41 protein-coding genes and 1 pseudogene (1 of these 42 running past the window's edge) are annotated in these 57,671 nt (G+C 53.7%); 30 read left to right on the top strand and 12 right to left on the bottom strand.

Annotated elements, in window-relative coordinates; all coding sequences use genetic code 11:
• The 5 genes from ACPGUT_RS06950 to ACPGUT_RS06930 form a co-directional block, all read left to right on the top strand.
• On the top strand, positions 1 to 225 hold the 3' portion of the coding sequence (locus ACPGUT_RS06950) for a hypothetical protein (protein ID WP_423989748.1). It extends 3,210 nt beyond the left edge of the window; the window shows 225 of its 3,435 coding nt (coding positions 3,211-3,435); its start codon lies off the left edge, out of view; its stop codon occupies positions 223 to 225.
• 47 nt (positions 226 to 272) lie between these two features.
• Complete coding sequence (locus tag ACPGUT_RS06945) at positions 273 to 758, top strand: Lrp/AsnC family transcriptional regulator (RefSeq protein ID WP_423989746.1); 486 nt, start codon at positions 273 to 275, stop codon at positions 756 to 758.
• A 107-nt stretch (positions 759 to 865) separates the two neighbouring features.
• A complete protein-coding gene (locus tag ACPGUT_RS06940; RefSeq protein WP_423989745.1) occupies positions 866 to 2,338 on the top strand; it encodes an NAD-dependent succinate-semialdehyde dehydrogenase in 1,473 nt (490 codons plus the stop codon).
• A 9-nt stretch (positions 2,339 to 2,347) separates the two neighbouring features.
• Entirely contained in the window at positions 2,348 to 3,718 is a 1,371-nt protein-coding gene (locus tag ACPGUT_RS06935; protein ID WP_423989743.1) for an aspartate aminotransferase family protein, read from the top strand.
• A gap of 57 nt (positions 3,719 to 3,775) precedes the next feature.
• Positions 3,776 to 4,933, top strand: a complete 1,158-nt coding sequence (locus tag ACPGUT_RS06930; RefSeq protein WP_423989741.1) for an amidohydrolase — start codon at positions 3,776 to 3,778, stop codon at positions 4,931 to 4,933.
• Here the strand turns inward: ACPGUT_RS06930 and ACPGUT_RS06925 are convergent.
• Positions 4,920 to 5,843, bottom strand: a complete 924-nt coding sequence (locus ACPGUT_RS06925) for an MYG1 family protein (protein WP_423989739.1) — start codon at positions 5,841 to 5,843, stop codon at positions 4,920 to 4,922. The two genes, ACPGUT_RS06930 and ACPGUT_RS06925, sit on opposite strands and share 14 nt — an antisense overlap.
• 205 nt (positions 5,844 to 6,048) lie before the next feature.
• Here ACPGUT_RS06925 and ACPGUT_RS06920 point away from each other — a divergent pair, with 205 nt between their 5' ends.
• Complete coding sequence (locus ACPGUT_RS06920; RefSeq protein ID WP_423989754.1) at positions 6,049 to 8,373, top strand: Tex family protein; 2,325 nt, start codon at positions 6,049 to 6,051, stop codon at positions 8,371 to 8,373.
• Position 8,374: 1 nt separating this feature from the next.
• Here ACPGUT_RS06920 and ACPGUT_RS06915 read toward each other — a convergent pair whose 3' ends face one another.
• A complete protein-coding gene (locus ACPGUT_RS06915) occupies positions 8,375 to 9,457 on the bottom strand; it encodes a Fic family protein (RefSeq protein WP_423989737.1) in 1,083 nt (360 codons plus the stop codon).
• 69 nt (positions 9,458 to 9,526) lie between these two features.
• On the bottom strand, positions 9,527 to 10,816 hold the full coding sequence (locus ACPGUT_RS06910) for a replication initiation protein (protein ID WP_423989735.1): 1,290 nt from the start codon (positions 10,814 to 10,816) through the stop codon (positions 9,527 to 9,529).
• Between the two features lie 587 nt (positions 10,817 to 11,403).
• Between ACPGUT_RS06910 and ACPGUT_RS06905 the strand changes: the two genes are divergently transcribed.
• The 4 genes from ACPGUT_RS06905 to ACPGUT_RS06890 all read left to right on the top strand — a co-directional run bounded on the left by ACPGUT_RS06905 (position 11,404) and on the right by ACPGUT_RS06890 (position 15,716).
• The gene (locus ACPGUT_RS06905) at positions 11,404 to 12,780 is read left to right on the top strand and encodes an AAA family ATPase (protein WP_423989733.1); all 1,377 of its coding nucleotides are present in this window, start codon (positions 11,404 to 11,406) and stop codon (positions 12,778 to 12,780) included.
• Entirely contained in the window at positions 12,780 to 13,844 is a 1,065-nt protein-coding gene (locus tag ACPGUT_RS06900; RefSeq protein ID WP_423989731.1) for a ParB/RepB/Spo0J family partition protein, read from the top strand. Before ACPGUT_RS06905 ends, ACPGUT_RS06900 begins: the two co-directional genes overlap by 1 nt.
• Positions 13,845 to 13,891: 47 nt before the next feature.
• Positions 13,892 to 14,863, top strand: coding sequence for a glucokinase (locus ACPGUT_RS06895; protein ID WP_423989729.1), 972 nt, complete (start codon positions 13,892 to 13,894; stop codon positions 14,861 to 14,863).
• A 97-nt stretch (positions 14,864 to 14,960) separates the two neighbouring features.
• Positions 14,961 to 15,716 (top strand): aspartate/glutamate racemase family protein, encoded by a 756-nt coding sequence (locus ACPGUT_RS06890; protein WP_423989727.1) that lies wholly within the window; start codon positions 14,961 to 14,963, stop codon positions 15,714 to 15,716.
• 6 nt (positions 15,717 to 15,722) lie between these two features.
• Here the strand turns inward: ACPGUT_RS06890 and ACPGUT_RS06885 are convergent, their stop codons facing one another.
• Positions 15,723 to 16,418, bottom strand: coding sequence for a GntR family transcriptional regulator (locus ACPGUT_RS06885; RefSeq protein ID WP_423989725.1), 696 nt, complete (start codon positions 16,416 to 16,418; stop codon positions 15,723 to 15,725).
• A gap of 168 nt (positions 16,419 to 16,586) precedes the next feature.
• Between ACPGUT_RS06885 and ACPGUT_RS06880 the strand changes: the two genes are divergently transcribed.
• Entirely contained in the window at positions 16,587 to 18,278 is a 1,692-nt protein-coding gene (locus ACPGUT_RS06880; protein ID WP_423989723.1) for a thiamine pyrophosphate-binding protein, read from the top strand.
• Here the strand turns inward: ACPGUT_RS06880 and ACPGUT_RS06875 are convergent.
• On the bottom strand, positions 18,230 to 19,171 hold the full coding sequence (locus tag ACPGUT_RS06875) for a LysR family transcriptional regulator (RefSeq protein ID WP_423989721.1): 942 nt from the start codon (positions 19,169 to 19,171) through the stop codon (positions 18,230 to 18,232). The two genes, ACPGUT_RS06880 and ACPGUT_RS06875, sit on opposite strands and share 49 nt — an antisense overlap.
• 166 nt (positions 19,172 to 19,337) lie before the next feature.
• On the opposite strand from ACPGUT_RS06875, the gene ACPGUT_RS06870 reads away from it, so the two are divergent.
• The 10 genes from ACPGUT_RS06870 to tdh all read left to right on the top strand — a co-directional run bounded on the left by ACPGUT_RS06870 (position 19,338) and on the right by tdh (position 30,615).
• A complete protein-coding gene (locus ACPGUT_RS06870; RefSeq protein WP_423989719.1) occupies positions 19,338 to 20,585 on the top strand; it encodes an NAD(P)/FAD-dependent oxidoreductase in 1,248 nt (415 codons plus the stop codon).
• A 61-nt stretch (positions 20,586 to 20,646) separates the two neighbouring features.
• Positions 20,647 to 21,624 (top strand): TRAP transporter substrate-binding protein, encoded by a 978-nt coding sequence (locus tag ACPGUT_RS06865; protein WP_423989717.1) that lies wholly within the window; start codon positions 20,647 to 20,649, stop codon positions 21,622 to 21,624.
• Between the two features lie 115 nt (positions 21,625 to 21,739).
• Complete coding sequence (locus ACPGUT_RS06860; protein ID WP_423989715.1) at positions 21,740 to 22,255, top strand: TRAP transporter small permease; 516 nt, start codon at positions 21,740 to 21,742, stop codon at positions 22,253 to 22,255.
• A gap of 5 nt (positions 22,256 to 22,260) precedes the next feature.
• Entirely contained in the window at positions 22,261 to 23,574 is a 1,314-nt protein-coding gene (locus ACPGUT_RS06855) for a TRAP transporter large permease (RefSeq protein ID WP_423989713.1), read from the top strand.
• 78 nt (positions 23,575 to 23,652) lie between these two features.
• Positions 23,653 to 24,777, top strand: a complete 1,125-nt coding sequence (locus ACPGUT_RS06850; protein ID WP_423989711.1) for an enolase C-terminal domain-like protein — start codon at positions 23,653 to 23,655, stop codon at positions 24,775 to 24,777.
• Positions 24,778 to 25,164: 387 nt separating this feature from the next.
• A complete protein-coding gene (locus tag ACPGUT_RS06845; RefSeq protein WP_423989709.1) occupies positions 25,165 to 26,853 on the top strand; it encodes a hypothetical protein in 1,689 nt (562 codons plus the stop codon).
• Positions 26,854 to 26,866: 13 nt separating this feature from the next.
• Positions 26,867 to 27,619 carry a phosphate/phosphite/phosphonate ABC transporter substrate-binding protein gene (locus ACPGUT_RS06840; RefSeq protein ID WP_423989707.1) on the top strand — a complete coding sequence of 251 codons (753 nt, stop codon included), beginning with the start codon at positions 26,867 to 26,869 and terminating at the stop codon, positions 27,617 to 27,619.
• Positions 27,620 to 27,663: 44 nt separating this feature from the next.
• The gene (locus tag ACPGUT_RS06835) at positions 27,664 to 28,227 is read left to right on the top strand and encodes a helix-turn-helix domain-containing protein (protein WP_423989705.1); all 564 of its coding nucleotides are present in this window, start codon (positions 27,664 to 27,666) and stop codon (positions 28,225 to 28,227) included.
• A gap of 157 nt (positions 28,228 to 28,384) precedes the next feature.
• Positions 28,385 to 29,572 (top strand): glycine C-acetyltransferase, encoded by a 1,188-nt coding sequence (locus ACPGUT_RS06830; protein WP_423989703.1) that lies wholly within the window; start codon positions 28,385 to 28,387, stop codon positions 29,570 to 29,572.
• Between the two features lie 14 nt (positions 29,573 to 29,586).
• Positions 29,587 to 30,615 carry an L-threonine 3-dehydrogenase gene (gene tdh / locus ACPGUT_RS06825; RefSeq protein WP_423989752.1) on the top strand — a complete coding sequence of 343 codons (1,029 nt, stop codon included), beginning with the start codon at positions 29,587 to 29,589 and terminating at the stop codon, positions 30,613 to 30,615.
• A gap of 10 nt (positions 30,616 to 30,625) precedes the next feature.
• On the opposite strand, the gene ACPGUT_RS06820 is transcribed toward tdh, so the two are convergent.
• Both ACPGUT_RS06820 and ACPGUT_RS06815 read right to left on the bottom strand, forming a co-directional pair.
• Positions 30,626 to 31,456: a carbon-nitrogen hydrolase family protein gene (locus ACPGUT_RS06820; protein ID WP_423989701.1), complete on the bottom strand. Its 831-nt coding sequence runs from the start codon at positions 31,454 to 31,456 to the stop codon at positions 30,626 to 30,628.
• A 3-nt stretch (positions 31,457 to 31,459) separates the two neighbouring features.
• A complete protein-coding gene (locus tag ACPGUT_RS06815) occupies positions 31,460 to 32,341 on the bottom strand; it encodes a MurR/RpiR family transcriptional regulator (protein ID WP_423989699.1) in 882 nt (293 codons plus the stop codon).
• A 151-nt stretch (positions 32,342 to 32,492) separates the two neighbouring features.
• On the opposite strand from ACPGUT_RS06815, the gene ACPGUT_RS06810 reads away from it, so the two are divergent.
• On the top strand, positions 32,493 to 33,521 hold the full coding sequence (locus tag ACPGUT_RS06810) for a GlxA family transcriptional regulator (protein WP_423989697.1): 1,029 nt from the start codon (positions 32,493 to 32,495) through the stop codon (positions 33,519 to 33,521).
• Here ACPGUT_RS06810 and ACPGUT_RS06805 read toward each other — a convergent pair.
• Positions 33,503 to 34,471, bottom strand: coding sequence for a LysR family transcriptional regulator (locus ACPGUT_RS06805; protein WP_423989695.1), 969 nt, complete (start codon positions 34,469 to 34,471; stop codon positions 33,503 to 33,505). The genes ACPGUT_RS06810 and ACPGUT_RS06805 overlap by 19 nt on opposite strands.
• Before the next feature lie 114 nt (positions 34,472 to 34,585).
• Here ACPGUT_RS06805 and ACPGUT_RS06800 point away from each other — a divergent pair, with 114 nt between their 5' ends.
• The 7 genes from ACPGUT_RS06800 (at position 34,586) to ACPGUT_RS06770 (ending at position 41,745) form a co-directional block, all read left to right on the top strand.
• Entirely contained in the window at positions 34,586 to 35,920 is a 1,335-nt protein-coding gene (locus tag ACPGUT_RS06800; protein WP_423989693.1) for an aspartate aminotransferase family protein, read from the top strand.
• A gap of 2 nt (positions 35,921 to 35,922) precedes the next feature.
• Positions 35,923 to 36,852 carry a 3-keto-5-aminohexanoate cleavage protein gene (locus ACPGUT_RS06795; protein ID WP_423989691.1) on the top strand — a complete coding sequence of 310 codons (930 nt, stop codon included), beginning with the start codon at positions 35,923 to 35,925 and terminating at the stop codon, positions 36,850 to 36,852.
• Positions 36,853 to 36,854: 2 nt separating this feature from the next.
• Entirely contained in the window at positions 36,855 to 37,886 is a 1,032-nt protein-coding gene (locus ACPGUT_RS06790) for a histone deacetylase family protein (RefSeq protein WP_423989689.1), read from the top strand.
• The gene (locus ACPGUT_RS06785) at positions 37,883 to 38,368 is read left to right on the top strand and encodes a thioesterase family protein (protein ID WP_423989687.1); all 486 of its coding nucleotides are present in this window, start codon (positions 37,883 to 37,885) and stop codon (positions 38,366 to 38,368) included. The genes ACPGUT_RS06790 and ACPGUT_RS06785 overlap by 4 nt, the downstream gene beginning before the upstream one ends.
• A 264-nt stretch (positions 38,369 to 38,632) precedes the next feature.
• The gene (dctP, locus tag ACPGUT_RS06780; RefSeq protein ID WP_423989685.1) at positions 38,633 to 39,643 is read left to right on the top strand and encodes a TRAP transporter substrate-binding protein DctP; all 1,011 of its coding nucleotides are present in this window, start codon (positions 38,633 to 38,635) and stop codon (positions 39,641 to 39,643) included.
• Positions 39,644 to 39,724: 81 nt separating this feature from the next.
• Positions 39,725 to 40,456: a TRAP transporter small permease gene (locus ACPGUT_RS06775; protein ID WP_423989683.1), complete on the top strand. Its 732-nt coding sequence runs from the start codon at positions 39,725 to 39,727 to the stop codon at positions 40,454 to 40,456.
• Entirely contained in the window at positions 40,453 to 41,745 is a 1,293-nt protein-coding gene (locus ACPGUT_RS06770) for a TRAP transporter large permease (protein WP_423989682.1), read from the top strand. The genes ACPGUT_RS06775 and ACPGUT_RS06770 overlap by 4 nt, the downstream gene beginning before the upstream one ends.
• 88 nt (positions 41,746 to 41,833) lie before the next feature.
• On the opposite strand, the gene ACPGUT_RS06765 is transcribed toward ACPGUT_RS06770, so the two are convergent.
• The 3 genes from ACPGUT_RS06765 to ACPGUT_RS06755 form a co-directional block, all read right to left on the bottom strand.
• Positions 41,834 to 45,391 carry a hypothetical protein gene (locus tag ACPGUT_RS06765; protein WP_423989681.1) on the bottom strand — a complete coding sequence of 1,186 codons (3,558 nt, stop codon included), beginning with the start codon at positions 45,389 to 45,391 and terminating at the stop codon, positions 41,834 to 41,836.
• Positions 45,392 to 45,412: 21 nt separating this feature from the next.
• Complete coding sequence (locus tag ACPGUT_RS06760; RefSeq protein ID WP_423989679.1) at positions 45,413 to 52,435, bottom strand: DUF7507 domain-containing protein; 7,023 nt, start codon at positions 52,433 to 52,435, stop codon at positions 45,413 to 45,415.
• A gap of 362 nt (positions 52,436 to 52,797) precedes the next feature.
• A complete protein-coding gene (locus ACPGUT_RS06755) occupies positions 52,798 to 55,323 on the bottom strand; it encodes a Hint domain-containing protein (RefSeq protein WP_423989677.1) in 2,526 nt (841 codons plus the stop codon).
• A gap of 763 nt (positions 55,324 to 56,086) precedes the next feature.
• Here ACPGUT_RS06755 and ACPGUT_RS06750 point away from each other — a divergent pair.
• Entirely contained in the window at positions 56,087 to 57,187 is a 1,101-nt protein-coding gene (locus ACPGUT_RS06750) for a hypothetical protein (RefSeq protein WP_423989676.1), read from the top strand.
• Here the strand turns inward: ACPGUT_RS06750 and ACPGUT_RS06745 are convergent.
• Positions 57,169 to 57,671: pseudogene (locus tag ACPGUT_RS06745) on the bottom strand (ISKra4 family transposase); the annotation flags it as partial. The gene ACPGUT_RS06750 and the pseudogene ACPGUT_RS06745 sit on opposite strands and share 19 nt — an antisense overlap.

Here is a 57,671-nt window from a genome sequence, read left to right as displayed (position 1 = left end):
CGCTATCACATGACCCACACCTGGGACATCCTAGGCGAGGCCCGCATCTTAGACGCCCAACAAGCCGAAACATCCGATTTCGGGTTCCTTCTGGCCGGGTATCGCCACATGGGTGACAACGTCAAACTGGGGCTTGGTTACAATTTCGGACGTTTCTCAGATGATCTTGCGGATCTGACACATGACGACAAAGGGCTGTTCCTGAACCTGATCGCCAAGTTCTGATCTCACGGGCATATTGCCCCCGGGGCTTACGAAAGATATAGGTCGATATGCTCAAACTGGATCGTATCGACTTTCAAATTCTCCGTGTTTTGTCCGATGACGGGCGGATCACCAAAGCTGCACTTGCGCAAAAGGTCGGCCTGTCACCTTCACCCTGTTGGGAACGCCTGCGTCGCCTGGAAAAATCCGGCCTGATTTCGGGATATCAGGCTCAGATCAACCTGCGCAAACTGCCCGGGGTCATCACTGTTTTCGTCACGATTGAACTGGATTCACACGCCGCCGCCCGCTTTCAATCCTTCGAACGCACCATCGGCGCCCATCCAGAAATCACCGGATGTTGGGCCATTGGCGGGGGCTATGATTATCTCATTCAAGTCGTCACATCTTCGATCGAAGCCTACCAAGAACTGATCGAAATCATCTTGGAAACCTCAGGCGATATCGCGCGATATTATTCCTACATCGTCACCAAAACCGTGCGCAGCCCCGGCCCACCATTACACCTTTTGGCTGACGATACAGATGAATAACCTGCCTTAAGGCAAAAAATAAGCTGATTATTCTGCAAACTCAGGCAACTTCAGCCCCATCATCTTTCGCTTCTCCCTAGTGTCCACCCCAACACAGGAGCCGAAAAATGCTGCATAAAAATCCTTCCGCACAGGATGCCATCATTCCCACGGACCCGCTGGTGAAAACCAGTGCCTATATCAATGGCGAATGGCACACCGGTCCCGATACATTTCCCGTGACCGATCCCGCCACGGGTCAGGTCATCACAGACGTCAGTGCCATGACCGCGGCCACAGCAACCGATGCGGTGACTGTCGCCCAAAACGCCTTTGCCCCATGGTCTGCCCTTTTGCCCCAAGACCGCGCTGCATTGCTGAAAAAATGGCACGCAAAGATCATCGAAAACCGCGAAGAACTGGCCTGGATCATGGTCGCGGAACAGGGCAAGCCCATCTCAGAGGCCCGGGGCGAAATTGACTATGCCGCCAGCTTTGTTGATTTCTACGCCGAAGAGGCCCGCCGCCCCAATATCGAAGGCATCACCAGCCACCTGCCCTCTGCAGAAGTTGAACTCTGGCGCGAACCCGTTGGTGTTGTTGCATTAATCACGCCCTGGAATTTTCCTTCGGCCATGCTGACACGCAAAGCCGCCGCAGCCCTGGCCGCCGGGTGCACCATCGTTGCGCATCCCTCAGCCGAAACACCTTTGTCCGCCCTCGCACTTGCGCAACTGGCCAATGACGCGGGCCTGCCCGCTGGTGTATTCAACGTCTTGCCAGGGGACGCAAAAACCATCGTCACTCCCTGGTGCGATGACACCCGTGTGCGTGCGCTATCCTTCACCGGATCAACCGAAGTCGGCCGGCTTTTGTACCGCCAATGCGCAAACACCGTGAAGCGTCTGGTGATGGAGTTGGGCGGACACGCCCCGTTCATCGTCTTCGAAGACGCTGATCTTGACCGCGCCGTCGATGAGGCCATCAAGGCCAAATTCGCGACCGGTGGTCAGGACTGCCTGGGCGCAAACCGCATGTTTATCGCGCGCGGTATTTACGACACATTCTGCACGCGTTTCACAGACGCCGCCCACCAACTGACCCTTGGCGCGGGCAAAGACGACCCAGACATCGGCCCCCTGATGCATGACCGTCTGGTGCAAAAACAGGAAGAACAAGTCGCAGACGCCATGTCAAAAGGGGCAAAACTGGCCCTTGGCGGCGCGCGCCTTGCAGAGGGCTCGCTGTTTTACCCCCCGACGATCCTGACCGATGTGCCACAAAACGCCGATATCATGCGTGATGAAACCTTTGGGCCCGTCGCCGCGTTGACACCCTTTGACACAGAAGACGAGGTCATCAATCGTGCCAATGATACGGAATACGGCCTTGTTGCCTATGTTCACACCCAGGATCCCAGACGCATCTATCGCATGTCACGGGCGCTGGAATTTGGCATGGTCGCGATCAACCGCACCTCGGTCACTGGCCCGCCCATTCCCTTTGGTGGCGTCAAACAGTCGGGTCTGGGTCGTGAAGGCGCCCGTCAGGGCCTAGAAGAATTCACTGAAATCAAATACATCTGTCGCGACTGGAGCTAAGGAAAACACATGCTGCACAATGATCAACTCAGCCAATGGGATCGTGAAAATTTTTTCCATCCCTCAACCCATCTTGCCAAACACGCACGCGGCGACATGCCAACCCGCGTCATTTCCGGTGCAAAAGGCGTCTACATCGAAGATCGCGATGGTAAAAAACTGCTGGATGCCTTTGCGGGTCTTTACTGTGTAAACGTCGGCTATGGCCGCACCGAAATCGCCGATGCGATCTCTGCCCAGGCGCATGAACTGGCCTATTATCATTCCTATGTCGGCCACGGCACCGAAGCCTCCATCACCCTTGCCAAGATGGTCATGGACCGTGCCCCCGCCAATATGTCCAAAGTTTATTTTGGCCTGGGCGGATCTGATGCGAATGAAACCAATGTCAAATTGCTTTGGTATTACAACAACATCCTGGGTCGCCCGAAAAAGAAAAAGATCATCTCGCGCTGGCGTGGCTATCACGGATCAGGCCTTGTTACCGGGTCTTTGACGGGGCTTGAACTGTTCCACAAGAAATTCGACCTGCCCCTTGATCAGGTCATCCACACCGAGGCACCCTATTATTTCCGCCGCGATGATCTTGATATGTCCGAAGCCGATTTCACCAATCATTGCGTGCAAAAATTGGAAGAGCTGATCGCACGTGAAGGTGCCGAAAACATTGCGGGCTTCATTGGGGAACCCGTACTTGGCACCGGCGGTATCGTACCCCCGCCCCAAGGGTACTGGCCTGCTATCCAAGCCGTTCTAAAGAAAAACGATATCCTTCTGATTTCCGATGAGGTTGTCACAGGTTTTGGTCGCACCGGTTCGATGATGGGGTCCACTCACTATGGAATGGAACCCGACATCATCACCATCGCCAAAGGCCTGACCTCTGCTTATGCGCCGCTGTCTGGGTCCATCGTATCCGATAAAGTTTGGAAAGTGCTGGAAGACGGCACCGATGAATTCGGCCCGATCGGTCACGGCTGGACATATTCCGCCCACCCCATCGGGGCAGCTGCGGGTGTTGCAAACCTAAAGCTGATCGATGACCTAAACCTTATCGAAAACAACACAGTTACCGGTGACTACCTGCGCGCGGGCTTTATGGAACGTCTTGGCGATCATCCGAATGTCGGTGATATTCGTGGCGTCGGCATGTTGGCGGCGATTGAATTCGTCGAGGAAAAACAAGGCCGTAAATTCTTTGACCCGTCCAAAACAGTCGGTGCACAAGTTTCCGCCGCTTTGGCCGCAAAAGGTGTGATCGGGCGTGCAATGCCACAGGGCGACATCCTTGGTTTCGCCCCGCCCTTCTGCCTGACAAAAGACGAAGCAGACATCGTCATCACCAACACTGAGATGGCCGTACGCGAAGTATTGGGCTAAAACATCGTCGCGCGGGCCCGTCCCGCGCGACCTCCTGCTGCAGAAAAGGGCACCGCGTTGAACGTCAATTTGGATCAGCTGATCAACCTGCGTCACTGGCTTCATGCCCATCCCGAAATCTCCCGTCAGGAGATTGAAACAGCGAAACACATGCGTGGCTTTCTGGCCGAACACGCCACCCCGGACGAAATCGTTCCTCTGGATGGCGCTGGTTTCGCCGCAGTCTACAACGGGACATCCCCCGGTAAAACCGTGCTTTTGCGCTGTGAACTTGACGCGCTGCCCATCCATGAAATCAACACCGATCTGCCCCACCGGTCCCTGACCGACGGCGTTGGGCATAAATGTGGTCACGACGGCCATATGACAATCCTTGCAGGTGTCGCACAGACGCTAAAACAGCGGCCAAATCACGGGCGTGTGGTCCTTTTATTCCAACCCGACGAAGAAACCGGAACCGGTGCGCGCAACTGCGTGGCGCATGAAAATTTCAAACAAATCGCCCCAGATTACGCTTTTGCCCTGCACAATCTTCCGGGTTTTCCGGCAGGGGCAATCATTTGTAAACACGGCACTTTTGCATCTCAAGTGCGCTATGGCGCGATCCGTTTCAACGGGAAAGAAGCCCACAGCGCCCAACCTGAAACCGGTGCCAGCCCGTCTTTCGCCATCGCCGAACTCACCCTGAAAGCCCGCGAAATTCAAGCGGCTTATGACAGCCCGGATGCCTATGCCTTGGTCGTGCCAGTCTATAATCAGATGGGCGTTCAGGCTTCGGGCATCTGCCCCGCGCAGGGCCAAGTGCAGTTCACTCTGCGTTCCCCCCATGCGGAAATCGTTACGAAAATGTGGAACGAAATGTTCCACTTCGCAGATACGCTCGCCAAACGATATAACCTTGATATATCACAGGAAATTCTGGAAGAATTCACCGCAACGGTCAATCACCCCGATGGTTTTGACATGATTCAGCAGGCGGCCGCATCCACAAAAAACGCCTTCCACATCATGGATCACCCCTTCCGCTGGGGCGAAGATTTTGGCGAAATCACCAGCCGTTATAAAGGCGCGATGTTCGGTCTTGGTGCAGGCGAAAATCGCCCGGATCTTCACAACCCGGATTACGATTTCCCTGATGAAATCCTAACCAACGGCATCGACATGATGACCACGTTGATTGATCTGTCCCTGGCGGGTGGCATCACCCCTGGGTGACAGCTTTCACTGCGATTTCAGCCATTTTAACAATGGCTTCCCGTGAATCCGCGACAGCTAGGAAACGTGCGTTATGACAGAATTTCGCACCTTTCACGCCGCTAGCAGCTTCCAGATCGCCATCCGTTAACCCCGCCCAGGCCGCAGGCAGATCAGCGCGTTGTTCAAACGTATCGCTGGACAGTTTGATCCCGTTCAGGGTCCAGTCAGACCCGCGCGGCGTGATCATAAACAGGATATGATCCGCACCCGAATTCTTCAGCGCCGACAGATACGGCATGCCCATGGGCAGCTCCAGCACATGCGCGTCACCCGTCTGCGCAATCGCATCTTCCACCATGCCCCTGGCCCGCACTTTCGCGGCAAAATTGCGAATTTTCGCTTCTACAAAACTGCGCGCAATCGGCAGGGCAGCGAAAAACGCATCATTATCCGCCGTCGGAGACGGATCATCAAACACCGGCTTCAACCCTCCCAACAACGCTGGCAAGGTCAGATCTGACAAGGGCCCAGCCACAGACGGTTCCATCGCGCCATTGTCCAGCAAATCAATCGGCAAGACAAATTTTGCATCAAACGCGGCGTGAACCTCATCCACATTCCCTGCTGGCACACCAAAATCTGCCAGATACGCTTTCCCATAATGCGCCCAGATCAGACCAAACGAACTGTATGGCTGTTCATCTTCACGCAATGGGCCGGGGCGCTGGTGATGGTCAAAGATTTGCGCATCCGCATCATAATCCCCACCTACGTCATAAATAATCTTTTCAGAACTTGGGGTTAACCAGGCTTTGTCGCGGCTGCGTTCAATCTGCGCATCCGGGAACAGGCGTGTCAGAACCACTGAAGATAACAGTTCGTCCGCATGGAAACCTCCGGAATGGGTAACAAGATGGGTAACAGGCATGGTCGCTCTCCGGACGGTTTTTCTGATTTCCGTTCAGTTGTTTCAGCCCCGCCCCGCCAGATCAACCGCTTTGTCACGTCCCTTTCAGATATTTCTGAAATTTCCCGCCGATCCTGCGTGCCCGACAAAGACAGCCTTGGCCCGGATCCCAAACACCGCTAAACACGCAAGTTCATTCAGCCAGGAGCCTCTGTTGAAAACCACCATGTCACAAGCCGTCGAAGATCGTATTTTCCGCACCATTTCAGACGATATTTCAGCGTCCTCTCAACAAGTCAAAGCTGCCGTTACCCTTCTTGACGAGGGCGCAACAGTGCCTTTTGTGGCCCGCTACCGGAAAGAAGTCACCGGCGGTCTGGATGATGCGCAACTGCGTCTTCTGGCCGATCGTCTGACATATCTGCGTGACATGGAAGCGCGACGCGCAACGATCCTCAATTCGATCCGCGATCAGGACAAACTGACCGATGATCTGGCCCGCGCCATTGCCAATGCCCAAAGCAAATCCGCGCTTGAAGACATCTATCTGCCCTACAAACCGAAACGCCGCACCAAGGCGATGATCGCCCGGGAAAATGGTCTTGAACCTTTGTTGCGTGCTATTCAAAATGACCGGTCTGCAGATCCAGAAACCCTTGCAGGCGCTTATCTTTCCGAAACCGTGGAAACCACAAAAGACGCCCTGAACGGCGCACGTGATATCCTGACGGAAGAATTGTCTGAACACGCGGGCCTGGTTGGGAAACTGCGTGATTTCATGAAACGCGAAGCTTTCATCAGCGCGCGCGTGATCGCCGGAAAAGAAAAAGACGGCGCAAAATTCTCTGATTACTTTGACCACCGCGAAAAATGGGCAGATATCGCTGGTCACCGCGCCCTGGCCATTTTGCGCGCCGCAAAAGAAGAAATCGTGGTGATGGAAATTGCCCCGGATGCCGACGAAGGCGTGCCGCGCGCCATCAGCATGATCGCGGCACAGCTGGAAACATCCGGTGACGGCGCGGGCGACACATGGCTGCGCAACGTCGCGGGCTGGGCCTGGCGCATCAAGTTCTCCATGTCGCTGTATGTGGATCTTTTGGGCGAACTGCGCCAGCGCGCCCATGAAGAGGCAATCACAGTTTTTTCCCGCAATCTCAAAGACCTACTGCTTGCAGCCCCCGCCGGTCGCAAGGCCACGCTGGGTCTTGATCCGGGCATCCGCACAGGCGTTAAACTTGCTGCCGTTGATGACACGGGCAAGCTTTTGGACACAGCAACGATTTATCCGTTCCAACCCAGAATGGATGTGCGCGGATCCGAAGCAAAACTACTTGAACTTATCACGCGCCACAACATTGAACTGATCGCGGTCGGCAATGGCACAGGCAGCCGCGAAACCGAACGTCTTGTCGCTGACACATTGAAATTGTTGCCTAAAACGGCAAAGACCCCGATGAAAGTTGTGGTCTCCGAGGCCGGCGCATCGGTCTATTCTGCCTCTGAATTGGCGTCAGACGAATTCCCTGATCTTGACGTGTCCCTGCGTGGCGCTGTGTCTATCGCGCGCCGTCTACAGGATCCTTTGGCGGAACTCGTAAAAATCACCCCCGAAAGCATCGGCGTCGGCCAATATCAGCATGATGTCGATCAACGCCGCCTGTCCACCGCACTGGAAGCGGTCGTTGAAGATGCCGTGAACGCAGTTGGCGTCGATCTGAACATGGCCTCTGCCCCCCTTCTTGCTCAGGTCGCCGGTCTTGGCCGCTCATTGGCCAGCGCCATCGTCTTCCACCGCGATCTGCATGGGGCTTTCCCGTCACGCAAAGCCCTTCTTAAGGTCGCGGGTCTTGGCCCCAAAGCCTTTGAACAGGCCGCAGGGTTTCTGCGTATTCGTGATGGCGATGAACCATTGGACGCCTCTTCGGTTCACCCCGAAGCCTATGATATCGCACGGAAAATCGTATCCGCAAGTGGTCGAAACGCCAGTGAAATCATGGGGCAAGGCAACGCGCTGAAATCTCTGAAACCCGCGCAATTCGTCACCGATAATTTCGGCCTGCCAACGGTTGAAGACATTTTTGCCGAACTCGAAAAACCCGGTCGTGATCCCCGCCCAGAATTCAAAACCGCCAGTTTTGCCGAAGGTGTCGAAGCGATCAGCGATCTAAAACCCGGCATGCGCCTTGAAGGCACGGTCACCAATGTCGCTGCGTTTGGTGCCTTTGTTGACATCGGCGTGCATCAGGATGGTCTCGTACATATCAGCCAGCTTGCGGATCGTTTCGTCAAAGACCCCCATGACGTGGTCAAAGCTGGGGATGTTGTTCGTGTCTTGGTGACCGAGGTCGAAGTCGCCCGTAAACGCATCGCCCTGTCCATGCGAAAAGATGCAAAAGCCACGCCCGACAAACCCGCCAACGCGGCGCCGGGCAACCGCCCCCAGGGCAAGCAAAAGTATCAGGCAGCCCCGCGCAGTAAAAAACCAGCCGCCCAGCAGACCGGTGGTTTTGGCGATGCTCTGCTGTCCGCCATGAATAAAAAGAAATAGGTTAATATCGGATCTGATAGCGGGTGGAACGCCCGCCCGCTTCAGACCGCGATGCAATCCCCGCATTTTCCAACGCCGCAAGATCGCGCGAAACAGTGGCGGCGGATGCGCCTGACATTTTACGATAGCCTTTTGCGCTGATCCCCTGCGCCACCCGGTCCGCACCGCCCGCAAACACCAGGCGTAAAACCTTGTCCTGCCTTGCATTCAGAACCTGCGCATAGGTCTGGAAAAATTGGTTCCGTCGGATCAAAAACAGGGCTTCGTCCCGGGCATGATCAGCCGCATCTTTCAAAGTCTGCAAGAACCAGACAATAAACGGACCCGCGTCAATGCCCCCCTGCCCTTCCTGCCGCCCGGCCTGAAGCGCTGCGTAATACCCTTTTTTGTCACGCTCAATTTGACGCGACAAAGAAAACGGCAGGGCACGCACCCCGGCAAACGTATATTCGATCAACGCCCGTCCGATCCGCCCGTTGCCATCGGAAAATGGATGCACAGATTCAAACCACAAATGCCCAATCGCCGCTTTAACCGGGGCAGACATCGCGCGATCTGTATTCAGCCAGTCCAAAAACTGTTCCATTTCAAGCGCGACACGATCTGGTGGCGGGGCTTTGTATAAGACATCATCCGACCCGGCCACAGCGGAACGGACAATATCAATGTCAAACCGCCGCCATTGCCCCGGGTCTTCGACTTCGATCCCAAAGAACAAAAGCCGGTGCCAGTCCCCCAAAATTTCCGCTGTCATCGGCGCGGCAAGATCACGTGCGGCCAGCATCAATTGCGCCACCGCATCGGAACGCCGGGTGATATCCGCGGCTCCGCGATATTTCATCGATGCAATCACCGACGCCTCGACATCCCGCGCCTCAAGCTGCACACCTTCAATCCCAAAAGACGCAATCGCCTCTTGCACCCGATGTGACAGGTCCAGCGCATTTTTCTGCCCCGCATCAAGCCCAGACATCAGGCCATTCACTTCCCCCACAGCTTCCATTGCCGCCGCAAGCGGTGCTTCGACAGCAAGACGGTCATACCGGAAATCCGGCCAATGTGGAGAGGCCCAAATATGTTTCATGAGGTAAATATGGCCATTAATCGCCTCAATTTCAACAAAATTATGAGGCGATTAAAGATCAAAAGCACCTCAAACGGATCCACTGCCCTCGATTTCGGCGAATGCATCAGGGGCAAGTTCACGCCAGAAATCGAAAATGGCGCTGGCATTTAGGGCAGACACCCAGCCCAGGCGTTCAAATTCGCGCCGATCCATCGGATCTTTCAACCCATTCAAAAACAACCGTTTGTCCGCATCCCTTTGGGTCGGCGTTCGCGCCGCTGCCAATTCAGACACCAATGCAAACAATGCCTTACGCTTCTGACTTTGTGCATAGCGGGCATCTTCTTCACGGGTTTTCAGACGTTCTGCTTCTGCACGCAATGCAGCTTTCTCAATCGCTTCGGGGCTGGCTGCCGGGGCCTGTTCTTTGCGCACCTCCGCCTGAACATAGTCATCACGCAGGGCCGCACTCAGATATCCGGGCACAGATTTTACATCCCCCTGCCCTTTCACATATTCCAGTTTTTTCCCGACATAATCCGCGCCATGTTCGGCAATCCACTGGCGGCTCAGCCGATCTGAAACACCCTGTTTCAACAATTCCTGATAAACTGGTTCCTTACGCAAGCCGTCACCATCATCGATATCAAACATCGCCAGTTGCGGGTTCTCACGGATCAGAAAACGAATATCCGTCACCGCACGCCCCTTTTTGCGAAACTCTGGTTCAATCACGATGTCGGAACTGTTGTTCACCTCTTTCACCGCAGGTTTGATGATCTTCGCGTTCAGATGCTTAAAGCTCTGGTAATACGCGCTGTCATCAATCCCCATCAGTTTCCGAAACACATCCAGCGTCCACCAGCCCGTCGAACCCGTGCGCACAAAACGATAGCAATTCTCATACAATGCCAGCCCGTGACCAGACGAAAAATTGCGCTGAATATTCACATTAATCAGCGCATAGATTTTGGGATCATGCAGTTTTTCGGCCAGCGCAGATGAATAGGAATATTCGCATACCCCGCCTTTAAGCCGTGCAAATGACAACAGCGAAGACACACCCCATTCCTGACGGCCCTCTTCATCCAGCATGTCCCATTCCGCAACCGTCTCCGCCAGGGCCCGCAAACTGGCGCGCAGCGTATCCATATCATTGGAATTATATCCGACCATCATCGCAAGCGTACGCGCATCAATTGTATGGGACGGCGCGGTTGTTAACGTATCATAAGCATTCAGCAGCAATACATTCGACAGTTTCCGCTGCAGCAAAGACAACTTCCCCGAAATGTGAATCGCAGCCACATTCTTGCGCACTGTTTCTCGCCGGAGCGCTCCGGACAATTGCTGGGGATCAAGCGGTTGTTTCGCCATATCATTTCTTTTCTGCTCGCCTGAATATTACATATCAGGTACCCACCTTCAAGTCACCTATGGGTGCCCCAACACGAGATCGGTCGAGAGAATGTACAGCTGTTTGCCCGTACCGTAACCGGGTTCCTTTAGTCCAAAATTCCGTTTTTCACCGCGTTCTACAGGTTCACTTTTCCAGACGACATGATCATATAGGGTCTATTATACCGCAAAATAGGGTCTGTTTAAGGGAATTTGCCGATCCTGAGAATCGGTTCCTTACTCCCTGATTACGGGTCCCCTTTGTCCCGTAAGTGGGTCCCTTTCATCCCGGATATTGGTTCCCTTCGTCCTGAACTGAGGTCCCCAAACATGCCTAACACGTTGATTAACAATCATATCTGTGGCGTAAATATCTTAAAGTACTAAAAGATTCTTATACTGTTTATCTGTGTTTTTCTCTTCATATATACTGAATAAGGCCAAAAGTACCCGATCTACACATCATTAATGGCACCGCTAGCCAGAGAATACTGGTCAGGCATAATTATGTGCGCTATTCATTGAGATATTCGAAAAAACCGAGCACATCACAAAGGGTCCCGGAAGTGAGCAAAACAAATCAGCCCCCCCTGCCCCCATATCAAAATCTCGATCCCGAAGCATCTGCAAAGAAGTTACCTGATCCTATCGATACCCAACGATTCGCAAAAGCCGCAGCTTTCTGCACACGCGGACGCGAAGACCTGGCCCGTCGCGGCTATGCCCCTGATGGCGAAAAACGCCTGCGAAAGTTTTCGATTTGGGAAATTACAAAATACCTGATTCCCGTTGCACCCGCACATTTGCGTCGCGTGTTAAAAGCCAATCCTGACTTACCTCAGGGCGAAGGCGAAAGCGGTTCGAAGTGGTTCACATTGGAAGAGGTTCTTTCTTTGCGCACACATTTTGCGGCAGAGGGTGTCAGCACCAAAGAATACCTGCCCTATCGCCCCGAAGGCATGCCCGCGAAAGTTGCCGCGGTTGCCAATTTCAAAGGGGGCGTTGGCAAAACGTCTACCGCCGCACATCTTGCCATGTCCGCAGCCCTTGACGGATATAAAGTTCTGGTCATCGATCTGGATAGCCAGGGTTCTATGACGTCGATCATGGGCGGCACTGTCCCGGATGAATGGTCTACGGTCTTCCCTCTTCTTGCGAAAGATTACGCAAGGGCGGTCACTGCCGAAAACGAAGTCCGCCGTGCAAAATCACAGCCAGAGATCCCGCTTGATGAAACCCTGAAGGAAGCGCTGGAGGTTTCGCCGCGAAACGTCATCCAGAAAACCCACTGGCCCAACATTGATCTGATTGGGGCACAGCTGAACCTATACTGGGCCGAATTTCAGATCCCGGTCTGGCGCATGGGGCTTAAATCCTGGGCGCTTTGGGACGGTTTGACAAACTTTCTGGAAGACGAAGGCATCCTGGATGAATATGATATCGTGTTGCTGGATACGCCCCCTGCCCTTGGATACTTAACGATCAACGCTTTGGCTGCGGCTGATATCTTGCTGGTTCCGCTTGGCGCATCCTTTCTGGAATTTGATTCAACGGGGCGTTTCTTTGACATGCTCTATACAACATTTGCCTCGATCGAAGATGGTGAAAACGCCCTGCAACGCGCGGCAGGTTTACCTGAGATTAAGTTCGAATGGGATGTAGTGCGGGCGATTATCACGCGTTTTGATGCTAGTCAGCAAACGGATATGGCGAATGTCATTCAGGCCTATTTTGGCGATTTCATGAATGCCTATCGTCAGGATTTCACAGCGCTGGTTGGTCAGGCCGGGGAACAGGTGAATGGGATCTACGAAGCGGATTACCGCGATTTTAACCGTGATACTTATGTGCGCGGGCGCGAAGCTTTTGATCAGACCTACGCCGAGTTCAAGGAACTTTTGATCGGCAGCTGGTGGCGTGACGCAAATATGGAGAATGAATAATGGCCCGACGCAGACGCCTTGTTGCACCCGACGAAAATACGCTGAATGCGCTAGAAGACGGTTTCGCGACGAAACCTCTGGAAACAAAATCCATGGTTCCACCGATTGCCCAGGTCGCGGGCGAGGCCGCTGCTTTGGCTGCGATGGAACAAGTGACGGATCGCGCCGCCCTTGCCCGCACCGAAGCGGATGCCGAAAAATACTATGCGGCACAGACGGCGGGTCTGGTTGCCGAACATATCGCGCTGGATGACATTGACGAAACACACATCCGGCGTGACCGCATGCAGGAAAATGCGGATGAGATGGCGGAACTGGAAGCATCCCTTTTGGCACATGGATTGCGTAGCCCCATCGAGGTCGTGAAAATCGAAGAAGGCTATGGCCTGATTTCGGGATTTCGTCGCCTGAAAGCGTTCAAAAAACTGGCGCAGGATCAGATCTATTTTGAAAAGATACCCGCCTTTGTGCGTCCGGGCGCGGCCAGTGCCGACGCCTATATCAATATGGTGGAAGAAAACGAAATCCGTGCAGACCTGACGCCATATGAACGTGGCCGGATTTCTGTACTGGCTGTGGGGCAAGGCGCGTTTGCTTCGGTTGCGGATGCGGTGGATGCGCTGTTTGCCTCGGTGTCAAAAGCCAAGCGATCAAAGGTGCGCAGTTTTGCCCTGATCCATGAAATGCTGGGCGACCTGTTGCAGTTCCCTGCAAGCCTGTCTGAAAAGAATGGGCTAAAACTGGCGGCGGGATTGCGCAACGGAAATGTCGAAGCGCTTCGAACGGCGTTGGGCGCGGATACTGTCGAAGATCCTATGGGGGAATGGGCGAGAATTGATACTTGGTTGTCCTCTCAGAATGACGTTGAAAAACGTCCATCTCGTGGGGGGCGCCCAAGTGAAATTCGCCGGTTGCCCCCGCGCAAACTGTCGGATGCACAGGCGCTGCAGGTGACATTGTCTGCAAATGCTGCCAAGTTCGAAGTCAAAGGCGCGACCCTGACTGAGGAAAAAGCAGCAGAAATTGCGGATCTGATTCAGGCTGCGTTACAGTCTGACGGTTGATCTGAACTCGGCGAACGTTCACGGATATGAAGGGCAGGGCGCGGAATATGTGGAATTTGGTTGCGGATGTTGGCGGGACCAATATGCGTCTGGCGGGGGTTTCTGATGCGGGTGAAATCTATGCGCAGCACAGGTTCAGCTCTGCCGGCGGGTTGCATTTCCCAGAGGCCTGTCGCGCGTTCATCGCAGGGCAGGGGACGTCGCCCCTATCGGTTGCCGTGGCCGCCGCAGGTGTTGTGCAGGATCGGTCCGTGCGCCTGACCAATGCGGGGCAGGGGTTTTCTTGTGACGATCTTGCGCAGGCCTGTGGCACGGATGACGTGCATATTTTGAATGATTTTGAAGGGGCGGCATGGTCGTTGGCAACGGTGAGCGCCGATGATGTGCAGACGTTGCAGGGTGGCTTTGCATCATGTGATCAGGGGCGGTTGATCATAGGTCCGGGCACGGGTCTGGGCGTTGGTGCCATGATGTATGCGGATGGTCGGCCACATGTTATTGCGGGGGAAGGGGGACATGTGCGCCTTGCCCCGGAAAGCCGTGAGGACGTGGATTATTTTGAGCAGATGATTGCGATCTGGCCCGAAATTCAGATTGGGCATGGGCTGGCAATTGAAGCAGAAGCGATCCTGTCTGGCACTGGATTACCTGTGTTATATCGGGCGATTGCACAGGTGCGGTCTGAACCGGTTTTGTGTGAGAAGGCCGAAGATGTTTTGGCGCAGGGGCGCGATGGTTCTGATCCCGTGGCAGGTATCGCAACGGAAATGTTCCGACGTTTTCTGGGCAGTTTGGCGGGTGATTTTGCGCTGACACTGAATGCACGTGGTGGTGTGTTTGTAACGGGTGGGGTGGCTTTGCGAAATCCTTGGCTGTTTGATGATGCCTTTATCGGTGCGTTTAACGCCGGGGGGCGTCACACGGGCTGGCGTGGACAAATGCCTGTGCATCTGTATCAGAATGACGATTTCGGGTTGCTTGGCGCGCGGAATTTCCTGACATCGCGGGTCGCTGTCTAACCCCAAAGGGCGGGTGCATCTTGACTTCTCTAGAATTGTATACAGTGTTGAGCACGAAAATACATACTGGTTTTGCCGGCAGAAGGGATGCAGCATTATGAAAACTGAATATGGCGGAAAAACCGTTTATGGGGCCAATCTGGGTATCCTGATGCTGGAAACCCAGTTTCCACGTATTCCTGGTGATATTGGCAATGCCACGACCTGGCCATTTCCGGTGCAATATCGGGTTGTGCGCGGGGCGAATCCGGAAAATGTTGTGCGCGGTGATGCGCGTTTGCTGGTCGATAAATTCATCGAGGCGGCGAAGGATTTGGTCGCCAGCGGCTGTGACGGGATCACAACCAACTGTGGCTTTCTGGCGATTGTGCAGGATCAGCTGACAGAAGCCGTTCCTGTGCCCGTCGCCACGTCTTCACTGATGCAGGTGCCTATGGTGCAATCGATGCTGCCACCGGGCAAGCGGGCGGGCATTCTGACGATTTCAAAGGAAACCCTGACCGATCGCCATCTCGAAGCTGCAGGTGTCGCGTTGGATACGCCGGTGTGGGGCACGGAAGGCGGGTCTGTGTTCACCCGGGACATTCTGGGAGATGCGCCACAGATCGATTTTGCCGCTTGTCGGGACGATATGATCACGGCGGCCCGGGATTTTGTAAAAGCGCATCCGGAACTGGGCGCGATTGTCTTGGAATGCACCAATATGACGCCCTATGCGGCGGATGTGCGGCGTGAAACCGGGTTGCCTGTGTTTTCGATCTATAGCTATCTGAAATGGTTCCACGAAAGCCTTGTGCCAGATCGGTTCGCGCATGGCCTGGATGACCCAAAACCGGGAATTGGCCTGCGTTAGAGCCTATTACGACGGCACATAGAGTTGCGAATAGGCGAGGCGAACCAGTTCGATCGTCTGTTCGCTGCGCCGTTCAATATGGGCGCGCAACGCGATGAGGGCCGCTTGGGTGTCGCGGTTCTGAACTGCGTTTGCGATGGTGCGATGGGCGGATAGAAACGTGTTTTCACCGGCCTCTGTGCGATCCATCCCACGCAATTGCCGCAGATTGACAAGGCGCACATAGCGGATGCGTTCGTTCACATTGTTCAGCATTCGGCAAAGTTCATTGTTGCCAGACAGCCCGGCCAGACGCATGTGGAATTCTTCGTCCATTTTCAACAGCTCTGTCAGATCATCGCAGCTGTCATATGTCTTTTCGGTGGCGTCCAGGTAGGTGCAGAAATCGGTTATTTCCGCGTCAGAGGCACGGTCAATGCCGTGGCGCAGGGCTTCGGTTTCTAGGGCACAACGCAGCTGATACAGTTCTAAGATCTGTTCCGGGCTGAGGGCGCGACAGAAAAAACCTTGTCCCTTTGCCAGTGTCAGAAAACCTTCGGCGACTAGGCGATTTAGGGCTTCGCGCAAAGGGGTGCGGCTGACGTTTAGCTTTGATGTCAGATGCGTTTCATTCAGACGCTCGCCGGGTTTGAAATCAAAGTTAATCGCCATGTCACGAAGCGTCGCATACACGCGATCTACGCTGCTGCCTTGATCTGCCATTCTAAATCCGCCCCTTGGTTTTTAAGGCTTTTACACCGGGGGAGGGGGCTGTGAAAAGGAAAATAAAAATTTGTCTTCACAATTTTCGACAGAACTGTATACAGTTTGGAATGCAACTTAAAACCACATGCGGCCAATCCGCCGTGATGACATCCGGGGGATGATGCCTTGAAGAATACGATGAATGGTGCGGAAGCGATGGTGCGTTCACTGGAAGCGCATGGGGTAAAACATATTTTTGGCCTGTGCGGTGACACGACCCTGCCGTTTTACGACGCGATGCACAATCTGGATCACAACATCACCCATATTCTGACCCGCGATGAACGTTCGGCTACTTATATGGCGGATGGCTATTCCCGTGTGACGGGGAAACCTGGCGTGTGTGAAGGCCCGTCTGGTGGTGGTGCGACCTATATTCTGCCAGGCCTGATTGAGGCGAACGAAAGCTCTTATGCGGTGCTTGCGATCACCACAGATATTTCGGTCGGATCCTACGGGAAATACCCGTTAACCGAGGTGAATCAAGAGGCCTTGATGGCGCCGCTGACCAAGTTCAACACCGTGATCAAACGCGCAGATCACATCCCGCGTATGGTGCGCCAGGCGTTCCGCGCCATGACCACAGGCCGGTCCGGTTCTGCGCATTTGGGCCTGCCATATGACATTCAGTATGATGATGTGCCGACGGATGACATCTGGGGCGATGAAAAGCACCAGTCATATCCCGCGTATCGTGCAGCGCCTGAACCTGGTGCGGCTGCGGCGGCGGTTGAAGCGATCTTGAGCGCGAAAAAGCCACTGATTGTGTGCGGTGGTGGCGTTGTGATTGCGGGCGCGATGGATGATCTGGCCAAACTGGCAAGCCGTCTTGATATTGCGGTTGCGACTTCGATTTCTGGCAAAGGGTCTTTGGCGGATGCGCATCCGCAATCCTTGGGTGTTGTTGGGTCAAACGGCGGCACGGATGAGACCTGGGAAATGATGGAAGCCGCTGATCTTGTTGTGTTTATGGGGGCGCGTGCGGGGTCTACAACCACATCCCGTTGGGAAGCGCCGAAACCTGGCCAGCGGATCGTGCATTTCGACAATGACCCGATGGTGATTGGCGCGAATTATCCAACCGAAGTGGGTGTGGTTGCAGATTTGAAGCTGTCTTTGGCGGCGGTGAATGCATATCTGGACGCCCGCGACGGCGATGTTCCACAGTTTGGCGCAGCGGCCCAGATCGCGGATATCAAGGAACGTAAATTCGCGAAGTTCAACGCGCTCGCGGCCAGCGAAACCGATATGATCATCCCGGAACAGATCATCACGGCGCTGAATGCGAACCTGCCGGATGATGGGATTGTGGTTTCTGATCCGGGCACGAGCTGCCCCTATTACAACGCCTATTCACAGCAAAAATTCCCAGGCCGTCAATATATCACCAACCGGGCGCATGGCGCTTTGGGTTATTCCCTGTCTGCTGCGGCCGGGGCGTGGTTTGGCGCGCAGGACAAAAAGGTTGTCGCCATGATGGGGGACGGATCCTTTGCCTTTGCATGCGGTGAATTGGAAACCATCGTGCGCCACAATGTGCCGGTGACCTATATCGTGTTTTCCAACGCGAGCTTTGGTTGGATCAAAGCCAGCCAGCGGGACGATTGCGACAAGCGGTATTACAACGTGGATTTCAACCGCACCAATCAGGCGGCTGTGGCCGAAGCCTTTGGCGTGAAGTCCTGGCGTGTTGAGAAAGCCGAAGATCTGGACGGCGTGATGAAAGAAGCCTTTGCCCATGATGGACCAACCCTGATCGACGTGATCTGTCAGCCGTTGGAAGAGACCGCCGCACCTGTGCGCCGTTGGATGGGCTGATTTTTCCCGAAGGCCTTCATTTCGGCTGACAGGATTTTGCGAAACTCTTGCCCGATCGTGGATAACGGTCGGGCTTTTGACGTGATGATTGCCAGTTCGATTGTCACGGCTGGGCGAAACGGGCGGGTGACGAAACCGCCTTCGCGGTCAAAATGCACAACGAATGGATCAAGTAGGGACACGCCCATGCCTTCTTTGACAAAGCTGAGATTGTTTTTAAACAGATGCGAATGCACACGGGTGCGCCAGCGTTTGCCCGCGTTGTGAAAGGCTTCGCGTGTGCGACGGTGGGTCATATGATCGGGGCCCATGACGACAAAGGGTTCGTCTTCGAGAATGTCTGGCGTCAGCACGTCATGGCGGGCCAGCGGGCTGTTTTCGGGCAGGGCGCAGACGGTTTCAAACTGAAAAAGCTCTGTGTCCAGCGCATCGTAAAGAATCGGCAATTCACAGATCCCGACTTCGAACAGACCGGCGAGCACCCATTCCTGCACCTTTGAGGAATAGTTTGACTGGAAGGCAATCGACAGATCCGGCTTATCCGCAGAGAATTCAGCAATCAGTTTTGGCATCAGGCCAAAGGATAGGGAATGCGGAGAGGCGACCTGCAACTGACCCGCCTGTTTGTTTTGTAGGTCTGTTACGGCCTGGGCCACGTGGTCTAAACCCCGCACAACCGTGTCAATTTCCTGATACAGAACGCCCGCTTCTGGTGTGGGAATCAGCCGACCCTTGCTGCGTTCAAACAGTTTCAGGCGTGTTTGGCGTTCAAGCTGCGACAGAAGATTGGAAATCCCTGGCTGGGAAATGCCCAGTTGGTCGGCCGCACCGGTGACGGTGCCGGTTTCGACGATGGCATGAAAGGCCTGAAGTTGGCGAAAGCGAAGTGACATGGTGCTGGTATAACATTTAATGATGAGCTTGCCACAAATTAATATTTGAAATGATGTGACGGGCTTGGCACGATCTGGGTTCAACAAACAAAGAAATGATCGCGATGTTGCCGAATTTTACAGAAATAAGATGGCATTGCACGCATGTGTAAACAGGGGCCTGCGTATGACTGAACAACAATCTGTTGTTGTGATTGGTGGTGGCATTGTTGGCGTTTCTGCCGCGATCTGGTTGCGGCGCGAAGGCGTGAATGTGACCGTGGTTGATCGCACAGCCCCGGGGGATCGCAGCGCGACATCCTTTGGCAATGCTGGCGTGCTGGCGGCCTGTTCGGTTGCGCCGGTGACCTATCCGGGCATGATCCCAAAAGCGCCGAAATTGTTGTTTGATCCGGAATTTCCGCTGTTCCTGCGCTGGTCTTATCTGCCGAAGCTGACCCCTTGGCTGCTGAAATATCTGTCTCATGCGAATGACAAAGACACGCGTCGCATTGCCCATGGTTTGACCGGAATTACCCATGACACGGTGGATCAACACGAAGCCCTGACCAAAGGCACTGAAGCTGCGGAATGGACCGTGAATTCTGATTATACCTTTGTGTATAAGGATCGCGCCGGGTTTGAAGCCGATGCCTATACTTGGGAATTGCGGCGCGAAGCGGGTTTTGTGCCTGAGATCATTGAAGGCCAGGATGTGCATGATTTTGAGCCGATGTTGGCGAAAAATCTGAACTGTTTGGCGTTGATGCGCGATCATGGTTATGTGCGCGACCCTGGTGGTTATGTGGCGGCCCTTGCGAAAGAGGCGCAAAAGCTGGGCGCTGAATTCCGTCAGGGCGACGTCAAGGACGTGACTTTGACCGACGGGAAAGTCACGGCCGTGGTGACGGATCAGGGCGAACTTGCTTGTGATAAAGTGGTTCTGGCAACGGGCAGCTGGTCAAAGGCCCTGACGGATAAGTTGGGCCTGAAGGTGCCGATCGAAAGCGAACGCGGCTATCACATCATGTTTAAGAACCCCACTCAGATGCCAAAAATCCCCATGATGATGTCCATGGGGAAATTTGTAGCCACGCCGATGCAAGACGGGTTACGCTGTGCTGGAACCGTAGAGTTTGGCGGGTTGAACGACAAAATGTCTGACGGGCCCCTGAAGTTTCTGCGCCGTAAGGTGAAAGAATACTTTCCCGATCTGGAATATTCCGAGGAAGTGCCCTGGCTGGGCCATCGTCCGGCAACAACAGACAGTCTGCCGTTGATTGGGGAAGTGGGGAACACAGGTGTCTTTGCGGGATTTGGTCACCATCATATCGGTTTGACGGCCGGCCCGAAAACCGCACGCATTATCGCGGGGCTGATCACCGGGAAGAAAGAAAATATCGACTTGTCCGTTTATGATCCGGGGAGGTTCTGAACGGGACGACAATGACCGGGAAATATCCGGCAAATTACGAAAACCAAAGGGAGAACTACAAATGTCCAAAGTAACCAAAACAATCGCTGCAGGTCTTGCGGCAACGGCGCTGACCACATTCGGTGCGGCGGCTGAAACCTGGGATATGCCAATGGCGTATTCTGCGACCAACTTTCATTCCGCAACCGGCGCTGAATTTGCGGCCTGTGTGACTGCGGGCACCGGTGGCGATCTTGAGATCGTGACGCACCCAGGCGGTTCCCTGTTTGCGGGTGGCGAAATCAAACGCGCGATTCAGACCGGTCAGGTCAACATTGGTGAACGTCTGCTGTCTGGTCACCAGAATGAAAACGCGCTGTTTGGCTTTGATTCCATTCCGTTCCTGGCCACATCTTTTGAAGACAGTGAAAAACTGTGGGATGCGGCCCGTGGCCCGCTGACAGAACTGCTGGCAGAACAAAACCTGCATCTGCTGTATGCTGTGCCATGGCCAGCGCAGGGTCTGTATTTCAACAAAGAGGTGAATTCTGTTGCCGACATGGCGGGTCTGAAGTTCCGGTCTTATAACAACGCGACGGCACGTCTGGCAGAACTGTCTGGCATGTTGCCGGTTCAGATTGAGGCCGCTGAAATTAGCCAGGCTTTTGCAACCGGTGTTGCTGAATCCATGGTGTCATCTGGTTCCACTGGCTATGACCGCCAGGTTTGGGAAAGCCTGACACATTTCTATGAAGTGGATGCTTGGCTGCCGCGCAACTATGTTCTGGTGAACGCTGACGCTTGGAATGGTCTGGAAGAAAGCACCCAGAATGTGATCAACGGCTGTGCGACTTTGGCGGAATATGCTGGGGATTGGCGTTCTGTTCAATACACCGATTTCACCCTGAATGAGCTTGCGAAAAATGGTATGTCTGTTGGCCCGGCTGGCGACACTTTGACCGCTGAGCTGAAAGAATTCGGTGTGATCATGACCAATGAGTGGCTGGAAAATACCGGTGACGCAGGTCAGGCGATTGTTGACGCGTTCAACGCTGACTAAGCCCATTTATCTGCCGGTTGCGGCAGAAATGTAAAAGCGTTGCGGCGGTGTGTATCGCCGCAACCTGCTGTTGTTGCCCGGGGGCGCGCGGCAGTCAGGGGACGGGAGGATTAAGATGAGCAGTATTCGTAAGGCTCTGGATGGCTTGTATCTGACGGGGGGGATTTTGGCCTCGCTCTGTTTGATTGGCATCCTTGTACTGATCGTGGTGCAGATGGTTGCGCGCTGGACAGGTGAAGTTTTTGTGGGTGCGCCGGACTATGCCGGTTACTGCATGGCAGGGGCATCGTTTCTGGCCTTTGCCTATGCGCTGAACCACGGCAGCCATATTCGTGTGAATTTGCTTTTGGGCGCGATGGGACGTTTCCGCCGCTGGGGTGAGATCTGGTGCTTTGGCATCGGTGCGATCCTGTCGGTGATGTTTGCCTATTACGCGATCAACATGACCTATGGATCTTGGCGCTGGAATGACATCAGTCCGGGGCAAGACGCGACCCCGATGTGGATCCCGCAGATTCTGATGTGCATCGGCACGATCATTCTGGCGATCTCATTCATCGACCATCTGGTTCAACTGATTTTCACAGGGAAACACGGCATGTCCGATGGATCCCTTGATACGGCGGAGTAAGCGCAATGGAAGAATTCTATCTTGTAGGTGTATTCCTATTTGTGCTGTTCCTGCTTTTAGGATCCGGCATTTGGGTTGGCCTTGCGCTGTTTGGCGTAGCTTATTTGGGCTTAGAGATGTTCACAACGCGCCCGGCGGGCGCGGCGATGCTGACAAAGATCTGGTCGGCCAGTTCGTCCTGGACGTTAACCGCCTTACCCATGTTCATATGGATGGGCGAGATCTTATATCGAAGTCGATTATCCCAAGACATGTTCCGCGGCCTTGCGCCTTGGATGGCGCGTTTGCCCGGCGGCCTGGTACATACAAACATCGTTGGCTGTACAATCTTTGCGGCTGTGTCCGGGTCATCTGCAGCGACGCTGACGACCGTTGGTAAAATGTCGATCCCGGAACTGCGCAAACGTGGGTATCCGGAATATATGATCATCGGCACGCTGACGGGTGCGGCGACCCTTGGGTTGATGATCCCGCCGTCTTTGACACTGATTGTTTACGGTGTGTCGGTTGAGGTTTCGATTTCAAAGCTGTTCATGGCGGGCATTTTGCCCGGTCTTCTGCTGGCTTTGATGTTCATGGCTTATGTGGCGGGTTGGTCATTTGTGCGCAAATCCGAAGTGCCTAAGATTGCCGATGAAATGACCTTTGGTCAAAAGATCGCGGAAAGCCGTTTCCTGATCCCGATCGTGCTGCTGATCATCGCGGTGATCGGATCGATGTATGCCGGTTGGGCCACGGCCACCGAAGCCGCCGCAATTGGTGTGATTGGGTCACTTATTCTGGCCTGGGCACAGGGATCATTGACCATAGGCACGTTCATCGAAAGCCTTTTGGGCGCGACACGAACATCTGCCATGGTGGCGTTTATCTTGCTTGGTGCGTCTGCACTGACATTGGCGATGGGTTTCACGGGCCTGCCGCGCGCCTTGGCAGAATTCATCGAAGTTCTTGAATTGTCACGCTTTTCACTGCTGATCGCATTGATGTTCTTCTACATCATCCTAGGTATGTTCCTAGATGGGATTTCATCTGTGGTGTTGACCATGGCAATTGTGCAGCCGATGGTGGAAGGTGCGGGGATTGATCTGATTTGGTTCGGTATCTTCATTGTGGTTGTCGTTGAGATGGCCCAAGTCACACCTCCGATTGGGTTCAATCTGTTCGTGATGCAAGGCATGACCCGCCATGAGATGGGCTATATCGCGAAAACAGCACTGCCCATGTTTGGCATTATGGTTCTGATGGTTTTCGTTCTGATCATCTGGCCTGAACTGGCCACCTGGTTGCCTGAAAATATGCGCAACACACCAGGCGGATAATTTTCCAGACATCTCAGGGCATCCCAAATTGGGGTGCCCTTTTTACTGACCTTCCAAAACCTCCTTCGGAGTCTCACCATGAGTGACCATAAAATTGAAACCATCCGGGTACACCGGATCTTAATTCCTGCCAAAGCGGTACATTCCCACGGCAGCGGTGATGTTGCCGGTATCCATTCTGTTGTGGTGGAAATCACCACGGATACGGGTATCACAGGTTGGGGTGAAGCATCGCCATGGCCAGTGTTTACGGGCACGGCAGAAGGGGCCGCTGCTGCGTTGCATGTCTATCTGCGTCCGCATCTGATTGGTGAAGATCCGGTGCAGGTTGAGAAACACATGACCCTGGCGGATCGTATTCTGATTGGGAATCCAGAAGCCAAAGCCGCGCTGGAAATGGCCCTGCTGGATATCACCGGTAAGATCACAGGTCTTCAGGTGTGTGAATTGGTTGGCGGGCGTCTGCGTGATGACATGGGCATGAGCTTTTCCGTGGCGAACCCTGATTTTGACGCGGATCTGGTTGATATCGCACGGATGTGGGAAGACGGGGTACGGATCTTTAAGTTTAAGACGGGTTTTGCGGATCATAGCTTTGACGTTATGCGTGCAGAAAAACTGCGCGAGATTTACGGCGATGAAATCGACATTCGCATCGATTACAATCAGGGCCTGCGCGCCTATGATGCGGTGCGGTGTATCCGGGATCTGGAACAGTTCCGTCCGACGTTTATCGAACAGCCGGTGAAGATGCATGAACGTGAGGCACTGGCGCATATCACCCATGTGATCGACACGCCGATTATGGCGGATGAAAGTGTGTTTGACCCCAAAGGCGCGCTTTATGGGGCGCAGCATCGGATTGCAGATATTTTCTCACTGAAGATCATGAAATCCGGAGGGATTCGTCGCGCGTTGGAGGTGGCCGCGATTGCACGCGCTGCCGGGATTGAAGTCTATGGCGGATGCATGTTTGAAACCGGCCTGGCCCATGCGGCGGGCACACATTTGATGGCCGCGGTGCCGGATCTGCATTTGCAGGCGGAATTCTACATGGCGACTTATTATGCGTCTGACGATATTCTGGTTGATCCGTTTCCGGTGAAAAACGGCCGCATCCATGTGCCGACTGGTCCGGGGCTGGGGGTTGATGTGAACCCGGATAAATTGGCTAAATATGCTGTGGCCGAGGTTCTGGCATAAGCCAAGATACAAAAAAGCGCAGCATTCCGGCCGCGCTGATTTAGATCTTCATTTCGTTCCGGTCGTTGTTTTCACAGCGATCGGATCATGCATTTACATGATAACGAACCAGGAGTGCACGCCAATAAAAAGCGCAGTAGCAGCCACAAGGATGCCAACACCAAGGATATCTTTTGCAGTTTGTGCCATTGTACAGTTCCTTCGAACAAATCAGTTGCGATACAGCCGAGATAGTCAAAGCTGCGACGGGGGAGTACCACCTGAATCTGCATAGTCGCTTTGCGTCGCGTGCATGGCGATTTTAAATGGGTGCAGAGAATGGTGGCTTGCTTTGGGGCGGTCTTTATGGATTATGTGTATACATAATGGAAATTTGCTTGGCTTCTTATGGATAGATTTAATCTTGGCACGCATCGCATGCCCGTTTCGACACAGTCTGAGACGGCGCAATACTGGTTTAATCTGGGATTGAACTGGTGTTACGGATTTAATCACGAAGAAGGCGTGAAATGCTTTCAGAAAGCGTTGGAGTTTGATCCGGATTGCGTGATGGCGCATTGGGGCGTCGCCTATGGCAGTGGGCCGTTTTACAACAATGTTTGGCGGCAGTTCAGTGTGGCAGAGGCCGATCAAGCGACAGCGATATGTCATAAACATATTGAACGGGCGCGGGCCTGCGCGGATGGGGCAGGGGCCCTAGAGAATATGCTGGTTGACGCTTTGGCGCAGCGTTTTCAGAAACCGCATGCGGTGGATGGCGATGAATTTGATCGTTGGGATGATGCCTATGCCAGCGCGATGCGCCGGGTGTATTATGCTTTCCCGGATCAGCACGATGTGATGGCCATTTTCGCAGAGGCCCTGATGACCCGCACGCCCTGGCGTTTGTGGGATGTGAAAACGGGGCGGCCATCCGCAGACGCGGATACGCTGGAAGCGCTTGAGGTGATCGAAAAATCAATCGCCATGAAGGATGCCGCCGGCGAACAGCAACATCCGGCGATCCTACATTTGCACATCCATGTGACGGAAATGTCTGATGAACCGGAACGTGCGATGCGATCTGCGGATATCCTTGGCACATTGTGTCCGGACGCTGGACATATGAACCACATGCCGGGGCATACCTATGTCTTGTGCGGGGATTATGAGAAGGCAAAGGTCGCCAGTGAAAAAGCCATACGGGCTGACAATATGTATGTGGACTATGCGGGGCCGTTTAATTTTTATACGACGGCCCGCTGTCATGATCTGCATCTGATGATGTATGCCTGCATGTTTCTGGGGCAATATACCCCGGCGATCCAAGCGGCGCGTCAGATGTGCGATACGTTGACGGAAGACGTTCTGTCGGTGCCGGATCGCCCGCAACTGGCGATCACCATGGAAGGCTATTATTCCATGATGATGCATGTGCTGGTGCGTTTTGGGCGCTGGCAAGAGATCATCGACACCCCGATGCCAGGCAACCCTGATTTGTATTGTGTGTCGACAGCGATGCATCACTATGCCCGGGGTGTGGCGCAATCTGCGTTGAAGAACTTCACGGCGGCAGATGAAGAAACCCGTTTGTTTACAGCGGCCTGTGCGCGGATCCCGAATGATCGTCGGTTCTTTAACAACAGCGCGCGTGATATTCTTGCGGTGGGTGAAAAGATGCTGGAGGGTGAGCGCGAATACCATAAAGGCAATTATGGTCTGGCTTTTGCGGCCTTGCGGGAATCTGTGCATCGCGATGATACGCTTGCCTATACGGAACCCTGGGCCTGGATGCATCCGCCGCGCCATGCGCTGGCGGCTTTGTTGGCGGAACAGGGGCATTTTGAGGAAGCCGAAGATGTGTATCGTACGGATCTTGGTTTGAATGGAAAGCTGCAGAGATGTGCGCAACATCCAGATAATATCTGGGCGTTACATGGATTTGTAGAATGCCTGCGTCGTCGCGGGGCGGTGGATGAATTGCCCGCATTTGAACAAAAACTTGCACAGGCCCAGGCAAAAACCGACGTGCTTGTCACATCGTCCTGCCTGTGCAGGACCCAGACAGAAACGCAGGCCCCGTGTTGTGGCAGTTGAGAAGGACAGCAAAATGATTGCGAATTTAATGATGTATCAGCGCCCTCAGCTGGCGGCGGCCCATGATCAGTTCTGGCAGTTGATCCGTGCTGGTTTGAAGGATGCCGGTGTTGATAGTCCGGAGCGCCTGTCACAGGATGCAGAGGAATTCTTTGTCTGGAAACATCCCGATCTGGTGCTAAGCCAGACCTGCGGCATGCCGTATAGGACATGGTTGCATGACAAAGTGCAGTTGGTTGGAACGCCGGATTATGGGTTGGATGGATGTTCACCGGGCTATTACCGCAGTGCGATTGTTGTGCGTGCGGATGATCCGCGTGAAGAGATCTCTGACTTTCGTGACGCTGTATTTGCCTATAATCAGACGTTTTCGCAATCGGGCTATGCCGCGCCATATTGGCATGTGAAATCGCAGGGGTTCTGGTTTGAAAATCGGTTGCACACAGAACAACACCTGAAATCTGCCCGGGTTGTGGCAGAAGGGCAGGCGGATATTGCGTCTTTGGACGGTGTTTCCTGGCGTTTGATGGAACAATATGAACCCTTTGCCAAGAAATTGCGGGTGCTGGCGTTTACTGAACCAACGCCTGGGCTGCCTTTGATCACGTCGCTGGGCCAGGATGCCGGGGTTGTTTTTGCAGCGGTTAAATTTGCGTTGGCGCAGCTGGATGATGACATGCGTGATCTATTGGGCATCCGGGATATCGTGAAGATCGATAAGGCGGATTACCTTGCCATCCCGAACCCGGATGAGGATGCGGGCTGAGGGGTGCTATTGACTTGGCTGCATCAACACGGCAGTTGAAAAGGATGAACACAGATAGCGAAATCCTGAATCTTTTGCCCGCCCGCCTGAAAGAGGCCCGTCGTAAACAGGGTCTGTCCCTTGATGCGGTGGCGCGGTTGTCGGGTGTTTCGAGATCGATGGTCAGTCAGATTGAACGCGGCGAAAGCAGCCCGACCATTGCGACGCTGTGGAATCTGATTTCTGCGCTGCAAATTGATTTTGCAGGGCTTCTGGAAGATGGCGCCACTGCGCCAAAGATCGAAGTGTTGCGCGCCGGACAAACACCCAGCATCGAAAATCGGGGCGAGGGATGTAATATCCGTATTCTCAGCCCGCCGGAAGATGCAGGCCGGCAGGAATTATATGACCTTGAATTCCGCGATGGCGGACGTCTGGACAGTGCACCGCACAGCCGTGGCACGCGTGAACATCTGACTGTAATTTCAGGACAGTTGCAGGTGACATCAGGTGCATTGACCGAAGAGATCAGTGCAGGGGATACCGCGCGATACCCGGCGGATGTGCATCATTGTATCACGGCGTTGAATGGTCCTGCCCGCGCTTTGCTGGTGGTGCAGAACGCCTGATCCCGTTGTTTCCTAAATGTTAGTTGGATGGAATTCTGGCCATTTTGTCCGTTATTTTAGAATTTTTCCTATATTTCGAATTTTCCATCTTTTCGGATTTGATCCGCTATGGTAGATGAATGTCCATCAAATAGGATTCATCTTACTGGAGAACCTCATGTCACAGGGTTTCATTGACCATATCAACAGCACGCTGAAACAGATCGAATCTGAAGGTATGATGAAATCTGAACGCATGATTATGTCCCCCCAGAAAGGCGAGATCACCGTTGGGGGACAGCAGGTTATCAACCTGTGTGCGAATAATTATCTTGGCCTTGCGGATCATCCCGATCTGATCCGTGCTGCGCAGAATGCGATGGAACCGCGCGGGTTTGGCATGGCGTCAGTGCGTTTCATCTGTGGGACGCAGGATATCCACCGGGAACTGGAACAGAGACTTGCGACGTTTCTGAGGAAGGATGACGCTATCCTGTTTGCGGCGTGTTTTGACGCCAATGGCGGATTGTTTGAACCGTTGCTGGGGCCGGAAGATGCGATTGTATCTGACAGCCTAAATCATGCATCCATCATTGACGGCATTCGCCTGTGTAAAGCGAAACGCTATCGTTACATGAATAATGATATGGCGGATCTAGAGGCCATGTTACAGCATGCCCGCAATGAAGGGGCGCGTCATATTATGGTGGCGACGGATGGTGTGTTTTCAATGGATGGCTATCTGGCCAATCTGCCCGAAATCACACGGCTGGCACAGAAATATGAGGCGCTGGTGATGGTGGATGATTGTCACGCCACGGGCTTTATGGGGCCGAACGGGGCAGGGACGCCGGACCATTTTGATGTGGATGTGGACATTCTGACGGGGACGCTGGGCAAGGCACTTGGGGGGGCTATTGGCGGTTATATCGCCGGGCCGCAGCCAGTGATTGACCTTCTGCGGCAGCGCGCGCGGCCCTATCTTTTCTCAAACTCGCTGCCGCCATCAATTGTTGCTGCAGGGCTGGAAGCGCTGAACCTGGTTGAAAAGGGGGCGGATGATCGTAAACGTCTGTTTGAAAATACCATTTACTGGCGCGAAGGGCTGGAAAAGCTTGGCTTTGATTTGCTGCCTGGGGAACATCCGATTGTGCCCGTGATGTTGGGGGAAGCCAAGTTGGCGCAGGAAATGGCGCGGCGTCTGTTTGACCAAGGGGTCTATGTGTCGGGTTTCTTCTTTCCGGTGGTGCCACGCGGGCAGGCCCGTATTCGCACCCAGATGAATGCAGCACTGACACGTGATGAGCTGGACAGGGCACTGGCCGCGTTTGGCAAGGTCGGGCGTGATTTGGCGGTGATTTCATGACCTTGCCCAATACGATGAAGGCCTTAGAAAAATCTTATCCGCGCGAAGGCCTGTGGATGGTGCAGGCCCCTGTGCCTGAACCAGGACCTGACGAAGTTCTGATCAAAATCCGCAAAACTGGAATTTGCGGAACGGATATTCATATCTGGAACTGGGATGAATGGGCCGCGGACACTGTGCCTGTGCCGATGATCACCGGGCATGAATTTTCCGGTGTGATCGTAGATATGGGCCGGGATGTGAGTGGGCTGGAAATCGGGCAGCGGGTATCAGGCGAAGGTCATCTGACCGGCAGTGATTGCCGACAGAACCGGGCCGGTAAATTCCATCTGGATCCAGGTACACGTGGGATCGGCGTGGATGTGCAGGGGGCGTTTGCGGGGTTTCTGAAGCTGCCTGCTTTTAACGTCATTCCCTTGCCGGATGACATCCCAGATGACATTGGCGCGATTCTGGATCCTTTGGGGAATGCCGTACATACGGCCTTGAGTTTCGATCTGTTGGGCGAAGATGTTCTGATCACAGGGGCGGGACCGATTGGCATTATGGCCGCCGCTGTTGCACGGCATGCGGGGGCGCGAAATGTGGTGATCACCGATATCAATCCGGAACGTCTAACGCTGGCGGAACATGTGGTTGGGTCGGTGCGCGCGGTGAATGTTATGCAGGAAGACCTGCGTGATGTGATGCATAGTCTTGGCATGGCGCAGGGTTTTGATGTCGGACTTGAGATGTCCGGCGCGCAGGTGGCCTTGGATCAGATGGTGGATGTTCTGGTGATGGGGGGCAAGATTGCGATGCTGGGTATCCCGCCGGGGCAATCGCCGGTGAACTGGTCCGATATTGTGTTCAAGGCGATCACCATCAAAGGCGTTTACGGGCGCGAGATGTTTGAGACCTGGTACAAGATGATCGCCATGTTGCAGAACGGTTTGGACGTTAGCCGTGTGATCACCCACCAATTTGCGGTGGATGATTTTTCACAGGGCTTTGCCGCGATGAAATCGGGCACGTCAGGAAAGGTTGTGCTGAACTGGGACTAAGGCGGGAACTTTACAGCGCCTCGTAATTTTCCAGACGATCCTTTAGGAAGGTGTAATCTTCGCGGACCTGATCCATGCGATCCAGGGTCAGGGTGATGAAACGGAAATCTTCGGCGGTGTCTGCAAAATTGATCGGCGCAATGTTTTCATCCATCCAGGGCCAGCAGAATGTTGAATTGCCCCAGGTGTCGCCTGCACGATTAAGAGACAGGAAGAAGACCTGATTTTCAAGTGCGCGGGTTGTGGTGAACGCATGCCAGGTGGCAAAGGATTCATCACGATAATACGCCCCGCAATGCAGGATTACATCGACGCTATGTTGCAGGGTTAGCGTGCGGCAGAGTTCGGGAATGCGAATGTCATAGCAGATGATCGGCGCAAGGGTGAAGCCTTTGACCTTGAACGTGAAAACATGATCGCCACGGTCAAAATATTCTTTTTCCATCGATGCGCCATACTGGCACATGTGCAATTTGTCGTAGTGCCCAACAAGGCTGCCATCCGGCGCGACAACAGCAATGGCGATATAGGTGCCGGATGCATCGCGGCGGGCGAAACTGTAGGAAATAAAGACACCACAATCCTGAGCCACCTGACGCCAGCATTGAAAAGATGCACCGTCCAGAGGTTCTGCGATTTCATCCAGACATTCAAATGCCGGGCGGGAATAATCGATGCTGGACAATTCGGGCAGAACCACGAGATCCGCGTTCTGCGTATCCAGTTGTGCCCGTATTTTTGCAGCCGAGGTCACAAGATGGGCATCCCGTTCGGCAGCCGTTGTCATGGCAGGGATTTCGATCTGACAGGCCAGCAGTGTCAGAGTATCAGTTGATGACATATGTCAGTCCTTGTCTTTCCAGTATTCCCCCAGAAGGATCCGGTCGGCTTCGATTTTTTCGATCCGTTCAATGACTTCGGGGGTTTGTTGTAGGGTGTAAAAGCCGATCAGGGCTTCGATCATAATGGTGGCGCTGACGTAGGATTCAAAGAACAGTGGGCTTTGGTTGGGCGTCAGAAGAACGTGGTCTGCGATCATGGCCAGCGGCGATGCTGGGCTATCGCTGATTGCGATGATTGTTGCGTTGCGGTCATGGGCAACCTTGCCCAGACGGATGGTTGCATCTGCGCAGGGTTGCTGGCTGACGGCGATCACGGCGTCATCGGCGCAGATGTCGGTGATTGTATCGGCGTAGATCCCGCCTTCGGACCGGATCAGGCAGAATTTGTCACTGGCCATCCCGCCCAGATAATTTAGATATCCGGCAAAGCTATGCGAGGCCTGCATGCCAATCAGATAGACACGCCTGCTGTCTGAAATCACGCGGGCGGCTTGGGCCAGAAGATCGGCGTCCATGCTGTCAAACAACGTGGTGATATTTTCGCCAACTGCGTTTTGAAGGTCGCTCCAGAAACGGTGGTTGTCGTTGGAAATATTGGCCTTTTGCAGGTGCTCGGCGCGCAGCTGATAATAGCTGACATCATGTTGCTGCACCTGTTTGCGATAGATTTCGCGCAGTTCACCGTAGGTTTCAAAGCCCAACAGTTTGGCCAGACGGGAAAAATTGGGCAGTGATACGCCGGCATTTGCTGCGACCTGACGCATGGAAAGGGTTGCGATATCACCGGGATGCTCCATAAGATATGTGGCAACGACTTTTAACGCGCGGGGCAGTGTCGCATGCATTTCCCGCAGGTGTTCATTGACCTTTTGATAGTCGCCCATATTCTTTGATGTCCCCCCCGTTGCTATTCAAATTACACAGGAATTAGCGTTTGTGCAATAATTTGAGAGAATTTCTCATTTGCAAAATTTTCGCGACGGGTAGGATTGAAATCCGGGTCGCCAACGGATGTGGGTTTTGGTAGAAGTTCCTATGACAACAAACAATTTTATCCCCAAAGGCGCGGCCAGTTTCAGCGTTGATTATGACGGACCGACGAAAGACATCTACTTTCTGATGTTGCCGAAGATGACGATGCTGGCTTTCAGTGCAGCGGTGGAACCCCTGCGTGTTGCCAATCAGGTGACCAACAAAGAATTGTACCGCTGGTTTCTGATGACCGAAGATGGCGCGCCTGTGAAATGTTCAAACGGCATTGCGATTGTGCCGGATATGGGGTTGGAAAAATTGCCATCTGGGGCGTTGGCGTTTGTCTGTTCAGGGACCGAACCTTCGGCCAGTTTTTCTGATAAAACCCTTGGATGGATTCGGCGGCAAAAGGCGTTTGGCGCAACAATAGGGTCTGTTTGTACGGGGGCATTTGCCCTGGCCCAAGTGGGGGCGTTGGACGGGCGAAAGTTCACGCTGCACTGGGAAAATCAACCTGCGTTCTGTGAAATTTTTTCGGATCTTGTGCCGACGGGAAACCTGTATGAGATCGATCGCGGGCTGATGACCTGTGGCGGGGGGAATGCGGCGACGGATATGATGCTGGAAATGATCGAACGGGATCATGGTCAGGATCTTGCGGTGATTGTATCGGATATGTGTATTCATTTCCGGTCAGACAATCGCAAAGCCGTGCAGAAATCGGCGTATTCGGTCGCGCTAAGCAGTCGCAATCAGCACCTGATCAATGCGATGCAACATATGCATGCAACGTTAGAAGATCCTGATGATATTGCGGCTATCGCTGATGCGGTTGGGATTTCGAGACGGCAGTTGGAACGTCTGTTTAAGACCTATGTCGGTACATCACCGGTGCAGTTCTATATCGATCTGCGCGTCGGGCGTGCCCACGCATTGTTGAATGAAACCAGTCTGTCGATCACTGAAATTGCCGCCGCAACCGGGTTTAACAGCACGACCCAGCTGGCGCAGCGGTTTCGCAAGCGGTTCGGACAATCGCCGGGCGCGTTTCGCAAGGGCTGGATCGAGAAAGATCAGGCCTCGGCGGAATAGGTGCGTTCGGGCAGGGGGACTGTGTCTAGGCGTTGCTGAATCATATCAGAAAAAGCCATTTCCGCGCGGTTCAAGCGCGAAGATTTATGCTGCACCAGGTGAATATCAATGGGCAGTTCCTGTCCGTAGGGCGGCAGACGCCACAGCTCGCCACGGGCCACAAAGCGTTCTGCCACATGCAGGGGCAGGGGGCCAAAGCCCAGACCGGCGGTGATCATGCGTTGTGCTTCGCCTAGGTGGGACGTGTATCCGATCACGCGATCATCCAGCCGGTGTTGTGCACGTAAAAGTGCGATGGGGCGCAGGGCATCCCACAGCTGATCTGTGCGAAAAGAGATCGAAGAATGCCCAGCCAGATCATCCAACGTCAGGTCACGTTGGCCAAAGAGGGGATGCCCGGGGCCACAGTAAAACCCAAAAAACGACCGGTATAGGGTCTGATATCGCAGCATTGGGTGCTGTTCGTGCACAAGGCAAATCCCAAGGCTGACCGATTTTTCCAGCACCGCCTGTTGTACGGCTTTGCTGGACATGACTTCTAAATCAAAGCTGACTTCGGGGTTTTCGTGGTGAAAATCTGAAAGAAGCTGATCAAAGAACGGGCTTTCGATCCGGCTGAGAAGGGCAAGCTTTACCTTGCCGGTGACCACATCTTTTGTGCCCTGTGTGGTCTGGATCGTGCGTGCGAGGGATCCAAAGATATCAAGGCATTCCTGATATAACATCTGTCCCGCGGGGGTGACGCGAAAATGGGATGGGCCCCGATCGATCAGCACAGTTTCAAGGCGCGTTTCAAGGCGTTTCAGGGCCTGGCTGACCGACGGCTGACGCAGCATCAGACGTTTGGCCGCCAGTGTGATGCTGCCTTCCTGAATGATGAACATAAAGGTACGCAGCAGGTTCCAATCCAGTTCGCGGATCAGCTTTTCCGGGTTTGTGTGATCAGTCATTGATTTGATCTATGCCCTCTATTGACCATATCTATTTGCGCTATGATGAAAACAAACGCAACCTGCCCTTAACATCAGATGAGTCCCCTGGCGGGCATTGCAGAAAGAACGCAAGTGAAGAAATCGAACCTGTTTTATCAGTCCCGCGCGCGCAGACCAGAGGTCGACCGTGCCGAAGGCATTTATATCTATGGGAAAAATGGCGAACGTTACATCGACGGATCATCCGGTGCGATGGTGTCTAACATTGGCCATTCGAACCAGAATGTTCTGAAGGCGATGAAAGCCCAAATGGACAGCGCGACCTTTGCCTATCGTCTGCATTTCGAAAACAGCGCGGCCGAAGATCTGGCCACGGAAATTGCAGAACGCATGCCTGAAGGGCTGAACAAAGTGTTCTTTGTGTCAGGCGGATCAGAGGCGGTTGAAAGCTGTGTGAAATTTGCGCGTCAATGGGCGGTTGCGGCCCGGCAAAGCAGCCGCTGGAAGGTGATTTCCCGCTTTCCGTCTTATCACGGTTCTACCCTTGGGGCACTTGCCCTGACTGGATACGGGCCTTTGAAAGATGCGTTTTCGCCGCTGTTTAAGGACATGCCAAAGATCCCGGCACCGACCTGCTATCAGGATCAGGATAATCTGTCGGATGAAGAGCGCGGGCTGAAATATGCGGAGATGCTGCGCGATGAAATCATTGCACAGGGGCCGGACACGGTTCTGGCTTTTGCGATGGAACCTGTGGGTGGGGCGTCGACGGGCGCGCTTGTGGCGCCGGACAGTTATTACACCCGCATCCGTGAAATCTGCGACGAATTTGGCGTGCTCTTGATCATGGATGAAGTCATGTCGGGCGTTGGTCGCACCGGCACATTCATGGCATCGGAACATTGGAATATCCGCCCTGATCTTGTCGCTGTGTCCAAAGGATTTGCCGCCGGTTACGCCCCGCTTGGGGCGATGATTGCAGATGAGAGCATGGTTGAAACCGTGCTGGATGCAGGTGGTTTTGCCCATGGGCATACCTATGCGGGCAACCCGCTGGCCTGTTCTGCTGGGCTTGCCGTTCTGAAGGAAATTGACCGGCTTGATCTGATGGCCAACACCCGTGCGATGGGGGATCATCTGATGTCTGGCCTGCGGGGCCTGATGGATCGCTATTCTTTCATTGGGGATGTGCGCGGTAAAGGTTTGCTGACGGCGTTTGAAATGGTGTCGGATCGTGACACGATGAAGCCTCTGCCCAAGGATCTGAACGCCTATGATCGCTTTGTTGAAATTTGCTATGAACGCAATCTGATCACCTATTCACGACGGACCCGTGGGGGCATTGATGGGGATCACTTCCTTGTGTGCCCTCCGATGATCGTCACGGAAACCCAGGTGAATGACATTCTGAATATTCTTGATGACAGCCTGGGTGTGTTCGCCCGGGAAAGCGGCCTGGAGGCCTGATTATGCCACGTAAAATTATCCTGACCTGTGCGGTGACTGGGTCTATCCACACCCCGAGCATGAGCCCCTATCTGCCTGTTACCCCTGATGAAATTGCCACATCTGCGATTGAGGCAGCAGAGGCGGGGGCATCTGTTTTGCATCTGCATGCGCGCGACCCGGAAAATGGCAAACCCAGTTCCGACATTAATGTGTTTCGCCAGTTTCTGCCGCGCATCAAAGACGCGACCGACGCGGTGATTAACCTGACAACGGGCGGCAGTTCGCAGATGACCGTGGAACAGCGTTTGTCCGCGCCTGCTGAGCTTGCGCCGGAAATGTGTTCGCTGAACATGGGGTCGATTAATTTTGGCCTGTTTCCGATGAAAGACCGTTACACGGATTGGAAACATGATTGGGAAGAACCCTTTCTTGAGAACACCCGCGACGTGGTTTTCAAGAATACGTTTCAGGATATTGAAGCGGTGTTTGGCATGTTGGGCGACGCGGGCGGGGCGAAGTTTGAATTTGAATGCTACGACGTTGGGCATATTCAATCTGTGGCGTTTTATTTGAAGCAAAACCGCATCAAAGCGCCGGTGTTTTTGCAGTTTGTCATGGGCGTTTTGGGGGGCATTGATGCCAGCCCGCAAAGCCTGATGATGATGAAGGAAACGGCGGACCGGCTGCTTGGCGATCAATATGAGTTCTCGGTTCTGGCGGCGGGACGTCAACAGATGACCCTAGGCACGATGTCTGTGATTTTGGGCGGGAACGTGCGTGTGGGGTTGGAAGACAGCTTGATGATCAGTCGCGGGGAACTGGCCATCAGCAATGCGCAACAGGTGACCAAGATTCGCACCGTGTTGGAAGAACTTGGGTATGAAATTGCAACGCCGGATGAGGCGCGTGAGATGCTGCAGCTGAAGGGCGCAGATAAGGTAGGGTTTTAAGAATGAAAGTTTTTGCTGATCAGGCGCATCAGGCCCTGCACGATCCCAGCGGTTATCTGGTGGATGGCGTCATGCAGCCAAATCCAGAACAGCCCGAACGTATGGAGCGGCTTTTGGCGGGTGTCGCCGCCGGTGGTCATGAGGTGAGCGCGCCGGAAGATCACGGGTTGTCGCCCCTGGCGGCGGTGCATTCACCGGCCTATATTAAGTTTCTCTCGACCGTGCACAAACGGTGGTCGCGCAATCCCGCCGCTGCGCCTGAAATTTTCCCAAACATTCATCCAGATCGCCGCACGGCCAGCTATCCGACTTCTGCGATTGCGCAGACAGGCTTTCACGTTGCCGACATGTCTTGTCCGATTGGGGAACATACTTGGGACTCTGCGCGCTGGTCTGCCAATTGCGCGGTCTCGGCGGCACAGGTGGTTGAGGCGGGCGATGACGTGGCTTATGCCCTGTGCCGCCCTCCGGGCCATCATTGTTTTAGTGATCTGGCGGGTGGGTTCTGTTATCTGAATAACAGTGCGATTGCGGCGCAATATCTGCGTAAGACCCATGATCGGGTTGCGATTATTGACGTAGATTTGCACCACGGCAACGGCACCCAGGGCATTTTCTATGAACGCAGCGATGTGTTCACCTTGTCTATCCACGCAGACCCCGATCGCTTTTATCCGTTCTTCTGGGGGCATTCCCATGAAGTGGGCGAAGGGGCCGGGCATGGGTACAATCTGAACATTCCACTGCTACGTGGCACAGCAGATGATGGGTTTATGAAAGGCCTGGCGGCTGGTCTTGAGGATGTCAAAGCCTTTGCCCCTGGTGCGGTTGTGATCGCCTTGGGTCTTGATGCCTATGAAAACGACCCCTTTGGCGGCCTGTCTGTTTCAACCCCGGGATTTGCTGTGATGGCGAAATTGCTGGCGGGCCTGAACTTGCCGACTGTGATTGTGCAGGAAGGTGGATATCTGTGTGACGAATTGGGCGAAAATCTGCATTCTTTCCTAAGTGGTTTTGAAGAGGCGTGCGCATGAAAGATTGGGTCAGATCACCTGTACGGTCGGTTCCCGAGGATTGGATCGATTACAACGGTCATATGAACCTGGCCTATTACGTGATGGCCTTTGATCACGATCTGGATGACCTTTTAGATCGTGAAATCGGGGCAGGGCCGTCGTTTAGCGAACGTCATAATCAAGGGCCCTTTGCCCTGCAGAATCATGTGCATTATCTGGATGAACTGCTGGAGGGGGAGCGGTTCTATTGCAAATTTCTGATGTTGGATGGGGATGCCAAGCGCGTGCATATTGCAGGATCTATGCATCGGGAAAAAGACGACTCACCTGTGTGTGTGATGGAACAGGTATTGGTCAATGTGGATCATGGAACCCGTCGTTCTGCGCCTTATCCGGAAGAAATACAGGGGCGTATTGCCGCTATGGTTGAATTGCATCGCGATGTAGAGCGGCCGATACAGATCGGGCGTCCCATTGGATTGCGGAAGTCGCAAAATTGACCGTATGTGTCACATCAGCACTGTTACATATGTGATATCTGTGTCTTTATGTCGGAAACCACACGCCGATTGTCGTGAAAAGACAGCGGGATGAAGGGATCGAAAAAACGTCAGATGAACAGAAAAGTTTATCAAATGACAAAAAAGCACAAATTAAATTGCGAATGCTAAAATATTTGCATAATGTGCCGGACTAACAACCGGGACGTCGCCACTAAAGAAGCCACGCCCATAACGCATAAACCAGTCTATAGGGAGAAAACTATGACATTTACTAAACTGACCAAAGGTCTTGCTGCCGGTGCACTTGGCGCACTGATGTCCACAGCGGCAATCGCGGAAGACATCACCCTGCGTTTCGCAGGTGTGTTCCCGATCGACCACCAGGGTACAAAAATGATGGAACAGGTTGCTGCTGACGTTGCTGCAGCTGGCGTTGGTCTGTCCATCGACGTATTCCCTGCGAACCAGCTGGGTTCCGGCGAAGCACTGTTCGAAGACGTTGCACGTGGCAACATCGATCTGGCAGCTGCGTTCATCTACGCTGACACCGATCCTCGCCTTGAGTTCCTGTCCATGCCATTCCTCGTTGGTGGCTGGGATGACATGAACAACATCATGCGCAACCTGGATTCTGAATATAACACCATTCTGCAGGAAATCGTAGGCGACTACGGCGTGCAGGTTCTGGCACAGAACCCTGAAGGTTTTGTTGGTATCGTGGCAACAAAAGAGCCAACCAACTGGAACACTTTCGACGACAAAGGCATGAACATCCGCGTATGGTCATCCAACGTTGTAAAATCCATGGTTGAATCACTGGGTTTCCAGGCGACAACAATGGCTTGGGGCGACATCTTCCCAGCGATCCAGTCCGGCATTGTTGACGGCGCGATCTGCTGTACCAAGACTGCGACTTACTCTATCTTCGCACAGTCTGATGTTGGTTCACACTTCATCGAGTACAACTCAATCTCTGAGCTGACAACTTTCTACGGTTCACAGCGTTCTTTGGACAAGCTGAACGACGAGCAAAAAGCTGCTCTGCAAGCTGCGATGACCAAAGCGTCTGACGACTTCTTTGCTTACAACCGTGAAAACGACGCGGTCTTCGGTGAGAAGCTGGTTGAAAGCGGCTACACCATCCTGAGCCTGAATGACGAAGAGCAAGCTGCAATGGCTGCACACGTACAGGAAAACATCTGGCCTCTGATGGCTGAGAGTGTTGGCCAGGACGTTATCGATCGTCTGCTGGCTGCAAAAGCAGCTAACTAATCGGTAGTTTCTGAAAGGGCCGGCGAATTTGCCGGCCCTTTTTCTACGTTCTGAAACATACATGATACGATAGGGGGGGGCATGACGAATACTAATTCAGGTGGATTTTCAATCCTTCGAAACGACTGGGTCCGGGCTGCTATACTGGCAGCAATTGTGGCGATTTCATATTTTCTAGAGTTCCGGATCGGAATGGGGATCGGCGCATGTTTGTTGATCCTGAGTGTCTTTTGGCACGTGTCCACGGACCAGGGTGAATATAAAGTAACAGATGAATTGCCAGTGTTGATTGGCGCGCCGATGGGATGGATCCTGATTGGTGTAAAGGCAATCACCACATTTTCTGGCTGTCTGATGGCCTTTACTTTTGGCCTCGTGGTTGTTCGACGCTATATATTTGGCCTTGATGTTTTCGCATATGAAGAATGGCTTCTGGCGATCAGCATTGTGGGTTACTTCACTGGCGCTGTTCTGGCATCTGAGCGTAAGCTGCACATCAACGCCGATATCCTTGGTATCATCATCCACAACCCGCGCCTGATCTGGTGGCGGGGTTTTATCGTGATGTCGATTGAACTGTTCGTAACGGTGTTCATCGTCTATGCCTGCTACGTCTCGCTTGCGGATGACTTTTCCTTCCCGCGTCTCAGAGCAACCCCAGTTCTGCGCGTTCCGTTCGTGTCCTGGCGCATCGCGATCATGGTCGCCTTTGGCCTTATGTCGATGTATTCCGCGACTTATCTTTACGTTCATATCCGCAAGGGCCTTGGTCTGCCCCTGAAAGCTGACACCCTTGAGGAGGCAAACGCATGATTATTACCGGAAGTCTGATTATTGTCTGCGTGATGCTGCTTCTTGGCGTCAGCGTATATGTGGCCTTCGGGTCAGTTCTGATCTTTATCGCAATGGTCGGCGACCAGTCTATCTCTGGTTACCTGCCAACAGGTTCAACAGGGATCCGGTCCCTTGTGTTGCTTGCGATTCCACTGTTCATGATTGCCGGTGGCATCATGGAAAAAGGTCGGATTGCTGCGCCGCTTGTGTCACTTGCTGAAATGTTCATCGGTCACATCAAAGGCGGGCTGAGTGCCGCTGCGGTTCTGGCCTGTGGTGTGTTTGGTTCCATCTCTGGTTCTGCGAACGCAACATTGACCTGTATCGGTGGCATTATGATGCCGCATCTGAAGAAAGCGAACTATCCCAGAGGGCAGTCTGCTGCGCTGATCGTGTCCGCAAGCCCGCTGGGCCTGCTGATCCCACCAAGTTCATCGCACATTCTGTACGGTTGGGTTGCACAACAACACGTGTTGAAATGCTTTCTGTCCACGGTGATCCCGGCGATCATTCTGATCACACTGCTGATTATCACCAACCAGATCATGTTGCGTAAGCACAATGATATCCAACTGACAGAACGTCCGAACCCATTTATGCCTGCGCTGATGGGTCAGGGTCGCCTGGCCGGTCCGGCACTTATGATGCCTATCATCATTTTGGGCGGTATCTATGGTGGTATCATGACCCCAACCGAAGCTGCGGGTATTGCGGTGGTTTATGCGATCCCGGTTGCGATCTATTTCTACAAAGGTCTGACTTGGAAAACACTGGCGCAAACCATTCAGCGTTCTGGCGTTACCATTGGTGTTGTTATGGCGATGATCTTTATGGTTCTGATCGTATCTGACAACCTGATCGCTCAGGGTGCCCCACAGATCGCAAAAGACATGGTGTATTCCGTATCTGACAACCCAATCGTCATTCTTCTGATGATCAACGTTGTGATGATCCTGATCGGTATGCTGATGGATGATATCTCTGGTTTGCTTTTGGCGACGCCTATCCTGCTGCCCATCGCGCAAAGCGTTGGTATGGACCCGATCCATTTCGCGGCGGTGATCGGTGTGAACCTGGGTATGGCGAACATCACGCCACCAACAGCACCACTGCTGTATCTGGGGGCGCAGGTGTGTGAAACGCCTGTTGCAAAGATGCTGTGGCCCACTCTGGTCTTCATCGTATTTGCATGGTTGCCAACACTGATGCTGACCACGTTTATCCCGGAACTGGCACTGTTCCTGCCGGACCTGCTTCTGAGCAAATAGGCAAAGTGAAACGACAAAGAAAGAGCCCGCAATTTGCGGGCTCTTTTTATGTGGGTCAGTGATTGATGGTTGGCCCTTTTTTACGGGGTCAGAACTTGGCGATCAGATTCAGGAAGACGCCTCGGTTGGTGTAATCAATCTCGCTGAGATCATCCGACACATTGCCCCATTCATATCCCAGGCCGATCTTGGCATTGTTGCCGACGTGTCGATAGCCAGCCAGCAAAGCACCGGTTTCGCGTGTGCCGCCTTCGGTGTGCAGAACACGCGTTTCAGCTAGGACATCCCAGTTGTGTACGACATGCCAGTCAAGACGGAGAATACCCAGGTGGGCGGTGGAATCTGTGACAATTCCCGTGGTGCGATCGGTGATATCGGACGCGCGGACACCATATTTCCCACCAAGAGTGAACTGGTCATTCAGGTCATAATTTGCGTCGACAGAAAAGATATGGCTGCGCTGTTTCGGACCTGTGGTTGAACCTGACACATTCACCTGGTCAACGCCGGGCAGATCATGCAGGAAAGTATATCGCAGAAGGGCGTTCAGGCGGTCATTTTCCACCGGACGATAGGCGTAGCCCAAGCTGAATTCTGCATATTCCCCATCGCGAAAATCACCTTCGGCACTGTCCGCGTAAAGCGCATCTAGATTTGCCAGGAAACGCCAATTGTCGGAGACGCGGTTTTCGTAACCAGCGGAAACGGCCCAGACTTCTTGATCTTGGCTGAGGCCTGCGCCATCATCCGTGCGGTATTCCAATCGTAAACGTGCGCTTTGATCATCGGCACCGGCATAGGCAACGCCCGCGGAATAGGCGCGGCGTTCAAAATCGCCGTTGATCGGGTCACGTACGTCTCCGGCTTCAATCGCCGCGGATAAGGTCCAGGTGCTGTCAGGCGTATAGGTTACGCCGTAAGACTGGGTCAGAGAACGGCGCGTGCCGAAGAGGTCCCAGTTGTTTTCCATATAGGTGGAAACGTTGTCAGATACGCGATATTTACCGCCCAGAACCACGGTGCCACGGTCTTCGCCGATAAGGCTGTAACCGGCACCTGTGCGGGTCGGGTCTAGGGTGTAGCCCAGGTAAATCTCATTATCAGCGGTTGGGGCATATCGCAGACGCAATTTACCGCCCGCGCCCTGATCTCCGCCGGATATTTCAGCGAGAAGGCCCAGTTTTTCAGTCAGTTGCGCGTCAACACCCAGGCCAATGCGGTTGTCACGTTCGAGCCCACCGGAATGGGATAGGGCTGCCTGACCAAAGCCGTAATATGTCAGATCTTCTGTCGGTGCATAGGTGATACGGGTGGCAAAATTTGTCAGGCGTCCCGTGCGTCCGGCATCACCTGGGGTGACGCGATCTTCATGGTTTAGACCTGCGGCAATGGTCCATTGATCATTCATGTCCCAATTCAGCGAAACTTCGCCTTCCGTCAGGCGTTCACCACCAGATTTCTCGAATTGTTCAAATTGTGCACCAAAGCTTAGCTGGTCGGACAATTCAGCTTCGACATCAAATCCGAATAGATCCTGATCCTGTGAAATGTCTTCGTTCAGCGTGCTGAAACCGGCGTCTTTATGTTCGTACCAAATATCTGCCTGGCCGGGTGTCGTCAGGCCCAGATCGGCGAATTTAAGACCCGCCTCGATACGCGTACCATTGGCAGCGGCCCCGCTGCCTGTGGGCAGATCATTCAGGGAAAGACCACCATCGGTGGACACTGTGCGACCAAATCCCGGACCCTGGGTATGGGCGATTTCAGCCTGAACAAAGCTTTGACCGAATTCATACCGCAGATCTACGCCATGGGTTGTCTGATCCGCAGCGCCAGTTTCGTCGCTGCTGGCACTGAGGCCAAGACGCAGATTATCCGTAACCCAAGCTTCGGCACGGCCACCAAAAGACGCACCATCAAGGTTGGCACCGCCCGGGGTGTATTCATAAAGCGCCACCAGGTTAACGTCATAATCCCCACTTGCGCCACTGATCAGGCTGTTGCCGGATGTCGAGGATTGCAAAGGTTTGCTGAGAACCACAACACCTTGGATATAGTCGATCTCATAATCCTGCCCGGCGATCAGAGTGGTGGTTTTCACCACGCGCCCCGTGTCCGGATCAATCACTTGGATCTGCAGGCTTTCGGATGCGCCGTTGATATCCTGATGCGCTAGGAAATATACGGATCCGCCCGTTCCACGCAAAATGTCGCGTTGGGGCAAAGTATCAGGCGATGCACCATAAACCGTGAGCTGGCGGCGGGCATTGCCGCTTTCGGTAACAGAAGGCGAGGTATAGCGCAGCTCTGCCCCATATAGATCACGGGACTGGGCCAGTAGGCGATCTTCGTTCAGGTCATTGCGGAAATCACCCCAGGTGAAGCGCAGACGATCATTTTCCGCCCGCAGATAAACCCTGCCAGAAGTGGGGGTATTGTCTACGGCGGTGCTGTCATCCCCGTAAGTCGGATATAGATCTTCGGGATCAAGGCGTTTAATCACATGACGGGGATCTTTGTCATTCAGACGATGAAAGATGTCTTCCAGATCTCCTTCACCGGTGTCGGCCGAGGATGTGATGCGCCAACCACTTTGGGTGCGCCCATCGACATAATAGGCCAAACGCCCGTCGGAATAATTGCGTTCAAAGTCGGGATCCGCTTCGGCTGCATCATCTTGAAGGTGCCGTCCGAAGGTCAGGTCGGCAAGTGCCACATAGAACCATTCCGATCCCGGGATTTCCACGTCACGTTTTAGGGATTGGTTGCCAAATGACAGATCCACCACGTGGTCGCCTGCGGGTAAAATGCGGCTGACGACAAACTGACCGCTGCCATCCACAGGCACGTCACTGCCCATGATACGCACGGTTGATCCCGGTGTCAGGCCGGTGCCGTGGGCCGTGATCTGCCCCCCCCGGATCGGGATATTGCGCACACGTGTGCGGTCTTCGCCTTCACCGGCGGCCACCACATTGCCATTGGTCTGATGGGTTGGAAAAGAAGCACCCATACGTGTTACGGGCAAAGGTGCGGTTTCATCAAAGCGGCCCTGTGCGTCATAGACCCGTAATGCATAGGTGAAATCACCACTGCCACTGGCGGGCATTGTCCAGTTTACTGTTCCATTTGCATCCGCAGGAAGGGTTGCGATTACCGGACGCCCGCGGCGGGCATTGTCGCGAATGCGGATTTCTGATCGGGCAATATAAGCGGGGTAATTGGCTGAACTGCGGAAACGCACCACATCGCCCACCTGAAAGCCAGCCCGTAAATCAGAGGTTGCGACATTCAGCAGGCGTTGTTGCTGCAACCCATCATAACGTACATCCATCCCGGCGCGGGCAATGGCACGGTCTTCGTCGCGCCGCAGATTGCGTGGTGGGCGAGCCCCGATAAAGGGTTGGTTATCAATAGAAATGGCGAAACCAGTGGTCTCGAATTCATCATTGGTGGTGATGCGCCCCTGTTCGGTATTGCGCCCGATGGGCAGGCGTGCGGTGGCTGGGGTGCATTCGGCCTGATCGGGCAGACATGTCCCAGGGGTCTGGGCATAACCGGCAACAGCCAGCAGCACAGATGTGGTCACAGCAGAGCCAGCCAGAAGACGTCGCAGGGCACGGGATCGGGGGGTAACATATGTCATCTTTAAATCTCTGCTTTTGCGTTAGTGCGGGCGTACAATTGTGTGTTCAATCAGCAATCTGACCTGTCCGACATCGCGCCATTCCCGCCGGATATGGCGTTCGGTCAATTGGGTCAGCGCCCGGGCCTGGCGCAGCTGATCCCCATCGGCATTTGACGGAATATGGAAAGCCAAGCGCAGGTGAACCCGTTCTGCAGCAATCTGTTGCAGCAAGGTCGAAATTCCCGAAATGACCTGTGGCTTCAGCGCAGGCTGACCATCGGCACCATTGGTAAAGGCGTTGACGTTCAGATCTACACGCACCACGCGTGACAGGGATGCACCAAAGTGGATTTCCGACATCTTGCCCGGTGTCAGGCGGATCACACGGGGGTTCTCTGATGTTAGGCGATATCCGGTTGGCAAAGATGCAGTGTCCAGTTTCAGAATGAAATTAGATCCGCGACTTGGTGGCAACATGGCACAGGGCACGTGGAACCGTCCGAATTCATCTGTGGTGATCACAGTGCCATCGACACCTGCAACACGGGCCGCTGGGATGCCAATTTCGCCGTCATTTTGATAACCATCCCCGTTTTCATCGTCAAAAACACGACCAATCACATCGCCACAGTCGAAGACGGGTTCTGGCAGAATGCGCACGGTGGCCGTGGCGGGTGGCGCGAGCAGGCTGTCATCTGAAGGATTGCGGATTGATGCAGTGTTTACATGTTCACCGGGATCAGATCCCGTGCTGACCAGCGCACGCAGGGTCAGTGTCACCGTTGTCAGGGGGGGAACCGGTATATCCGACCAGGTGATCACACGGCCTTCAACCGTGACATCTGCTTCGGACCCGTCAAGGGTTGCAGAACCATCCACATAGAGGAAACCAGCAGGCAAAATGTCTAGCGCGTTCAGGTCACCAGATACCACCGGGTTATCGTTGCGGATGGTGATGGTGTAAGGCACGACACTGCCCCGTTCCACCACATCACGTGGGGTGGTTTTGTTCACGGTTAGACCGCTTGGCGCAAGTGAAGATTCGATCTCATATTCAGTCCGGTCATCGTCGCTATTGCCGTCGCTGTCATCGCCGTCATCAGACAGATCACTGACTGCTTCTGGTGTGCCGGGCACATCGGGAGCAAAGACGGGCAACGCAGTTGCTGTTGCCGCGTTGGATGTACCGCCGCCGCTGATCGCATCAATCGTGAAGGTAAAGCTGGCCTTATAAGTGGCGGTTTCACCGATCTCTAAGGCACCCTCTGCAGATCCGTCATCTGCACTGTCAAAGTCAGGGCCTGCATCCAATGTCAGACTGCGGCCATCCATAGCAAGGAAATCATCCGTCAGTGTAACATTTTCCACGGGTGTATTGCCGATGTTTTTAACGGTGATCGTATAGGTGATCAGATCTCCCACGCCATCAATCCCGTCGCCCTCATCGGTGAGCTCTTGGGTTTTGGTTACATCAAGGCCAGTAATCGCTGCCTGCGTCACGGTTTCTGTGGTGTCGTCGCACACCGTTGGAAATGCCACAGAACAGATTTCATAGCTGACTTGATACGCCCCGGCAGGTGTATCTGGTGCAAGGGTGATAAGCCCGGTGCCTGTATCAAGGGTCAGAGGCGCATCACTGTTGAGAACTTCAATTGTGACATTGGTAAGTGTGGCCTGCGCATTGATCACCGTATCAGAGGCCAGGACCGTTGTGGTGGTTCCGCCATTGGTTTCAATCGGGGGGAAGGTTTCGGGCAGGGCTTCGATTGGGGCAACAATTGCCAGATCAGAACTGGTGTCGGTCACTTCCTGTGGATTTGGTCCGGCCGTGTTATAATGACCCGTAACAGTTGCGGTATTGTTCACAAGCCCGCGGTCTACATCGGCTTGCGTCAGTGCATAAGTGCCTGTGATGTCGGTGTTTACGGCCCCTGGATCAATGCTGGCTACGGGGTTATTCGTCAAAACAACACCAGGCAGAATGTCTTCAATCGTGACATTGGTCAGGGTGACATTGCCGGTATTTGTGATCGTAAAGCTATAGGGGATTTCATCCCCCACTTGGGCAACCGCAGAGAGGAAGGCGGAATCATCGGCTTCTTTCAACAGGGTAATACCGGGGTTCTGACCCAAAGGCGTAATGGTTGCGGTGTTATTTGAAGGCGCGGTGCCAGATATATTGCTGACTTCGGGTCCGCTGGGAGGGGTGCCAAAGACAGTTGCGGTGTTCGCGGCCTGTCCCGCATCAATATCGGCCTGGGTTATCGGATATGTGGCACGGAAATTCGTGGTGTCACTTGCGCCGGGATCCAGGCTTGTGATTGGATCGCCGGTCAGGGTCAGCCCCACAAGGGGATCTTCAAGGCGCACATTGGTCAGGGTGACGTTGCCAGTGTTCACAATCGCGAAACTGTAGACGATTTCTTCACCGGCAATGGCAGGCGATGACAAGCCCGTTTCATCCGCGGTTTTCACAAGGGTCAGCGAAGGTGCCCGCACAAGCGGCGTGATCAGAGGTGTGTCATTTGTGTTTGCACTGCCGCTGAGATCGTTGACATCGGTTTCATAGGGGTCTTTGGCACTGACTGTCGCTTGGTTTTCGACTTCACCCGCATCCACGTCTGCCTGTGTCAAAACATAGACTGCAGTGAATGTTGTGCTGTCGGACGCCCCTGGTGCCAGTTCTGCGATTGCTGTGCCGCTCATGGTCAGCCCCGGCAGGGGGTCTGTGACGCTGACGTTGTAAAGGTTCACATCACCTGTGTTTGTGATCGTGAAATTATAGCTAATTTCGTCGCCTTCTTTTGGTGGTGATGACAAGGCTGACACATCTGCGGTTTTCACAAGCGCGATACCTGGATTGAAGACCGGGGCGACCGGTGTCGGGTCATCTTCATTCGCATCTCGTCCGGATCCGTTTCCACTGGCATCGGCGTTGGTGCCATTGTCAGACAGATCTGTCAGTTCAGTGTTGCCATCGGATGTCTGGCCGGACAATACGCCCTCTGCCATAACAGAGGCTTGGTTTTGGTAACGCCCACCATGACCCAGAGGATCTGGCAGTGGCACGGTCGGCCGCACCCGAAGGGCAAACTCCACAGTACATGTTGCGCCGGACGCCAGATCAAAGCCCTGCGCCAGAAGATCAACCGCGTCACCCGTATAAGCCGCATTTGATCCGCCACAACTGCCTGAAGGGGGCTGCAGCACTGTGTACTGACCAGGTGTCAAAGTGTCCGATGCCGGTGTGGTCAGCGCTTGATAAACCCCGAAATCTGGGGCGGTGCCAACGATTGCATCTGTGATTGTGATATTGGTGAGATCTTCAAGGCTGAAGTTTTCGGCAATCACCCGGAAGGTGACATTAAATGAACCGTCGGCATTGGCAGAAGGTCCGGTCAGGATTGATTTCGCAAGACCAACACGCGCCTGAGGCACCACAGTGAACATATATCCGGTTGCATCGGTATCGCCACCAAGAACAACACCTGTGATCTGATCCGACGCAACTGCGGTCCCGCCCGCATCGCCTGGGGTGTTTGTCCCGTCATTCAGCCATGCTTCAGATGGGGCTGTGCGTGTCAGGGTGTATTCCCCTTCTGGTAACAGGGCAAAGGTAAAGGCGCCGTTTGTATCTGTCGTGACCTGACGCGTGACAACAGTGCCGTCGTGTGCCGTACCAGAAAGGGCAATAGTGGCCCCTGCAATCGCGGTATCTGTGGCGGCCTTGTTGGCATCGTCGTTGAAATCACGAAACATCAGGCCGCTGATGGAAGACGTGTTCACTGTGACCTGACCCGTTCCACTGTCATTTGAAGCATCAACATCAAGCGATGATGTTCTGATGCGGCCGGTATTGGTGATCAGCTGCCCATCTGTCGTGACCGCCGTGACTTTGACGGGTGCCGTGACTTGCGCAATACCACCTGAACTTAGTGTTCCAAGATCACAACTGAACGATGTGCTGCCGATAGCCCCTGTACAGGTGGAATTTGTGATGGATCCGGATGTGGCAACAACCGATGGCAGGCCCGTCAGCACCATATTCGCGGGTAAAGTATCACTGACCACGACATCATCTGCTTCGGCTAGATTTGGCCCAGGTTGGTTTGTCGCAGTGATCACAAAGTCAAAGCTGTCCCGCAGGTTCACCGTGCCGGGATCTGCAACTTTCGACGCGATCTGTACATCCGCTCGGGTGCGCACAGTGGTGGTTTCGCTGACTTCATTGTTCAGTGCGCTTAACTCAAATCCAAGCGCCACTTCATCGGAACTGACTGTCGCGGTATTGGTGGCCACACCTTTTGTGATACCGGCCGCAACAATGGTGATTTCACGCGTCTCCCCGTCTTCCAAGATGGGGAAGCTACATGTCAGTGTACCACCTGTGCTGCCTGCTGCAGGCACTGTGGTACACGTGCCATCCACGGGCACACTATGGGAGACATAACTGAGATTGCCCGCAGGCATTTGATCCGTCACCACCACGTTTTCCGCATGAGACGGGCCCGAGTTCAGAACTGTCAGCGTATAAGTTGTGGTATCCGGGATCGCGACAGGATCAACGCTGTCGTCTTTGCTGATCTGTAGATCCAGGACAGAATCCGTCACCTCGGATGTTACACTGCTGCTGTTGTTGGAACTGTCCAGCTCAGTGGTGTCGGTGGTCACACTTACGGAGTTTTCAATAGAAGTGCCGCTGGCCGAGGTTTTTGGGCGCAATATGACCGTGACTGTGCGTTGCGCACCACTGTTGATTGCGCCTAAACTACAGACCACCTGATCATTGCCCGTACCCGTCGTCGAGCCCGCAGCGGGAGCTGCTGAACAGGATCCTGCAGATGGCGTGGCCGATACGAAAATCATATTTCCTGGGAGAGTATCTGTTACCGTCACGTTTTGAGCGGGGCTCAGGCCGGGCGAGGCATTACGTGCAGTGATGACGTAACGCAGCTCCTGTCCTGCGGGGACACTTGTGCGTGACGCTTGTTTGGTGACCGTGACATCAGCGCGTGCGTTTACGATGTATGTTGGGGACGTGGCTGTGTTATTGGTATGATCCGGGTCAGCAGTCCCGTTGGACACAATGGATGCGGTGTTTGCACGTGGTGAACTGCCATGTCCCGGACGCACAGAAAAGCTGATTTTGGGACAGTTGACACCAGGAGTACAGGTCGGCAAGCTTGCAATGTTACATGTCAGGCGCACACTGCGGCCACCGGACGCAAAGGTACCACAGGTAACGCCAGAGGCGGCATTTTCTTCAATCGTATATGAGATAAATGCCGCGTTGGGCGCACCCCGGGTGTTTGACAGCAATTGCGTGACATTGTCTGAAACTTGGATACTGTTTGATGTTGAATCGCTGGGGTTGATGATCTCAAGGGTAAAGGTCTGGATATCCCCCACAGCAAGTTCAGGCGTATCGAGCGTCTTAACTATCGTAATATCAGCGGAATCGAGACCGGTGCTGCTGGTGGTTGGGACAACCGCAGTATCATTTGCGGGATTGTCGTCCGGCAGATTTGGGTTCACCGAACTGACCGTCATGCTGTTGTTGATGCTACCTGCGTTCGTAACCGTTGTATTGATCACCACAGATGGTGCACTTGCCCCTGCATTCAGAGGGCTGGCTTCGGTGTATTCACGGGTGCAGGTCAGTGGGGCAGGGCCTACCAATGGCCCACCAGGTGTGCAGGTCCAGCCATTTGCGGTGGTCAGACCGTTATAAGTCAAGCCAGCAGGCAAGTTGTCGGTCATAACAAGCGTGCCCCAGAACGGGGCAGTCCCCGCGTTGCGGGCGCGGATCGTATAGTCGTATTCATTCCCAACCACCACAAGCGGTGGCGTGGGGCCGGATTTAGAGGCGGCGAGATCAACATAGGGATCACGAATGACCGCCGTGCCGTCTGTTCCTGTGTTATTTCCAGGGTTGGGGTCGATGGGACCATCCGCGGTAATTTCGGCAACATTTCTGATGCTGCCGGCTGAAACAGCCTCAGCTTCGATCACGATCGTGCCCATCGATACGTTCACACCTGCGGAACCGCCCGCTGGCAATTCACAGGTGACAATCTGACCTGCGACATTACATGTCCAGTCGCTGCCAGCAGGCGGCGTCACACCAAGAACGCTATAATTTGCTGGCAATTCATCGGTAATGGTCACACCAGACGGCGAGTCTCCGGTAAAGAACCCTTGCAATCGGAATGTCACAGTGTCCCCGGTCAGGATCTGACCTGATGGGCTGCGTGTCTTTCGGATCCGTAGATCACTGCCCGCAGTCACCGTAAGGCTATGAGACGTCGTATCATTGCCACTATTCGGATCATCTGGCTGGGAGCTGTTCGAGTTCCCGATGACGGTAACCGTAGAATTCGAAGCCGATGTAACGGTGCCTGTCACGGATAAGTTTTTTGTGGCACCCACCGCAATTGGTCCGCTGACGGTACATTCATAGGCGCCACTGCTTAGGATACAGCCGCCAGGCAGGGATGTCACATTCATGCCCGTCGGAACCGGGATACGCACGATGGTAGATGTCAGAATATCCGGGCCCAAATTTTCAACCGTGAAATCAAGTGTCACAGACTCACCTGATACTGCCGATGGGGGGCCGTTTACTGTCAGATTTACGTCGGAACCTTGCTGAACGGTGGTGGTCTGAATAGCGGTGTTGTTCGCAGGTTGTGTGTCATTGTCATCCGGTACTGTTGCCTGAACGGCAATCACACCGGCGCTGTTTCCGCGTACACGAAATTCACTTTGGATATTGCTGTCGGCGGGGATGGCGGGCACGTCACATATGATTGTGGCCGGGCCTGTGGCAGGCGTTGGTATGCAGGGGCCAATGCTTCCGGTTATGGTTGTGAATTCCGTATCCACGGGGATCTGAATTTCAACAGTCGTGGCCGGAGAAGGGGAGAGGCTGCTGTTTGCAATCTTTAGTTCATACCCGATTTCAGTTCCTGCGGGGACCGGATCTGCTAAATCGCTTAGATCGACGCTCCAGTCATTGTTCTGCGCCAGAGCAGGGTTGCTGGCTGCAAAGGAAAACAACATGACCAGAAGAGAGAGTGTCGTAAGGGGGGGGGCAGGTTGCTTGCAAAGCGAAAGGAGCTTTGTGAGGACGCCAATAATAAATGCATCCGAAAATGCGCTCCGGAAAGAATACCCGAAAACCATCATAACACTCTTAACTTTAAACCAATAAACCCAAATCGCCGAAAAAGCGATACTCACAACTTATCCTATCTGCGCAGTCGCGTTAAACGTAAATAACCTATTAAAAAATTAGTCTTTTGCTATTAAAAAATCAGGTAATTGTCGCCAATTTGTTACAGGAGGCAGATTTAAAGCGGATTTGCAAAATTACAATTCTTCTATCACGTGTGTTGCGCAGCTCTTGCCAAGAAGGCGCTGAGTTATTGCGCAGCCGGAGCGGTGACCGTCTTGAGTAGGAGTGTTTCATAGGGCTTTAGGGTGGGGCGGCTGCTGGGGCCGTAATGCCGGGTATCCTTTTTAAGCTCAGGAAACAGTTCGTAAATTTCTTCACGTGTCGCGTTGGACATAGTGTTCATCGAAGCCGCGCCAGGGTGGAAGCTTTCAGTGGGGATGCCTTCCGCAAAGATAATCTGGTGTGTGTCAAAGAGCAGATGAAAATATTCAACTGTGCCGCCAGGTTGGCGCAAAATAGTTACGTCATTGACCAGGTGTTTCGCGGGCACGAGGGCCTCGTTTCCATCAGAGATCAGTTCCAGTCGCCAGTCCTGTAACAACATCCGGTGCTGGGGGGACACCAGAAGATCTCGTTGATTTCCAAGTGCGCCTTTACGGAATAAAATGGGGGCCAGGTGATCTTGTGCTGGTACGGTTTTTGATCCAACCCAACGCAGTGGCTGGTTTCCATGATCCAGTGTTTGGATCATGTCACCAGGCTGCAGATCTTCGACGGGGCGTTCGCCATGATTTGTGAGGATACGGCTGCCACGCACAAAACAGATCACCTCAAAACGGATGGTCTCGAAATTTGAAAATGAAATATTCCCGATCTGGCCATCTTCATCGCCATCAGTGATTTCATAGTTTCCGGCGGGGCCAATGGTGCCAAAGCTGGGATGCACATAGCCGCCAGCCAGTATCTGGCTGATCGTGGGTTGACCAGATCCCCCGAAGCTAACAGCATTGCCCTGAGGTGTTGTGAACACGCCTTCTGCGCTGTCGGAAATGCCATTGATGTCTGATGCTGTATTTTCCGGTAGAATCGCATCTGTCAGCGTGATGATATCAGCTTCGGCACTGTCTTCGCCTGCGGTGAATACTTCGAGCGAACTGAATGTATCGGTAGACGCGTCGTTAACCTTGGCGACATTGCCGTCACCCGCATTGTTCACATTGACATGGATGGTCTCACCACTGGCGGTTGAGCCACCCGTGGCGTCATAAGTATCCTGCCCGGTGCCCCCGGAGATTACGTCACTTCCGGTGCTCATGACGACGGTGTCATCGCCCCCGGCAAGGTTCATCACATCATTGCCGCCGCCGCCATCCACATGATCTGCCCCGGTTGATCCAGTGACTGTGTCGCTTGCCTGGCCCAGAATGAATTTCTCAAATTCTGAAAAGGACGCGTTTCCACCGCTGCCTGTCAGAGTGCCGGTTTCAGGCGCGCTGAGGTTCAGATCTAGGCTGTTGGTGACTGCGGAGGCATCAAGTACGTCACCCCCATTGTTTTCGCCGCCTTCGCCTGCTGTGATCGTGTCGTTGCCAAATCCGTTGCCGACTGAGAACCGGTCATCCCCTGCGCCCATACTGACGATTTCATCGCCAGAGGATCCTGTAACATCATCATCGCCAGATCCGGTTGTCAGACTTTCAATCTCGCTGAAAGTCAGGGTCTGGGATCCGTCTGTCAGCGTCCCTGCTTCGGCGGAAGAAAAATTGACGGTCAGATCATTGGTAACAGCGTTGGCGTTGATTTCATCGCCCCCATTGTTCTCATCCGTTTCACCGCCTGTGACTGTGTCATTGCCAAACACGTTGGAATCAATGACAAAATCATCGTCACCGGCTTCGCCGTTCAGCGTGTCATTTCCCGCTTCGGCATAGATGGTGTCGTCACCACCCGCGCCAAAGATGGTATCGTCACCGGCACCGCCACGCAGGGTATCATCGCCGTCAGGTGCACCTGACGGATCCCCTGGCACACCGTCAAAGAACAGGTTGGAAACAGACAAAGATCCGCTGTTTCCGGTTTTGATGAATTCTATTCGACCTACGGGGCCGGCGGCATTGATCAGAACTGAACTGTCCGCATCCGTGTCGTCCGCGCTGCCACCTGTAGAACTGAACGTGATGATGTTACCACTGGTCGAAGTCGCAACTTCCGAGCCTGCAGCGAAACTATAGGGGATCAGGTTGCCGGAGGCATCATAGATGCGGACCTCGACGACTTCGAAACCGCTTTCGAAATCGTTTATGCGGAATTCGAGATCACTGACGGGTTGACTGAATTGCACATCTGCCGTGCCGGATCCCTGTTCAAGCGACAGGTTTGAATTTGGATCGACGGGAGTGTCCGCATCTCCGGTGAGCCCCCCGACCTGCTGTGCCCCGGATCCGGTTGTGACATTGGAACTGGTGACTGTAACTGTCGTGCCACCGATCGTGGTGGAACCGTTGGCCAGGCCCGTGTCAGCCCAGTGCAATGTATCACGAGGCGAGGCAGGCCCGTTATCCCCATAGATAATGTCGTTTTGTGAACCGCCAGAAATCGTATCATCGCCACCATACCCGATGATATAATCTTCATCCCCGGTGGCACCTGATAAAAGCGCATCATTGCCATCAACCATATCACCGTCAGCATCGGTATATCCCGCCCCGATGGTGTCATTGCCAGACGTTCCGTCGACATAGCCGTCTCTTGCATCTGCGAGACTGTAGAACACCGATGCGTCGCCAGGGTCGACATCAACTGTATGGTGTTGCCATCGGACCCGGTATAAGTGATCGTGTAGATGCCGCCAGACGGGCCGCTGATCGTGTCGATATTATCGAAATACAGCTGATCTTCGCTACCTTCGTCGTTCAGCGTTAAGTCAAAGTCATCATCAAATGTGGCAAGATCTACGCGAACGACATCGACATCATTGTCTTTGCCACCCAGCTTTTTGATTTCAAGTTCGGTGATTTGATCACCAGATAGATCATCCGTTATGGTGAAGTCATTTGAACCGCTGACGCTGCCAAAGAAATCATCCAGTTCGATTTTGTGGACGTCTTTTTTCTTGTCGAACTTGGCGTCCGACGTCGTGCCACTGCTGGTTGATGCTCCCGAAGGAACGGGAGGCACGTTATTCGATGCCATGCTTTGTACTGCCTCAGAAAATTTGTTTTCGTACAATTTCTGCGGAATTAATAGTTTATTTACACTTCTTTAAAAGTGTTAATTTTGTGGCAAATTTGTGATTTAAACTCCAATTATTAACTAATTGAAAATACTCAATTTATTCTCCTAAAAATGGGAAAAATAAGGGAATCATGTTCACTAATGGGGGTGTGTTACGATTTGTGAAAAAAGTGTCATGTGGAGTTGATGATGGGCCGAAGATGAGTCTTCATGGTATGCAACAAAATGCTGCTGTTAATGGAATCCCAGGGCGCTATATTCGACTTGAAAATAGCTGATACAGACCAAAGGCAGTTTTGAAGATGACCGGGCCGTTTACCATTCGCGATTTCACCCGGGCGCACGGTGCCTATATCGCGCGATTTGCGGCGCAATCGCGTAAGTCACTGGAACGGCTGGATGTTTCCCCAATCAGTGAAACGGAAAAGCATCTGCGTTTCCGCCTAGAGTTTCCAGAGGATCCAGTGATTGTTGACGTCTGGTCAAAGGAAGATCCGGCAGCAGAACAGGCATTTAATCGCGAACTGACATGTGCGCGGCTTTTACAAGGCAGCGCATTAACGGCTAGCTTATTGGGACACAGCCAGGAAAAGTGCTTGATGCTTCGGGGAGACGTGCAGGGAACGCCCCTAAATAGTGTACTGTCACAGGATAATGTGGTTGCGATGTCCAGTTCACTTGGGTCCTGGTTTCAGAGATTCCATCAGAAAATGCCGCAAAAAGAAGCGGATATGACATGGTTTTCATATCTGAAAAACTATCCCGGTTTGTTTGAACCCGAAGAATATGAACGTGAGAAAGCTTTTCTGGAACGCCTGAAGATCGGCGCAGTTTCCATCGCGCGAAATGATCGTATCAGGGGTTTTTTGGTGTCAGACCGTAAGACGATTTGCGCACCGGGTTTTCAACGTGCTGGGTATAAACCCATTGGCTGGGATCTTTTGTTGGCGACGCGCGATCTGGTCCGTCAATTCCCAGGGCAGACAGATGACATTATCGCGGCGCTTCTTGCAGGGTGGGGCGCGAAAGTTCCGGGCCTGAACCCAGAGGATTTTATCCGGCTTGCGAAATTATTCTGCGTTGCAACGGTGTTCCGAGCGTATACGCCTTCGGCTCCGTTGTTGCGCCGATACGCGGATGCGTTCAACGCGAGTCGGGAAAAGGGACAGGGCAAGATCACCACTGTCCTTTCGGTGCCATACAAATCCGACTTGCAGCAGGATGTGCAGCCACAGGATGTTGAAGCATTTCGCAGGCATTTGCAGCTGGTCACAACGGAGCGGGGTGATATGGATCGACAGATAACGGAAGACGAGATCCGTAACACTGACAATCCAGTGCCAGTTCTTGCCGCCATAGGAGAGTACCCCAAAGCGTGGGGCAATTATGCTGCCATTTTCTGATCACCGTCTGATTTCATCCCCGGATACCATTGCTGGAACTTCGTGCGCAGGGTGCCATCCAGCGTGCGCGTGCGGGTTTGTAGCATGAGATGAGCCCCTGTTTTTGACCAACGCATCTGCTGGCGCTTACAGAAACGTTTTCCCACGACGGTATTGACGGTGCTTTCGACAAAGCCGGTGGACACTCGTTCGCCGTAGCGCCGTCGTTCAGCGTAATTTGGGATCATCCAGGCGCTGTTTGCAATGTAGGTCTGAAATTCGGAGGCCGCTTTTCGCAAGGCCTTGATGCTGGCGTATTGCGTTTCGATGTCATCGAGGTCCATGACCAAATCGTCGATGACCTCCTGCCCATCATGCAGGTTGCCATTCCATAGATACCCTTTGATCTGGCGAAGACGCCTGGCCGTCTCCTCGGCCTCATCCGGGTTCAGATGGGCAAGGCCTTTGACATACTGATGCATCACGGTGATCCGCATCGTGATGT

This window comes from Halocynthiibacter sp., assembly GCF_049608145.1.
Taxonomy (GTDB): Bacteria; Pseudomonadota; Alphaproteobacteria; order Rhodobacterales; family Rhodobacteraceae; genus Halocynthiibacter.
Note: the sequence above shows the minus strand (reverse complement) of the source record. Positions and strands in the feature narration are given on the sequence as shown.

Coding starts and splice junctions, on each gene's coding strand:
- ACPGUT_RS06945 (WP_423989746.1), top strand. CDS start 273: ATGCTCAAACTGGATCGTATCGACTTTCAAATTCTCCGTGTTTTGTCC.
- ACPGUT_RS06940 (WP_423989745.1), top strand. CDS start 866: ATGCTGCATAAAAATCCTTCCGCACAGGATGCCATCATTCCCACGGAC.
- ACPGUT_RS06935 (WP_423989743.1), top strand. CDS start 2,348: ATGCTGCACAATGATCAACTCAGCCAATGGGATCGTGAAAATTTTTTC.
- ACPGUT_RS06925 (WP_423989739.1), bottom strand. CDS start 5,843: ATGCCTGTTACCCATCTTGTTACCCATTCCGGAGGTTTCCATGCGGAC.
- ACPGUT_RS06920 (WP_423989754.1), top strand. CDS start 6,049: ATGTCACAAGCCGTCGAAGATCGTATTTTCCGCACCATTTCAGACGAT.
- ACPGUT_RS06915 (WP_423989737.1), bottom strand. CDS start 9,457: ATGAAACATATTTGGGCCTCTCCACATTGGCCGGATTTCCGGTATGAC.
- ACPGUT_RS06910 (WP_423989735.1), bottom strand. CDS start 10,816: ATGGCGAAACAACCGCTTGATCCCCAGCAATTGTCCGGAGCGCTCCGG.
- ACPGUT_RS06900 (WP_423989731.1), top strand. CDS start 12,780: ATGGCCCGACGCAGACGCCTTGTTGCACCCGACGAAAATACGCTGAAT.
- ACPGUT_RS06895 (WP_423989729.1), top strand. CDS start 13,892: ATGTGGAATTTGGTTGCGGATGTTGGCGGGACCAATATGCGTCTGGCG.
- ACPGUT_RS06890 (WP_423989727.1), top strand. CDS start 14,961: ATGAAAACTGAATATGGCGGAAAAACCGTTTATGGGGCCAATCTGGGT.
- ACPGUT_RS06885 (WP_423989725.1), bottom strand. CDS start 16,418: ATGGCAGATCAAGGCAGCAGCGTAGATCGCGTGTATGCGACGCTTCGT.
- ACPGUT_RS06875 (WP_423989721.1), bottom strand. CDS start 19,171: ATGTCACTTCGCTTTCGCCAACTTCAGGCCTTTCATGCCATCGTCGAA.
- ACPGUT_RS06870 (WP_423989719.1), top strand. CDS start 19,338: ATGACTGAACAACAATCTGTTGTTGTGATTGGTGGTGGCATTGTTGGC.
- ACPGUT_RS06865 (WP_423989717.1), top strand. CDS start 20,647: ATGTCCAAAGTAACCAAAACAATCGCTGCAGGTCTTGCGGCAACGGCG.
- ACPGUT_RS06860 (WP_423989715.1), top strand. CDS start 21,740: ATGAGCAGTATTCGTAAGGCTCTGGATGGCTTGTATCTGACGGGGGGG.
- ACPGUT_RS06855 (WP_423989713.1), top strand. CDS start 22,261: ATGGAAGAATTCTATCTTGTAGGTGTATTCCTATTTGTGCTGTTCCTG.
- ACPGUT_RS06850 (WP_423989711.1), top strand. CDS start 23,653: ATGAGTGACCATAAAATTGAAACCATCCGGGTACACCGGATCTTAATT.
- ACPGUT_RS06845 (WP_423989709.1), top strand. CDS start 25,165: ATGGATAGATTTAATCTTGGCACGCATCGCATGCCCGTTTCGACACAG.
- ACPGUT_RS06840 (WP_423989707.1), top strand. CDS start 26,867: ATGATTGCGAATTTAATGATGTATCAGCGCCCTCAGCTGGCGGCGGCC.
- ACPGUT_RS06835 (WP_423989705.1), top strand. CDS start 27,664: ATGAACACAGATAGCGAAATCCTGAATCTTTTGCCCGCCCGCCTGAAA.
- ACPGUT_RS06830 (WP_423989703.1), top strand. CDS start 28,385: ATGTCACAGGGTTTCATTGACCATATCAACAGCACGCTGAAACAGATC.
- tdh (WP_423989752.1), top strand. CDS start 29,587: ATGAAGGCCTTAGAAAAATCTTATCCGCGCGAAGGCCTGTGGATGGTG.
- ACPGUT_RS06820 (WP_423989701.1), bottom strand. CDS start 31,456: ATGTCATCAACTGATACTCTGACACTGCTGGCCTGTCAGATCGAAATC.
- ACPGUT_RS06815 (WP_423989699.1), bottom strand. CDS start 32,341: ATGGGCGACTATCAAAAGGTCAATGAACACCTGCGGGAAATGCATGCG.
- ACPGUT_RS06810 (WP_423989697.1), top strand. CDS start 32,493: ATGACAACAAACAATTTTATCCCCAAAGGCGCGGCCAGTTTCAGCGTT.
- ACPGUT_RS06805 (WP_423989695.1), bottom strand. CDS start 34,471: ATGACTGATCACACAAACCCGGAAAAGCTGATCCGCGAACTGGATTGG.
- ACPGUT_RS06795 (WP_423989691.1), top strand. CDS start 35,923: ATGCCACGTAAAATTATCCTGACCTGTGCGGTGACTGGGTCTATCCAC.
- ACPGUT_RS06790 (WP_423989689.1), top strand. CDS start 36,855: ATGAAAGTTTTTGCTGATCAGGCGCATCAGGCCCTGCACGATCCCAGC.
- ACPGUT_RS06785 (WP_423989687.1), top strand. CDS start 37,883: ATGAAAGATTGGGTCAGATCACCTGTACGGTCGGTTCCCGAGGATTGG.
- dctP (WP_423989685.1), top strand. CDS start 38,633: ATGACATTTACTAAACTGACCAAAGGTCTTGCTGCCGGTGCACTTGGC.
- ACPGUT_RS06775 (WP_423989683.1), top strand. CDS start 39,725: ATGACGAATACTAATTCAGGTGGATTTTCAATCCTTCGAAACGACTGG.
- ACPGUT_RS06770 (WP_423989682.1), top strand. CDS start 40,453: ATGATTATTACCGGAAGTCTGATTATTGTCTGCGTGATGCTGCTTCTT.
- ACPGUT_RS06765 (WP_423989681.1), bottom strand. CDS start 45,391: ATGACATATGTTACCCCCCGATCCCGTGCCCTGCGACGTCTTCTGGCT.
- ACPGUT_RS06760 (WP_423989679.1), bottom strand. CDS start 52,435: ATGTTGTTTTCCTTTGCAGCCAGCAACCCTGCTCTGGCGCAGAACAAT.
- ACPGUT_RS06750 (WP_423989676.1), top strand. CDS start 56,087: ATGACCGGGCCGTTTACCATTCGCGATTTCACCCGGGCGCACGGTGCC.